The sequence below is a fragment of the Alteromonas salexigens genome, from assembly GCF_025628895.1.
Classification (GTDB): Bacteria; Pseudomonadota; Gammaproteobacteria; order Enterobacterales; family Alteromonadaceae; genus Alteromonas; species Alteromonas salexigens.
The window spans coordinates 1-57,671 of the sequence record NZ_JAOTJC010000016.1; the positions used below are offsets into that span (position 1 = coordinate 1).

Below are 57,671 nucleotides of genomic sequence, written 5' to 3' on the forward strand. Positions count from 1 at the left end.
CATTTTGAGATCTCCATTGTCTCCAGTTTATTGGAAATCTCATCAATGTCATGGTGTTATTTTTGGGGGAGAGGTCAACGACGATGTCAGGCAGTGAAGTACGGCATTCCCGAACAGTCCATCACGTATGTTGAATTCGGGCTAAGCCAAAAATGGAGCCCTGAACAGATTTAAGGTGTAGGTAAAATGATTGGCCACCCAGTCAGCCATGAGTGGATTTACGGCTACGTACAGCGAGAGAGACTAAGTAGCGGTAAGCTAAGCTGCACAAGCAGCTGAGACATAGCCGTCGTAAGTACATAAAAGGTAGCGCGCGAAGCACGTAATAATTCCGAACCGAGTTGACATTGAGCGCCGTCAGGCCATAGCATCTCTTTCAATACAAAACTGGCCGTCAAAATAAATCATCCTAGCTCTTACGGCCTCTGCCACAAAAAATGCCAATCAGCTTAACTGACTGGCATTTAGCGTGTAAGAGCTTAAGACCCTACAATCCTGGAGTATTTACTCCTGTAAATTCATCCCATGACTTACAGAACTTGCGAGATTCAGTCCCCAAAAAGTTCACGAATAAACAAGCATCTACCCGTTTTTCAGAAACCGCATTAAGAAGATTCTCCAGAAAACATGTTGCAATAGCATCTTTGACCATGTCATCGCCTTCTCTCAAACAAGCTTCTACAAATAAAAACAATTCCTCTCGCTTATCACTAGGTATGCAGCCAAGATTATTGACTAAATAAGAAGCAAATTCTGCCAAATCATTTGATAGCCCTGCTTCATCATCACCCCAGAATTCAAGATGAGACTGCCATTCAGGCTCAAACTCAGGAACGATATTTAGAATACGGTCCATGATATTTTTTGCGAAATCATTTATTGTCCCAACGCATTGCGTAAATCTAAAATAATATTCTCTGCAGCGGCACGATCACCAGAACTTGCATTAGGGTTATCTTTGAGCCATTTTGATAGAGCTCTAATCGAATTAGGTCTATAAAGACCATCAATAAGGTTACCTAACCTAGGAGCACTAACACTCGGCTTTTACATATGTTGTTTGAGCCGAGTGCTATAAGCTCCATGTTATGAGCGGTTAGTTGCTACACTGTTAGTAAAGTTAATGTAGCTCTAATTCTGGATCTATATCATCTAAGCCGATTTCACTAAGTTCTATCTCGAAAGAGTTCGCTTGTTGTTGCATTAGCGACACTACCTCATAATAAGCCATGAGGTAGCCTAGATTATAATCGGTATCTTTAGCACCGGCGGATTTGTCTTTTTCAACTTTTGCGTCCAAAGCTTTTTCTTTAAGTATCACACCTAAATCGTAAACATAATTTTTGAATTTTTCGTTTGTCATATTATCAACCTTTACCATCTAGGATTCCCTGAAGAATGCTTTGCTGTTCGCGCTGTCGTTGTATATCAGAAGGCCATTTTTTTTCAATTAATGCTTTTTGTTGTCGCGGATCTAATGAATTCCAGTCACCCTTCCCGAGTTTTTTCATCATACCCGCAGGATCTTTAATAAGAGCTTCGTGGGTATCTATTTGTTTTTGTAATTTAGTAATACCTTTTCGAAGTTCTTCTGCGGTGCGAGACAAGTTATTTTTCAAGAAGCCAGAGTGCTTTCCACCAGATTTTGCTAAATCAAATGCACTGTTAGTAACATCTCCACTATCAGTTACTCCTCTGTTCTGAACCCTATCTTGATTTCTATCTCTTTGGGCAAGCTTTCTTGCTCTTAAGAGTTTAGAGCCACTTAAAAGTGTAGTGGCAGACTAAACCCGAACACCGTTTTAAGTGGTAGCATTACACTTAATTACGAGGTGTTCAATGAGAAGACAAAGACGGTCATTCAGTCCGGAATTTAAACATGATGCAGCCTGCCTGGTACTCGATCAGGGGTATAGTGCTTCCGAAGCCGGACGCGCAGTAGACGTTCACGAAAATACTTTGCGCAAGTGGGTTCGGCAGCTTGAGTCTGAACGTAGCGGTAGCACGCCGAAGTCCAAAGCGCTCTCCCAAGAGCAGCAGCGTATTCAGGAGTTGGAGGCTCGTGTGAACCGCCTGGAACGAGAAAAGACCATTCTAAAAAAGGCTACCGCACTCTTAATGTCCGACGACCTGAAGTCCACGCGCTGATAGACCGGTTAAGGGTGCATGAATCAACAGAATTGGTCTGTTCAGCTTTAGGTGTTGGTGTCAGTAGTTATTACGAACGGCGAAAGCGTCAGCGGCTGATTGGTGCTAAGCGGCGTATTCTTCGCGCCAGAGTGAAACGCCTGTTCGATAAGAGCCGTCAATCCGCTGGCACACGAACGCTTGTTGATATGCTTCGTGATGAGGGCATCATCATGGGCCGATTCAAAGTGGGTCGGCTAATGAAAGAGCAAGGCCTGATGAGCAAACAGCCAGGTAAGCACGCTTATAAAAACGTGCAGGTTGAGCGGCCAGATATCCCTAACTTACTGGACAGGCAGTTCGATGTCGCACTGCCCAATCAGGTTTGGTGCGGCGATATCACCTACATCTGGACAGGCTCGACATGGCATTATGCGGCCGTTGTGATTGACCTGCACAGGCGCAGGGTTATTGGCTGGAGTATGTCACATCGACCAGATGCGGAACTTGCTGCCAGAGCCTTGGATATGGCATATGAACTGAGGGGGAAGCCAAAAGGAGTGATGTTCCATAGCGACCAAGGCTCCCAGTACGGTGCTCGTAAGTTCAGACAAAGGCTGTGGCGATATAAGATGAGCCAAAGTATGAGTCGCCGAGGAAACTGTTGGGACAATAGCCCAATGGAACGAGTGTTTAGAAGCCTGAAATCTGAATGGATGCCATCAACCGGCTACCGTTCGCCTAATGAAGCAAAACGAGATGTGGGTTATTACCTGATGAATTACTACAACTGGGAAAGACCGCATCAATTCAATGATGGGCTACCACCCGCAAAGGCGGAAGAATTAGCTAAAATGGTGTCCGGGTTTTATTGACCACTACATAACACCATTCCATCCGCAATGAGTCATTACTCTTATTCGGTAGTTTTCGAAGTTTCTAAAACCATCCGCTCTTCTCGATAGCATTTCCATTTTGTTGTGGAAGCCCTCTGTAATACCGTTATTACGCGTAAAACGCCACATGGCAATAATGGGCTGTAGCCACTAGGTTAGTGCCTGAGCTAGGGCTTTCAGCGGGACTGTGATACAGCTGTTCTAGTAAATCCAAGAAGCCCGGTAACTTGTAGGCCATACTTCTTTCCGTCATTGCCTTGAGCTTTACGTATCAGACGAGTTTCTGCTTCGCCTCATATAGGGCGTGGAGAACAGGGTATTTAGCCAAGTACACATTCAGATTCGCGGTGTTGGCTTCTCTGAATCACCAACGATACCGCTGGACCAGGTTACGCAGACCGCGTTTCCCGCGACCTCACGGACGAGGCAACTGCCGTTTTTCAAAAAGTGGGGATTAATAGTCGCTATTTATAAATGCGGTCTGCCACGATAGTGCCGTAAGGGAATTAACCTTTCGTAATATTGCGGTAGATTCCAGGAGATTTCATGGTGGTTAGCCGAGCGTTCTTTCGTCCTCCTAAGCGTTGAAAATACTCCCATAGTGCGCTCCAAAGGTTTTTAGAAAGTATTCTGATGCGCGGTAGTGAGGCCTGATACCTACGAACGGGTGTCGGAATTAGCAGTTGCAGGCACACCAGTGGTACTTAGCAACGAGTAGCTTAAAGGTTATCTACTGAATCCGTTGGCTTGTGTGTTTCACCTTCCGGGGGCAGCTGCCTTTAATTCTCAGCTGTTTGAGTCACGGTACATACTCAGTGGCCTGGTACTGGGCCCAGCCCAGACTTCAGTGCTGTTACGACGATAAATTCGTCGATTTTTAGTTCAGTTATGCCTCAAATAGCACCTGCGTGGGACTTCGGGTTTCTCGATTAAATGAACTTGACAAAATAGATTGATAAAGAACGATCTTCCTCGTTAATGATGAATAGCCATCAAGCGTCTAAAATTTTTACACATTTTTATAATGTACGCCCGGATCAAAAACTTAATGCTTACAAAACATGCAGTTAATCCATGGCCTATAATTTGCATAATCATGATATCTCCAAACGAAAATACACTGAATAATGTAGTGGCGTTATTTACGGACAGTTTCGCATGGAGTGGTGATTCTAAATCTATAAAATAACCTAACAGCTTACTTATTAAAAAATTTTGTCAGAGGTCTATCATGTATAAAAAAATTTTAATGGCAGTCTTGTTATTGGCTTCAACCAGCGGTGCAAACGCTGCAGTAATTAATTTTAGCTTTACCCCCTCAGACGCAAACTTATTCAATATAAATTTGCCTACACCTACAAATACCCTGAGTGCTGCAACTTTCACCTTAAACGTAGCGGGAGACTTTAACTTCTCAAGCGAGCATTTAACATACAACGTGGAAGGTTTATTTAACGGTATAGTACTGGATAACAACACAGGCAATGATGCTTTTAATTTTGGTAATGGGGATGACCCCATTTCTAGTAATGCACCGAGCCCTATCGTAACAAGCTTTGCCATAATCCCACAAATAACTTGGTTGCAAATCATCTCTGATGGCATAATTAACCTTACGTTTACTACAACTAGATTTGTAGATTGCTGTAGCGGACCAGATGTAAATCATCTATCAGGATCTTTCCAAACTAGAAGTATTTTAGTTTCCAGCCCTTCAATATTTGCTATTTTTGTATTAGCCTTTTTAGGGGTAATATTTAGAAAAGTAACTAAGCAAAAAATCACTCACTAATTTAATATCGATGAAAAGCATCAAGGTCATGTAGTAATTTGGCCTTGCTGCTTAGCTAATTTTTATCACTGGGACTTACAAATGTCGAACCCAATATATTGAAGTCAACGGCGGGATATAGATTTACAAAACCGGTAGCAGGCAAAAAAACTCAATATTGAAAAGTACTAAAAAAGATAATAGTATTGCTGAGCTTACAGATTCTATCGAAAAACAATTTATAGCAAAGTGACATCGCAGTTGTTCACAAACCTTTCCTAAAGCCAACATAGCTCCGTATTTGTTCTATACTTAACCTCAGACCCTAAAGTTGTATCAGGTTCTAAATCGTTTATTCATGAAAGCGAGCAGGAGTTTGATATGTCACGACATTACTACATCAGCGATGACCTTGACGACCTGGAAAGTGTTGAAAATGAGCTGGAACAACAAGGCGTTACCCGAAACCAAATCCACGTGTTAAGTGAAAATGATGCTGAGGTCGAAAAGCATCATTTACATGCCATTACCCCGTTTTTGCGACAAGACATCGTTCACTCTTCGGAATTAGGTGCGCTTATCGGTGTGGCGATAGCCGCGCTACTACTGTTAACAGTGTACCTCTTTGAGCTGCATACTTCGGCGGTTGGCTGGTTACCCTTTATATTCGGCGCACTAGTTATTCTGGGCTTTTGTATCTGGGAAGGAGGCATGATTGGGCTACAAATTCCCAATCAGAAATTCAGGCGTTTTCAGAAGCTGTTAAAAAAAGGCGGCCATGTGTTCTTCGTTGATACAAAAAAAGACCAGGAAGCCAGTTTGGCCAGCGTCATCGCTAAGCACCCTAATTTACGAGAAATTACCTCAGAGAAGGCGGTGATAACTTAATCATTGTTTCAGTTAACACCAGCGGGTCGGCTTTCTTCAGTTTCTCTGTTCAACTGCGCTTTTCGATTTGGTTGCACATAGGCCGCGGGAATGCAGTAGAATACGCAAAAGCAAGAAATTGAGGAAAGCCGACGTGGCGTTACAGTGGTTTCCAGGGCATATGCATAAGGCCCTGAAAGAAATAAAAGAGTCTCTGAGTCAGGTAGATATACTGATTGAAGTATTAGACGCCCGCATCCCCTACTCCAGTGAGAATCCTGAAATTGCGAAGATCCGCGGCGATAAACCCTGTCTGAAAATTCTCAATAAATACGATTTGGCTGATCCGGAAATAACTCAGCAATGGCAGCATGAGCTGGAAAGCCAGCGAGGTGTTTTCACCGTTACCACCTCAAGCGACAAACCGGTTGAAAGCAAACAAATTTTAGCGCTTCTTCGCGAACATTGCCCCGAGAAAGCGGCCTCAGTGAAATCAGTCAACGCCATGATCACTGGCATTCCCAATGTGGGTAAATCGACGCTTATTAATATTCTAGCTGACCGCATTATTGCCAAAACCGGCAACGAGCCCGCTGTCACCAAAAGTCAGCAGCGCATTAACCTGAGCAACGGTATTGTGCTTTACGATACCCCGGGCGTGCTTTGGCCAAAACTGGAGAACCCCAACTCTATTTACCGGCTGGCGGCGTCCGGTGCGGTGAAAAATACCGCCATGGAATTTGATGATGTGGGCTTCTTTGCCGCAGACTATCTGATCAAGGAGTACCCTGAATTATTGAAAGCGCGCTTTAAATTGGACGAGATCCCGGACACCGAGCTGGAGTTCCTCGAAGCGGCAGCCAGACAGCGGGGCGCTATCATGCGCGGCGGCCGGGTTAATTTACATAAAATTTGCGAAGTGCTGCTAAGCGAATTGCAATCCGGAAAGCTGGGCAGGATCAGTCTTGAAACACCGGACATGGTGGCCCAGGAAAAAGTCGAGATGGCGGCTGCGGCTGAAAAGAAAGCGGCAGACAAAGCGAAACGTAAACAACGTTTTAAAGAAGGCTCGCTAACGCCAGAAAAGCGGGATCGTAAGGAAAAACGTACCGAGAAACGGGAAGCGCAAAGTAAACGAATGAAAAAAAGCCGCCGTTAATCTGTACGGAACCTGATAGTGTGCCGCCAGATTACTCGCGGCACGGTTCATAGGCTAGCCTTTAAAACCTTTGCCTACCAGATACACTTCACGGGAGCGGGAACGGGAGGCGTCAGGTTTACGCACTATCACTTTATTGAAAGAGCGGCGAACTTCTTTAACGTATTCCTCATACCCCACTCCCTGAAAAACCTTGGCGCAAAAGCTGCCGCCGGGTTTTAACACGTTGCGAGCCATATCCAGTGCCAGCTCTACCAGATAAATGGCGGCATACTGGTCGGTATTTTTAACGCCGCTTAAGTTAGGGGCCATGTCAGACACCACGGCGTCCGCCTGACTGCCGCTCAATGCTTCCAGGATCGCTTCATAAGGGGCTTCTTCGGTAAAGTCCCCCTGAATGAAGGTGACGCCGTTGATGGGATCCATTGGCAGAATGTCGGACGCAATCACCCTGCCGTTCTCTCCCACTGCCGGGGCCACTATCTGCGACCAGCCACCGGGCGCAGAGCCAAGATCCACCACTACACTGCCAGGGCGATACAGGTTATCTTTTTCATTAATTTCTATCAGCTTATAGCTGGCGCGGGAGCGGTAACCATCCATTTGCGCTTTTTTCACATAGGGATCGTTAACGTGTTCGTCCATCCACTTCTTACTGGTTTTTGATCGCGCCATGAAGTTAGCCTGCTCTGGTATCGCAAAAGGGGCGATTATTGTAAACTTGCCCGCGTAAATTGCAAAACTCTTACCCCTCAGCAGGCTCGCGAACATGAAACTAGATGATGTTAAAAAACTGCATCAGAAGAAATACCGTGCCGAATTTGGCCATTATCTGGTTGAAGGCGAACACCTCATCGTTGAGTTACAAAAAGCGCAGAAGCATTCAGCGCATGTGCCACACATAACGCTGTATGTTACCGAGGCACGCCAGGACTGGGCGCGGGAGTTTGCAGATGACTTTCTCATTAAGGTGGTCAGCGATAAACAGATGGCTCACCTAAGCGATACCAAAACCCCGCAGGGTGTGGTTGCGAGTGTGCCGCTCCCCGCGCCTCGCACAGCTCAGTCGGGAGAAACTAACGAACGTTGTGTGTTTTTGCACGAAGTGCAGGATCCGGGCAATCTGGGAACAATCATGCGTAATCTTGCCTGGTTTGGTGGGTTTCGTTTGCTGCTTAGCCCTAACAGCGTAGATCCGTTCAACTCAAAAGTGGTTCGCGCCAGTATGGGCGCTATTTTTCACCTGCCTATCGAGACGGAGTTTGCTATAGAAGACCTGCCGCAACGCTTTAGTAAATTCGCGTATCTGGATCTGCAGGGCGCGAATATCAACACCCCTGAATTTGCAGACTATGAATGCTACCTGTTTGGCAATGAAGCGCGGGGTGTACCGCTGGATAATGTGGCCGGCTTGAATGCAGAGGCATTTACCATTGCCGGCAGCGGCGCTATCGACTCACTGAATCTGGCAAATTCCGTGGCTATTTGTGCCTACCAGTTGTCTGTGCAGTAAGACGCTGTTGCGCGCGAACGTGCAGGTAACGCTCCCCACACCACCACGGTAGCCGCCGACACAACGCAGGCGTGTGGGCTAGTCTCACCTGGTCAAAGAGCTCTACGCCGTCTTCTTAGAATGTTTAACCGCATCGTTCAATTGCTGCAGTTCCTGGTCGGTCAGGTTGCGCCATTGCCCCGGCTTCAGTTTACCCAGCTGAATATGCATTATGCGGGTACGCTTTAATTTGGTGACTTCGTACCCTAAGAAGCTGCACATGCGGCGGATTTGGCGGTTAAGTCCCTGGGTGAGAATAATACTGAACTGAAACCGCCCGCGGGCACTGACTTTACAGGGCTTAGTAACGGTGCCCAAAATAGGTACGCCCTTGGCCATTTTCGTAAGAAAGCGCTCACTGATGGGCTGGTCGACCGTGACGATATACTCTTTGTCATGGGCATTTTCAGCCCGCAGCACCTTGTTCACGATATCGCCATCGCTGGTGAGTAATATCAGCCCTTCCGATGGCTTATCCAGTCTGCCGATAGGAAAAATACGCTTTTTATGGCCTATCGCATCAATGATATTGCCTTTTACATGCCGCTCGGTTGTACAGGTGATGCCTACCGGCTTGTGGTACACAATGTAGATACGATCTGACTTGTCTTTAGCCACGCCCCCAACCACTTTACCGTCGAGCTTCACGGTATCACCGGGCTGCACTTTGGTACCCAGTTCCGGCGGTTTACCGTTTATCGTAACGCGCTGTTGCTCAATAAATTTGTCGGCCTCACGGCGAGAGCACACACCGGTATCGCTCAGATATTTGTTTAATCGCTTAGGAGGTTCAGTAGTCATAGCAACCAGTCATTTTCACAGCGTTAAAAGGCCTGTATGTGGCATGAATTAATCTGCGCACAGTATATCGGAAATTCATTTTTCCAGACAGTGGTTCGGGCGTGCTATGCATACCGAGCTTTGCGGCTTACACCCGAGCGTTAATTTTCAGGCAATCCCACGTGCATCTGACCCCGGCCATAATCCATGGTCAGAATAAAATGCTTTAAGATATCGTAGCCAATCAGGCCAGACACCCGCTTTCCCTTGATCCGCGAACCGGTCTTGGAAAACTGATTTCTGATATTAAGGCGATTGCCTTCAGTGTTGAAGGACACCAATACGTTTTCCAGCGTGTAGGGGCCAAACACGACTTCTTTTACCCGGGTAGATTCAAGGTAGGAGGTGCGGGTTGCCCCCATCGCGCCCTCCACCGCATTTTGATCAGAGATAAGGTCCAGCGACTCGGCCAGCGTGCGCTCAATCAGTACGCCACCGCTGTTGCCGGTATCCAGAATTAGCCACACACTGCGACCATTGATGGTGACTTTTACCAACGGCATGCCGGAGCCACGTTGATCAACGATATCAATATTCTGAAACTCGCCCAGATCCATGGCTTCACGGTTAACAATACGAAGCCGCTGGGCCGGGTAATCAATCTGCATGATGTTGCCGTAAAACAACGGCGAGCCAAGCAATAACCCTTTACTGTGATGCCCCAGAGAAAGCTCTACGACCTGGTCGAAAGACGTTTCCGTTTCAAACAGTTTAATGGGAACACCGGCCAACTTGTCGGCACGCTTTTCACCGAAAGCGCCGTCAATTCTGATTTTACCAACACGATTGTAATCCAGCTCATGCTTGCCTATAAATGCAGCATTAATGGCATTTATTTGAGCGCCGCTATCGAGAATAGCCGAGGTAGGAATCCCGCTCACTTCCGCAGGGAGAACGACATGACCGCCGGATAAGGTAAAATCCAACCATTTGGTGGCACCTGCCATAACGGGTAGTGACGTTAACAAATACACAAATATTGCAGTTAACAATGACTTCATAACACTTCCTTGCTGTTTTTTTTAATTCCCAAGAAAAAGTTACCACAATCACATAGCGCTTTCACACTGTGTTGCTTTTCCTCAAATGTTTTTTCAGGATAAACGGAACGTCCTGGCCAGCCAGCAGCCCGCGTACATCTTTCTCTTTCGTTATTGATTCAGGCCTGTAAATGCACTAGCTTACCGGCCACTTTATACATGGGGAGTAACACGTGTCTCAATTGTTAGCCGTGACTGTATTATGGGCTTTTTCGTTTTCACTGATTGGTGAATATCTGGCTGGCAGTGTGGATAGCTACTTTGCGGTATTTACCCGTGTGTTGCTTGCAGCGTTGGTGTTTCTGCCGTTTTTAAAACTCTCCGAACTCACGCACAGACAAAAGCTCATGCTGGCAGGCCTGGGCGCCGTGCAGCTGGGCCTGATGTATATCTTCTTTTACCATTCGTTTTTATACCTGTCAGTGCCTGAAGTGTTGTTGTTTACCATCATCACACCGCTGTATGTGGCTATGCTCAACGACGCTTTATTTCGGCGCTTTACGCCGTTTCACTTACTGTGTGCCTGCATTGCCATGGCCGGGGCAGCGATAATCCGCTTTCAGGGTGTAAGCACCAATTTCTGGACTGGCTTTTTCATTGTTCAGGGCGCCAATATCTGTTTTGCGCTGGGTCAGGTGGGCTATCGAAAACTCACCTCGACATTTGAAACCCCGGTGCCCCATTACCGGGTATTTGGCTGGTTCTATTTAGGCGCGCTGGCTGTGGCGTTACCCGCTTTTTTACTGTTCGGCGATAGTAGTAAACTGCCCGGCACCACTATGCAGTGGAGTGTGTTGGTATGGCTGGGTGTCATCGCGTCGGGCGTGGGTTACTACGTATGGAACCAGGGTGCCCTGAAAGTTTCAGCCGGGACACTGGCAATCATGAATAATGCGCTGATCCCTGCCGGGCTGTTAGTAAACCTGTTGCTTTGGCAAAAGGACACGGATTTTGCCCGCCTGGCCCTGGGGGGCAGTATCATCGCCGGGGCATTGTGGTTATCACAGCATCGCAGCAACAAAAAGTCCGGACATTAAAGAGCGCCAAATAGTTGGGTAATAAACTACTTGGGGCATTTTATGTCCAAACATCATCGAGCTTTTATTCGCGAGGCAAATAGCCTTCTCGAGCCTTAGGCGGGCCGGTAACGACTGAGCATCGTGTAGTCTTTGCGCGGCCCGGTCACCCGCCAGTATGACTCCCAGACCGGCCACTGGTTAAAGACATAGTCCACCTTATAGTGATCATTGCCACAAAGGTGTTCGGCCTGCGGTGTGTCCTTCGAAAAACTATGAAAAAAGCGGCCGTCTTCAAAGTACACATCAATTTGCTGGCTCGTGCCCGGTTGCCAGCAGTAAGTGCGTTCTGCTGAAAGCTGTCGCCCATCAGGCGCCGTCACCTGCCCGCTTTCCTGATAATTTAACCACGAACCACACCAGCTAAAGGTAGCCTCTCCCTCAAACACGAATTCGTCGCCATTACTCTGAATAATTTTGCGTTGGAGCTGCCACTGTCCGGCGAACGCCTGAAGGTGACTGTCGGCCTCTTTGGTTAGTTCCGTACCAGCATTGGCCTGCTGGCTTTTGTGACTGGGTTTACTCAATGGTTTCACAATATAAGAATTAATTTTCCCAGACTATAAAAGCCTGACTGCGGTAACGCAATCCTAACCCCTCTCTGAATTACAACCGGCTGCGAACACAACTAACTCCACCTCACCTTGCCATTCAGCTCCGGCCTGACGACGTTACCATGTTCACACCACCTACCAGCCGCTTTTGTGAAAACGATTGCAATCGGCAGCAAGCCAATTCCGCATTTGCCACGTAACTACACCACATTCTTAAAAAACAGAGGTATTTAATGAAAACTGTCGGTTATGCCGCGCACGACACCGATGCGCATATGGTGCCCTACCACTTTGAGCGCCGTGCACTGCGTGATAACGATGTCGCCATCGAAATTCTTTATAGCGGCATTTGTCACTCAGACTTACACACGGTCAATGGCGACTGGGGCCCGCAGACCTATCCGTTAGTACCCGGCCACGAAATTGTCGGTAAGGTTATCGACGTCGGCCCGGATGTTAAAGACTACGAAGTTGGCCAGCATGTAGCCGTTGGCTGCATGGTAGACAGCTGTCAGGACTGTGACCAGTGTCATAATCATGAGGAACAATACTGCCGTAATGGCATGACGCCTACCTATGGCGCGCCCGACCGTATCGACGGCACCATCACTCAGGGCGGCTATTCCAAACACATTATTGTGCGTGAGCAGTTTGTCCTGCGTGTGCCAGACGCACTGGATTTAACCAAAACTGCGCCCATTTTATGTGCCGGCATCACCACCTACTCACCGCTACGTACCTGGGATGTGAAAGAAGGGAGTCGGGTTGGCGTGGTCGGACTCGGCGGCCTTGGTCACATGGCGGTTAAACTGGCAGTGGCCATGGGTGCTGAAGTCACGGTAATCAGTCGCTCAGATGCCAAAAGTGAGGAGGCAAAAGAGTTGGGCGCGACAGGCATTCTGGTCTCTACCGACGAAGACGCCATGAAAGACTCGGCAAATGCATTCGACATTATCTTAGACACGGTGCCCGTAAAACACGACGTGACCCAGTATGCGCCGCTGCTGGACGTGGACGGCTCACTGGTTATTGTTGGTCAGGTGGGTCCGTTGGAAGAACCCTCCACCATTCCACTGGTTACCGGTCGTCGGCGTATTGCCGGCTCGTTGATTGGCGGCATTCAGGAAACGCAGGAAGTGCTGGATTTTTGTGCCAAGCACAACATTCACCCAGAGTGTAAGATGATCCGCCCTGATGAAGTGAATACGGCCTATGAACACCTTACCAAAGGGGATATTGCCTATCGCTTCGTGATGGACATGTCGTCACTGGAAGTAGATGAATAAGCTTACCGTTTAACGTTACTACGATATAAAAGCCGGTGTGACCCATTGTCACGCCGGCTTTTTTCTTGCCGTTTCTCAACCCCTGATTAATTACTCCGCAAGACAAGCTGCCAGATGTGCTTTCCAGTATTCGGTGGGCTGACTGACGGCATTACTGCCAACGGACACTTCGCATACACATGAGGTCGCATCGCCAGCGCGCGGCAGAGGAAGTACCAGCACACCGGTTTGCTCAGCATAGCGAACTATCTTTTGCGCCAGGGTCTCTGGTGGCATACCAAAGTGCAGATGGAACATGGCCGCCTGCGGTGTTGCCGGCGCAAGGGAAACCGGCAGGGATGAGAGGGCTGTCGCCAGTTCCCGGGTATACGCCACATACTGTGCCATGCAGGGTAAGTACTTTGCCAGCCCCTCGCGGGCGGCAATGACCTCCACATACTGGGTAATTGGGTTTCCCCCTGCCCGTCTCGCCCACACTTTTGTTTGCGCTATCAATGACTCCGTGCCCAGCAATGCCGCCCCGAAGATTCCGCCTAAGTCTTTGTAGAAGCTCACATACACACTGTCGAACAAGGCCGCAATATCGGGTAAATCACGTTCATAATAGGGGGTAACTTGCCAGACACGGGCACCGTCCAGATGCATTTTCACCTCATGACGAGAACACCATGCGCGTATTGCCAGCAGTTCATTCCAGCTCGGTAACGCGCCGCCAATTTCCCGCATGGGTAGCTCCAGGATCACGGCAGCGGTATGTTGCGGGTTGAGTTTCTTCACATCTGCCACCCCGAATACCCTATTGAAAGTGCCACACGGTGCCGCTTTCAGCTGCCATAGCTCTTCAATGGCATTATGTTCGTGCAACAGCAAATGTGAGGTGGGGTGTAAACCAATACGATTGCGGCCAGAGGCGTCTGCGTAACATTTCATGGCGGCGCACTGTGCCAGTGTGCCGGTAGGCAGAAACACACAGGCCGACTTACCAAACAGGGTGGCTAACTCATCCTCAAAGGCACTCACCACCCCACCGCTGCCGTAACTGTCACGTCGCTCATCAGGCGATACCGCGTGACTTAACGCAGCCAGCTCCTCGCTCATGTCAGCCTGGGCGTGACGGTGCATTGTGGCGATGGCACTATCAGCCACGGCATTGAAGTGCCGGGTAAGATGAGGGGAAATGAGGGGCATGGACCTTCCACTTTAACGTTACAGATAGCGGCTGAGTATACCGCTTAGCCATTAATTTGTAAGGCAGGGGCAAACGTTAGTCGGCGTGCCTGTTGTCGGTAATGTCCACCAGCAAGCGTCCCAGCGAGCCAATTAACATAAAAAATGAACCAATAATAAACAGCCATACGCCCAGGGTTTTATATTCTTCGAATGTGGGAAGAAATAATATACTGCCCACGAAGAACGTAATATTGCCAAATAAGCCCAACGAGATGTGGATCCAGCCATATTCATTTACTATGAGTTTAAGCGCAGAATTCATAATAAAGTTCCTTGCCGTTTATTTTCAGTTGCCTGGGTAAGCTTAGTGGTGATTGTTTCGCATGGCGGTAATGTCAGGATAAAGCGCCCACAGAAGTGGGCGCGAAAGGCAGGAGTATTACAACAGGTTGCTGGCCAGTGCACCGGCTACTGCGGCTGACACACCGCTCACAAGTGCAGAGATAAACAACCACCAGGCAGCAGAGGCGGCAGTGCGACGCACCGCTTCTGACTCTGCCAGTGCGCGTTTATGCAGATCATCCATTCTGCGTTTCGCTTCTTCCTGAAAGGTATCCAGATTTTTCTTCAGATCCGCTTTGGCCTCGTTGAACTTCGCCATATAGGTGTCGATATCATCGTTACTCAACTGATTATTATTAGTCAGCAGAGCACGCACCGTCTGTTCGTCCATTCTGTCCAGACGTCTTGAAAGCACCTCCGGCGCAGTTTTCGGATTATCAAGAATTGTCATAAAGTCGGCTTTCAGATCCCGGTAGGACAGTTCTGGACGCTGCATTCTGTCGAACCAGCGCTGTACGGCATTCTCAGCTTCGGCACGTTTAACAGGTAAATTACTGGTACCAGTGCCCTGCTCATTTCCGGCATCACTCTGTGACCCGTTAGAAAGCTTGTCAGCCACTTTATCGAAAGCAGCCAGCACAGAGTCCGCTTTCTTCTCATCCATGTCTTTGTGCGACGAAATCACCGCTTTGATGGTGTTCCGATCCAGCCGGCGCAGGCGCTGCGACACCACATCTTTGGAACTGGACGGGTTGCTGAAAATCCGCTCCAGGTCGTTTTCCAGTTCTTCAGAAGACACTTCAGACTGACCCAGGTTGTCCAGGTAATCACTCACGGCCTGACGATATTGCTTACCTTGCTCTTCATCGCCCGGTGTAAGTTTATCCACAGCGGCAGTAGCACGCTCCTTGTGAGTGTTACCTTCGCGGGCTGCGGCTTTTATATCATCCAGCGTGTCGCTGACCTTCTGTTTGTCCTCTTTGCTCATGTTAGGCTGCTTGTTCGCCACTTCTACAATGAGCTTCTTGGTTTGATCAGAATCATCGGTTACAAACTTTTCATCCACTTCCAGTTCGTGCAGCAGGCTTTCCAGCTCCTTACGTAGCGACTTGGCAGAAAAGTCTGATGATGCCTGATTCAGGTATTCCTTAATCTTCTTGTCGATATCCGACAGGTCGAATTCTTCACGAATTTCCTGATGCAGCGTTTTAATGGTTTCTCTCGCGAAATCTTTAGGATCTGCCTGTTTGTCCGATGAAAACAGCGAAGACACTGCCCCGCCAGTAGACACCAGACCTGAGCGCAAAAACTCAAACAAACGGCCAGTAATACTGGTAGCCAGTTTGACATCAATATACAAACACACGATGAAAAACAGCGCCCACACTACCAAGCCGGTAATGGCGCCATTTAGGAACGTTGTGGCGTGTGCCAGATCCAGTGCCAGCCAGGTACCGGCAAACAGTGAAATAGACATGGTGAGGGTATTAAAAATGCCTAACCCTGACGTAACCTTCGTACCGGCTGCGCCGACTTTGGAACTACTGTTGTCTGACGAACTGCTACTAAATTCGGCGTCCCGCAGGTCGCCTGTTGCCGTTATCCCTAACGCTACCGCCAGATTACTGAGTAAAAACTGAATAGCCAGTGCTATCACCACCCCAGCCAGCACACTGATAAAAAAGTGGCCGGAGAGTGACACCACGGCAGTACTTTGTGTTTGTGCGACAGCCGCAGAGGGTGCGACGAGTGCGGCTAAACCTAGAGATGCACGAGTTTTGCTGAGCATACGATTCCTTCCTCACGTTAACTGTTTGTCACTTGTACCCGCCGGCCGGCGAAATGGATTTATTTTTCACCACTTATATGAAGGTGTTTTGCTCTTGGGTAAGCAAAGTGATCTAAAGCTGGCGAGGTAAGCAAGTAATCACACACCTGAGGCCCGCGATTTGGTATGCAGCCTACCTGTTGGTACTGGTCAGACGGCTCGTCACGTGCCAGTAACCCGCGGTGCTACTTCGTACGCAGTGCTAAACTAGGTATGAAACACACTGCGCTGCAATTGCCGGTACCATCGCGCGCCCATCCAGAAGCCTGCGATGATATACGGGAGACCGCCCATCACCCACATGAGCAGCCCTGCTAACTGCTGATCTGCCAGGCTGCGGGCTTCGCCATAGAACGGCGACGGGGCGAAGGTCAGCAGCGCGCCCAGAAAGCCGGTATGCATAAGCGTAAATACCATGGCCAGTAACGCCATGGGTGCTTTTTTTATTGTGGCGTTCAGACATGCCCACCAAAACCACACTGCCGAAACAATAAAGCAAGCATGTTCAAATACATGAACCCAGGGGTTAGTGAGTGCCAGCATATAAAACTGGGGAATGTGCCAGAACCAGATCACGGCAGCATGTATATAGGCGCACCCCATAGGATACTGGGTAATGGCAAAGGCTTTTTTCAAGGGGGTTTTAACGTAGCGCCCGCTGCCCCGGTAAATTTGCAGCAGGGGCTTACTCATCGCCAGGGCGGGCGCTATCACCACAATCATAAACATGTGCTGGGTCATATGGGCCGACGAGCTCTGCTCAGCCCAGGTATCCAACGGCCCCACTATGGTAAATACGGTGATAATCATGGCCAGATGAAACAGTCCCTGCCGCCACTTCAGGGCAGAGGCATAGCGGACACCGCGCACGTACACACACCAGAGCACCAGTACTATCAGCACTGAAAGTCCGGCTGCCACGGCTTCCTGCCCGCTGCTGGCAAACGGACTATGTGCCTGGCTGCTAAACGGCACCAGTGCGGCCAGGCCAGCAATGATGCGCGCTACATGCATGGGGGGATGCCCAACAACGGCAATGCTATAGCCACTGTCGCCACGCTCGCGGCCAGATAACCACCAGCGGCCAGACTGAGTGTGAACCGGCCATGCCCTGTAGCCGAGCGCTTCATTTGCCAGCTTAACCAGGCGCAGTAACCCAGGTACCCGGCAGTTACTGCGGAGACTCCCAGCAACGTCAGGTTAATCCAGTTTAGTGCCCCGGCGGCCGGTGACGGCGGAGCCCACTGGCATCCTAATGCCGCGCCTGCATAAACCACAATAAACCATACCGCCCACACTATTAGCCCGGTAACCAGATGCCAGGCGCTGTAATTCACCGGTTTCATGCTGCCTCCCACCAGGCGGGGAGCAGTACAAAACTGCATACACTCACCCAGAAAATGCCCAGCGTATACAACCACAGTGGATACAGCACCGAAACTTCGTAAAACAGGGTCTGACTGATATGCCCCTGTTTAATCCGCCAGGTCTGCAATAGCGATGCAACCACACTCATCCCACTGTGGAAAATAAGGAACGCAAACATCACCAGCATCACGGCATCGGCAGCCCGACTGGTTAATTTAAGATCGCTGGCCACCATAGCCCAGATTAATAGCCCCAGATGACACACTGTCAGCGCACACACGGTATACAATTTTTTGCTGAAACCGCTGTCGCCGCCACCGCGAAGTTTTTGCTCTATATTTCGATACAAGAGTGTGCCGAGCGTCAGGAAAATGCCACTGGTCAGCATGAGCGGGCGTGAGACCGAGGACGTATCAGGTAACTCACCGTTCGGCGAAACGGTCCACAGGTATAGCCAGCCAAACACCAGCGACAGATACAGCGCGCCGTCGGCCATCAGCATCACCATTATCCCCCACAAGCCTGGCCCGTCTGCCGTGCGAGAATGCAGTGGCGGCTCGTCGCTGTCAGACTCATTGTCAGTGAGTGGTGCCATGGTTTTATGGGTGCCATTTTCCCAGCTCCAGCGAAATAACAACGCCGCTGCGGTAGCAGTGACCCCCACCGCCAGTAAATACTGACGGGTAAGCAGGCTGATGCATAGTCCCGCCAAAACGGCTGCGCATATCAACGGCCACCATGAATGGGTGGGAATATGAAACACCGTTTTCAGTTTCCCGGAGATAGCCTCGGTCCCATACAGCTCACGCCGACCGTGCTCAATGCGGGCTAATCCGTGCGCGCCCGCCGGAATAGACTGGATCAGTCCCGGAGAATCCCATAACGGATGGCGGGTTTTAATAGTAGGAATACTGGCAAAGTTATACGACAACGGAGGCATCCCGGCCGCCCATTCCAGAGTATCGGCGCGCCAGGGATTAGGCTTGGCTTTGGGGCCAAACTTGAAGTGCAAAATAACATCCAGCGCCACCATCACCAGCCCGGTGGCCAACACGAATCCGCCGACAGACGAGGACAAATTCAGCCAGTCCCACCCTTGTTCGCTCTGATAGGTAAACACCCGCCTCGGCATGCCCAGCAGGCCGGTTAAATGCATCAATAAGAAGGTGCCGTTAAAACCAATAAACACCAGCGCAAACGCCCACTTACCCAGCTGCATAGAGGGCTTACGCCCGGACAATAACGGTAGCCAGTAATACAGCGCACCTATCAGTGGAAACAACATGCCGCCAATAAGCACGTAGTGAAAATGCGCGATAACAAAGTGAGTATCGTGGACCTGCCAGTCAAACGGCACCAGCGCCAGCATCACACCGGTCAGCCCCCCGCAGACAAAAATGAACAGAAAACCGCAGATCCACAACATAGGCAGTTCAAACCGTACCCGGCCTGTCCACAATGTCGCCATCCATACAAACACCTGGATTGCCGTGGGCACGGCCACCAGCATACTGGCCACCGAGAAGAACGCCTGCGCCAGTTGCGGTATCCCAACGGTAAACATATGGTGAACCCACAGTCCGAAACTTATAAAGCCAGTAGTAATAACCGATAGCACCAGCCAACGGTACCCAGCCAGCGGGCGGCCGGCGAATACCGGCAATATGGTAGAGACGATACCCGCGGCGGGCAGGAAAATGATATACACCTCAGGGTGCCCGAATAGCCAGAAAAGGTGTTGCCAGAGCAGCGGATCGCCGCCGGCGGCAGGGTCAAAGAAAGGCATCTGCGCGGCCCGTTCCAGCTCCAGCAGAATACTGGCCAGAATAAGCGGAGGGAAGCCAAATACAATCATTAGCGCCATGGCCAGAATGTACCAGCAAAAAATAGGCATCTTTGCCAGCGACATGCCCGGGGCGCGGGTGCGCAGAATGGATACCGTCAGTTCTATGCCCGCCGACACCGCCGATATTTCCACAAACGTTATACCGAGCAGCCAAAAATCTGACCCCGGCCCTGGTGAGTATTCCGCGCCTGACAGGGGCGTGTACATGAACCAGCCTGAACTGGGGGCGATGCCCAGCACCAGACTGGACAACACAATTAAGCCGCCAAACAGGTAACAATAGTAACCAAACGCGCTGAGCCGAGGGAATACCAAGTCGCGGGTGCCAATCATTTTCGGCACCAGGTACATTGCCGCCCCTTCCAGCACCGGAATGGCAAACAGGAACATCATGATGGTGCCGTGCATGGTAAAGACCTGCGCGTAGACATCGGCATCCAGCAGACTCTGGCCAGGCTTGGCCAGCTGCGTGCGGATGAGCATCGCCAGGGTAATGCCCACGAAGAAAAAGGCGATCCCGGTCAGCATGAAACGTTTGCTAATGGAGGTATGATTCACCGCCGCCAGATTTCCCCACCCCGGCAGGTTATCCCATACCTTGGCCATGCGGTGGTGTAGTTGCTGGTTACTCATGATGCTGGCCCTCGCGCTGGGTGGTCAGCCACGATTTAAACCCGGTTTCGGAGTGCGCTACCACTTTAAAGTGCATAAAGGCGTGAGACTGACCACAATATTCAGCACACTGTCCGCCATATTCACCAGGCTTGTCAGCCTGCAAGCGGATAACATTGGTTTTACCGGGGATAGCGTCTATTTTGCCACCCAGCCGGGGCACCCAAAAACCGTGGATAACATCTTCACTGGTTACATAGATATCTACCGGGGTGCCCGCCGGTAAGTGGATTTCATCGGTAAAGTGCAGGTCTTCATCCGGGTAGTGCACCTCCCACGCCCACTGCCGGGCATGCACATTAATGCGCAACGTATCATCGCCTGGCCAGGGCAACATACTGTGGCCAGAAGGTATGCCAAACACCAGTAACAGCACAATGCTCACTGTGGGCAGGCCAATGCCACCGGTATACACCATGGTGCGCAATACCCGCTTAGTGCCTTGTTCATCGTAATCCCGCTGGCGACGAAAAATGGCGTACAACCAGAGTCCGGTGACCACCAGCAACACCAGCGTGCCGCCCCAGAACATCGCCCACCACACGGCGACTATATCTTTAGCTGCAGGCCCTGCCGGATCCAAAATAGACAGCGGGGCGCCATAACCGGGACTGACCAATAAGAGCGCACTGGAAAGCACGCCGCATTCTGTTAACCTATTCAACAACTGACCATCCTTCTCATTGGTAAAAGAAGTAACTGTCCATGGCAAATCAGAAAATCAGTAGTCGCGCTGCAATCAATGGACACCCTCTCCACCCGGCGCTGATCCACTTTCCCATTGTGAGCCTGTATTTTCTGGTCGTCACCGACATTGCCTACGTCATCACCAGCAACCCGTTCTGGGCAAAAGCGAGTTACTGGCTGGCAGCCCTTGGCCTGGGGCTGGGTACTTTGGCGAGTATCGCCGGTGCAATTGATGTGATATTTGTACGCATGATCCGCCACATTGTGGCCGCCACCGCACACGCACTGCTGGCGGTGATGACCTTGTCGCTGACTGCGCTTAATCTGATATTGCGGTGGGGCGACGATCCGGCGGCTTATATCATGCCCTGGGGACTGTTCGTGGGTATCCTGGCCGCCGTACTCGTTAGTATCACCGGTTTGCTGGGCGCGCAGCTCGTGTATGAATACGCCGTGGGCGTAGACGTACCGCTGAAGGACGAAAGCCACAAAGGTCACTAAAACGGCCATGGTATAAACTCCGGCACGGCCGGCTTCGCCAGCACTATCCAAATGATCCCCATGGCACATGCCATCAGCGCCACCAGCAAGCAGCGGCTCCACAACGCCAGATACTGCCTTTGCTGGCGCTCCAGCCGAGCAATGAGCAGTCCAAGGCTGGCATGCAGTATAGTTAACACCGTCACCAAGGTCAGTTTTACTACCAACCAAAACTCCGCGCTGTTGTTAAGCATAAAGACCACCGTACCCGCGGTGATGGCAATAATGGCGGCCGGCACAGATACATAGATAAATACCATCCGTGCCACTGAGCCAAACTGAAACGGTGGTTCGTTGAACGGGCGCTGATCTTTCGACTCAGCGGCAATTAAAAGGGGGACATACAACACTGAGGCCAGCCAAATTAACAGCGTTAATATGTGTAATCCCAATACCCAAATCACAGTCAGTCCTTCGTATGCGCAATGCAACCTGCCGGTAGTAATGTGTGGTGACATACGGGTGCGACGCAAATCAGTTTACCCGGCAACGCAACATATTTTATTCTGGTTGCTTATTCATACTGGCATTCTGAAATTTAGTGCAATTTTGCGTGGGGTTTGTGGCGCTTAATGCTTTTCGGCTTTCGTCTGCCCGGAGCGAGTTTCGCTGGGAACGACACATCGCGCTGCAATTAAAGAGAGCATAACGAGAGAAAAACCCACAGAACTGCCAGGCAGCTCTGTGTTCATCATACCGGTAGCAGACCGGATAGCTTAAAAAAAGCTCAGAGGGCGTGCTTGGGATTTGGCCCGTACTCGTTGTCAGGCTTGCTGTCGAGGCACATCAGAACCAGCAAAATAATGCCCCCGATCACGGGAATGAAGGCCAGCAGCACCCACCAACCCACTTTACCTGAGTCATGCAGACGCCGAATCGTGACCGCCAGTGACGGCAGCAGCACCGCCAAAGTATATAGAAGACTCAACGCGCCCCACCCCATTTCCACATTGTAGGTGCCAAACACCATGTCGAGGACGGTCAGCACAATCGTGATTAACACGTTGAACAACATAAAAAACCAGTATTCCTTACGACGAGCTCTACCTGAAAACGTTGCATACTGTTTAAGTACTGCCAGGTACCAATTCATAGTTATATCCTTATATTATTGTTTTATATGCTAATTAGGACAAAACACTGCTGCGCTCAACAGGTGTTTTATTTATCGCAACAACGAATGTACTGAATGTAAAAAGGAATGGCAATCAGTGAATTCACTGCCCCCTTCCCGTCGTCCCCCCAACGCACTTCTGAAGTTGTTTGACTGCTTAATCGCATGTCCCTGCTTTCACCACATATACCGATTAAGGCAACCTTTATCGCGTTCGGTATCCCGTCTTGATAATGTAGCCACGTTTGATATTCACTACCCAGAAGGTATTGACCTGTGCAACGTCATCATCGTTTACTAGCGGAAATCAGGCTGTTTATTGGCTTTTCCCGCAACTCAACGTCAACAAAAGAAAAATTTGTATCTGGCACCACCGGCTTGTTGGGAATTGGTATCGTTTATCTGGCGGGGATGCTGTTGGGCGAGTATGCCTTTGACGGTCAGGATAACAGGCTCAGCGATGCCTTCATGCTAATCCCGATCGCCGCTAGCGCGGTGTTGCTCTTCTGTGTCCCGCACGGCGCTCTATCCCAACCCTGGCCTGTTATCGGGGGCAATACCGTAAGTGCCGTGATAGGGGTGATCTGTAGCCAGCATATTGCTTCCCCAAGTATTTCCGCGAGTGTGGCAGTAGGTGGAGCAATACTCGTTATGCAATTTCTACGTTGTATTCATCCCCCCGGTGGTGCAACCGCTCTCAGTGCGGTACTCGGCGGCGAAGCTATTCAGAAATTAGGATATGACTTTGTCATTTTCCCTGTCTTTTTTAGTGCAGTGCTGATGGTAATACTCGCCACTGTGTTGAACTATCCGTTTCAGTGGCGCCGATACCCTTCTCATCTTTTTCATTCACAGAATGACTTGCAACGTATCGCGCCAGACCAGCGCACCTCTGAAATTACACTGGAAGACTTTATTGCGGCGGTTAACCAACACGACTCCTATATCGATGTTACCGAAGAAAGCTGGATTGAACTTTTTGAGCTTGCTAAACAAAACGCAGAAAAAGGCATCGAACATCCTGAAGAGATTGTTACAGGGAGTTACTACAGTAACGGACAGTTAGGACGCAGCTGGGAAATAAGACAAGTAGTAAGAAAAGAATTCAACAAGCAAAAGCAGGCTCACATAACTTATATCAAAGTTTCTGACACGCCAACGACACTCGAAAAACACTGTAGTCTTGAAACCTTTCGCCAATGGGCTAGGTTTGAAGTGAGTAAGACTAACGGTTATTGGGAAAGAGCCTGATAAAGAAAAATGGGGGAAGTTAATGCAGTATAAATTGCATAGAATTTACGACGACAATGGACCGCAAGGTTACCGCGTACTCATCGATAAGTTGTGGCCACGTGGCATTTCAAAGCAGGATGCCGCATTAGATGACTGGTGGAAATCGTTTGCACCATCTGACAATTTACGGGAATGGTTTGGTCACGACGCTGATAAATGGGACGAGTTCAGAAAAGAGTATCTGCATCAGCTCAGTGAGCAAAAAAAAGAAATTAAGGAGTGTCTTGCAGATGTTAATCAGGGCACTCTGGTTATTTTATACGGCGCAAAAGACGATAAACATACACATGCCCGGGTTTTTCAGGAATATCTGGAAAAGCTTAACCATTAATTCGTCATTTAAACTGTGCTCATACCATAGAGTAAAATATTGCGTGTATTTACGCTTTCAGTCTGGCTTTCATTCTGTCTTTAACAAATGTCACGGGTATCTGGATCAGGTACTCCCGCCAAACGCTATTTTTAGCGGTACCCGTTGCTCAGTTCTGCATGCTCTGAATAGCAGGGTTGCTGTCTGAGAGTCTGTAAAATCGACACCCTTCCCTGCAATCACGCGGGTCACAGATCTCCTCTTGATCAAATACCCTTTCAAAATCAAAGCGTTAAAAAACCACACTGGCTGGCAAACTTGTTGCAACAGCTGGGGTATTAATAACGTTAGCAAGGGGGCGAAGTGGAAACATTCAGCGCAGTAACCATTGTAAAAAGCCGGTTAGAACAGTTACAGCGTCTGGTGACTCAACTGGAGGCGTGCGATCCGGCGCCGCAGGAACTTATTCTTGTATGGATGACCCGGCCATCCGACTACTCTCTGCTTAAAAGTGACCAATTTCCCATTGTGCATAAATTTGTAACGGGTGAGACACTGCCCATCGCGAAAGCCCGCAACAAAGGTATTGCAGCAGTATCGTCAGAAAGATTCGTTTATATGAATGTGGATGCGGTGATCCCGCCGGATATTTTCTCACAGCTTCAGGACAATCATGCATCGGACACTATTTACAGCACACACATTCAGTATGTCACCAAACCGGCGTTAAACCAGCGCCATACAGATTTGCTGTCAGATACCCAACACCACGTGGATTGCGAGCGCAAAGAAAGCGATTACAGTGCCCTTTTTTGTATGCGCAAACAAGATTTCGAAACCGTGGGCGGTTTCGATGAGCGCTTTGACGGTTTTGGTATTAACGACGAAGACTTTTTTACCGCGGCCCGTCACAGCAACCTGACAGTGACACCGCTGGACGCCGTTACCTTTGTACAGTACCGCCCGCATTACCGCTGCCCGTTAAACCATTTTCTGGATTTTAGTCGCAACGCAGAAATTTACCGTAGAAAGTGGCAGGAATACCCGTGTAAAGACGTGCTCATGCGCTACGCGGAGCAGGGCTACATCAATAAGGATTTTCAACAGGCCGGTATTAAAATCGACCACTTACCTACCGACACGAAGGATGTGCCGTTAACACCGGAGCATGCATACGACGAGGCGTGAATTATGGACGACACTGAGCGCAGTTTTAAAGACACACTAGCTGAGTTTATTAAACAGGACGGTTTTCCCTGTGAAGGAGCAAGAACCGCGCTGCAGAAGGACCAGATCCACGTCCATCGATATGGAGACATTCAGTGTGGTAAACGCACTACCGACCTGCTTGCAGATATTTATGAATTTGCCGATACATTCAATATCGACGAGCACATGTATTCATCGTTTGTGGCGGTGTTTGACCAGTCGCGCCCCATGAGTGAACGGTGTTTTGAGGCGGCTTTATGGCAAAAACTCCAGGACCTGCATAATATTGATGCCAGGATGTACGACTGGGACAGCGCGGTGAGTAACGATGTTACCAGCGCTGATTTCAGTTTCAGTCTGGGCGGTAACGCATTTTTTATTATCGGATTGAATCCGGCAAGCCGCCGACGCAGTAGACAATTTGAATATCCCGCACTGGTGTTTAATTTACATCAACAGTTTGAGCATTTGCGTGAAAAGGGCACCTTCACCCGGTTTCGCGACCGGATCCGCGAACGTGATGAAGCCTTTTGTGGTGCACCTAACCCTATGCTGGCTAATCACGGGGAAGGGTCTGAAGTGTTGCAATACAGCGGCCGCGAACTGGAGAAAGAATGGGAATGTCCGTTTAAAGTAAGGAGTTAATATTATGACAAACCGTATTGCCCCCCGCAGCGGCACGGCCTTCACAGTAAAGAAAGGTCAGAAAATTAAGGTCATCGATCCGGAAGGCGAACAGGTCTCCGATATTTACTGTTTTAATGCTATTGATATCAAAGAATATCTTTCCTCAGGTCGCACCCTGGACTACAACGAGAGTATTGAGTTTGGTAAAGGCTCAGTACTTTATTCCAATCGCAGCAACGAAATGCTGGAAATTGTCGCCGACACCGTGGCCAGCCACGACTTTCTGCTTACCCCGTGCAGTAAGGAAACTTTCCGTCATTTCTACCCGGAGGAAACCCCGGTGCCGGGCTGCCACGGAAATCTGGTAAATGCCTTCCATGAATACGATATTCCGGAAGAGTACCTGAATACCACCTTCAATATTTTTATGAATGTAGACGTGGCCGCCGATGGTAAAATTTCGGTATTACCGCCTAAAAGTAAAGCTGGCGACTACACGGTTTTTGAAGCCAAGATGGATCTTATTGTGGGGCTGACGGCCTGTTCGGCGGGTGAGTCGAATAACTTTACCTATAAACCTATTGAGTACGAAATCATCTAAAGATTACGCACCGCCGGTCTGGTTGGCAAGCAACACAAATACCCGCCGGGCAACGTAGCGCAGGCGCCGATAAAAGGCTGCCGGGACGCTGTGGCGCTCTGCATCCGCCTGCATCGCCGGCAATACACCAGGGAGTTAGTGCAACCGATGTTATTTTTTGAAAGCTGGTTCGAGCTTTTTCGGGTAGCAGTTACTGCGGTAATTGCCTATGTGCTGTGTATTGCGCTGGTGAGTTTGTTTGGCAAACGCTCGGCGGCCAAGATGAATATCTTTGACTGGATGGTCACGGTGGCGATGGGCTCTATTCTGGGCTCTGCGGTGTTGCTAAAAGATGTGGTGATACTGGAAGTGGCGCTGGCCCTGTTCATGCTGTTACTGCTGCAGTACTTGTTTACCCTGTGGTCAGTAAAGTCATCCACCTTTAAGCGATTTATGAACAAGTCGCCCACGCTGCTATTTTATGACGGTAAATTTATCCGCCCGAACCTTGTCAAAGAACGGGTGACCGACGATGAGGTACGCACCTGCATCCGCGCTCAGGGATATACGTCCGAAGAAGCCGTACTGGCGGTAGTGCTGGAACCCAGTGGTGAAGTCAGCGTCCTGCCCGCCCATACCTCGCCTTACCATCCCCCCTCCCTGGAGGACCGGGTACTGAAAAGCGTCAAAAAACACTGAGTTATTTCATGTGCACTTTGCCGCCAATCATTTTGTAGGCAGGTGTCCCCCGTATCATCGTCTGGCGGGCAAACTCCTGACCACATCCGGGGCAATGGCACGGCGTGGTGGTGTAATCTTCCACGATACGTTCAATGAAACATTTCACCAGTGACCCCTTCCCGCCCTTACGGTATTTAAAAATCGGGCTTTTACACTGCAAGCAGGAGATTTGCACCGTCCGTACCGGCCCCTTTTTATTTGGCTTTGCCATGTTGGTATGCTCCTGTTAAACCTTTGTGTCACGCTCTGACTATCGCTCACCAAGCCCCAGTGCCTTCATGACACCCTAACAAAAGCGGCTCTTTTGAGAAAGTGACTACGCGCAAGGTTCACCCCATTCTTGTCAGACGGTATACTGTGGCCATGAGCTATCCTGTACCTGCCGGCCAGCACGAGACCTTGCTGGAAATTAAAAAAAGTAAATTCCACAGTCGCGCCGGCTTCGTGGATAGTCGTGATGCGGCCATGAGATTGCTGGAGGAAGCCCGGGCACGCTACCCTGACGCCGGGCATCACTGCTGGGCCTACGTATTAGGTGCGCCCCATTCGCCTCGCAGCGCCGCCATGGCCGACGACGGCGAACCCAGCGGCACGGCGGGTAAGCCTATTTTAAATGTGTTGCAGCATAAAGATCTCGGCGACGTCATGGTTGTCGTCAGCCGTTATTTCGGTGGCGTTAAACTGGGCGCGGGTGGTCTGGTACGGGCCTACGCAGGAGCGGCACAGCAGGTCATTGAGGCGTTGCCGGTGAGGACCCAGCGCGCAATGACCACACTCATTGTCCAGGCCGACTTCAAAGATGAACAGTATCTGCGTCACTGGGCCACGCAGCACGAAGGCAATGTGGTGCACTGCGGTTATCAACAACACGTTGAGCTGACACTTGCCGTGCCCGATGAGAGTGTGGGGGCGCTGCGTGCGCTGGCCGGTAGCGTAGGTTTTTCAGTAAAAGTCCCTGCCGGGTGAAGAACTAACTGCCGTGAATTGCCGTAACAACTTCTAATTCCAACCTTTTTAAATAATTCAGGGAGCCAAACAGCATGCGCCTATTGCTGCCCTTTGTCCTATTGCTGCTTGTCGGTTGTAGCGACCCGCCTGAAAAACCTGAACTGTTACGCTCAGTCGTTGCCGCGCCTGTCACTGCATTCGATGGCAGCGAAACCCGGGTATTATCGGGTGTGGTGCAATCGGCAGAAACCAGCCAGCTGAGCTTTGAGGTCGCCGGTATCGTGGCCAGCGTCAAGGTAAATCTGGGTGATACCATCGCCAAAGGCGATGTGCTGGCTACCATTGAACCCCGCGTATTTGAGCTGGCAGTGAAACAGCGCAAAGGTCAGTTATCAGAAGTGCAGGCCCGCTTATCTGAAGCACAGACCGACTATAACCGTAAACAGCAACTTATCGATTCCGGTGCGGTGTCACAGGCTGAACTGGATGTCGCCGAGACCCAACTCAGCTCGCTGCGGGATCAGGTGGAAATTGCTCAGGCCCAGCTGGAGCTGGCTGAGGAGGAGCTGGCCGATTCTACCCTGATCGCCCCGTACGCCGGGACAATAGCAGAGCGGCATGTGGAGCCTTCGCAGCGAATAACCCCCGGGCAACCGGCCTTTACTATTCAGGGCGAGACGGGGGTTGAGGTGGCCGTATTGATGCCTGAAAACCTGGTCAATTTTATAAAGGCCGGTGACACTGTCACCGTGTCGGTGTCTGCCATTGGTGAGAGCGGTTTAGCCGGTCATGTGTTTGAGGTTGGCAGTCGTGCACAAAGTGCCAATGCGTTCCCTGTTACCGTCAAGCTCGACAACAACCCCTCGCAGATACAACCCGGCATGAGTGCGGAAGTCCGTTTCCAATACCAGCGCAATGAGCAGCAGACCGCCTTTCTGGTGCCTCTTGGTGCAATCGGCGCCGGACCTGACAATCAGCACTACGTCTGGCAGCTACAACCCGGCGAACAGCAAGATGCCTACACGGTGAATAAAGTCAGTGTCACGGTGTTGTCGATGGAAAAGGATACCGCACGCATTCAGGGCGATCTATCTACCGACACCCAGGTGGTGCGTTCCGGCGTGGGGTTTCTGGAAGCCGGTCAGCAGGTCCTGCTGGCAAACGGTAGTCATCGGCTGTTCAACGAGTAGCGTCGCCTATGAAGTCTTTGTCACAACTCAGTCTGGAGCAGAATCGCCTGATGCTGGCGGTGGTCGTAATGTTAATGATCTACGGCCTGGTCAGCTATTTCAAATTGCCGGCTCAGGAAGACCCCTCTATCACTATCCGTGAAGCCGTGGTCACCGCCAGCTATCCCGGTCTGCCTGCGCACAAGGTCGAGCTGCTGGTTACCAAAACGCTGGAAGAGGCAGCCCGCAAACTGCCGGAAATAGATGAGATCCGGTCGGTGTCGATGATTGGTCAGTCTATTCTCCATGTGAAAATACAAGATCAGTATTTTGAACTGGAGCAGATTTGGGATGATTTGCGTGACGAACTGGAACAGGTCCAGTCTGAACTGCCTGAGGGCACCTCTCCCCCGCTGGTAAATGACAACTTTGGGGATGTGGCGGTTCTCACGGTGGCACTACTGGCCGACAAAAGTTACACCGTGGGTGAGCGCTATGATTACGCCCAGCATATCCGCGATTCGCTGTTTAAAGTTAAGGGCGTGAAACGCATCGATTTGTTAGGGGTCATCCCAGAACAGATTGCGATTGAAATAAATAACACCAAGCTGGCCGGGCTGAATATGTCGCCTAACCAGCTGGTTTCCATGCTGCAACAGCAGAACATTATCCAGCCTGGTGGCACTGTCGATGCCAACGGGCTCAACTTTACTATTCAGCCTTCCGGGTATTTTCAAACGGTTGATGATGTGCGAAATGCACTGATTGCGATACCCGGCCAGCAGGAAACCGTGTTGCTTAAGGATATCGCCACGGTCTCACGGGAACCGGTGGATCCCCCTACCCGCACCGCCTACTTCCAGGGCGAGCCTGCCATTATTTTTGCCATCGCCAAAAGCGACAATATTGATGTGCTTGAATTTACCCCGCAAATGGAAAGAGAGCTGGCACAGCTGAGTCAGATCTTACCGGCAGGCATGCGACTGGAAACCGTCACCCGTCAGGCCGATGTGGTAGCCAAGGCGGTTAATGGCGTGAGTATGAATGTACTGCAAACGCTGGCTATTGTGTGCACCGTGGTGATCTTATTTCTAGGTTTCCGGGCCGGGTTTATCGTGGGCGCTATCGTGCCGGGTGTGATCCTGCTTACTATCGCTATTATGTCATTCACCGGCATGGTGCTGGAACGCATGTCACTGGCCACGCTGATTATCTCGCTGGGTGTGCTGGTAGACAACGGCATTGTAGTGGCCGAAGACTTCAAACGCAGGCTGGAAGACGGCGAGTCCCGCAAAGATGCATTGGCTAACAGCAGCCGTTCGCTGTCGTTTCCGCTGCTCACCTCTTCACTGACCACCATTTTGGTATTTTTACCCTTGATGCTGGCAAATAGCGCAGCCGGCGAATATACCCGCTCTATATCGTTGGTAATACTGATTGCGCTACTGGTAAGCTGGCTCTTGTCCCAGACCATTACGCCCTACCTGTGTTATCACTTTGTGCCAGCGCCAGGCGAACAGAAAAAATCACGCTTTACCATAAGCCGTTACTTTGAGCGGCTGAACCCTTATTACGAACGCCTGCTTCGCCGTATTCTGAATATGCGGGCGATATTTATGGCTATTATGGTGGGGCTCTTCCTTCTTGGCGGTTACGGACTGTCGAAGGTCCCCGCTAAATTCTTTCCCGACTCCGACCGTGCACAGGTGCTGGTCTACCTGGACTTGCCGGCCGGCAGCTCTATACGCGAAACCAACCGCACGTTGGAAAACGTCTTTACCCGGCTTGAGGACAGTGAGCGCTTTCCTTACGTACAGAAGCATGTCGGCTACGGCGGGTTTGGCGGCCCCCGTTTTGTACTCTCGCTCACCCCCATCGACCCTGAGGCTTCCAAAGGGTTTATCATGCTGGATGTAGGCGAACGCAAGCACGTCGACCCCACAATTAACGAACTTCGGGAAATGTTTGCCGCAAAGTTTCCTAACGTGTTTGCGCGGGTGACCAAGATGTTTCTGGGTCCGTCAGACTCCAGCAAAATTGAGGTACAGGTGAAGGGGCCGGATAAAGACTTATTATTCAGCGCCTCCCAACAGCTCGAAACCTTATTGGCTGAACTGCCCGGCACCTACGATATTCGTAACAACTGGGAAAACCGGGTTACGCAGATCAAGCTGGACATTGATCAACAAAAAGCACGCCGGGCCGGAATTAGCTCTGCGGATATTGCGCAGACCCTCAACACCTATTTCAGCGGTCGGGTGATCACCGAGTTTCTGGAAGGCGACGATATACTACCGGTGGTCATCCAGGCTAAAGAAGAAGAGCGCGTCAACTTAACCCGGATTAGTAGCGTGAATATCTTTTCCCAGAGCCGCGGGGTGAGTGTCCCCCTTACGCAAGTGGCAACCATAGAGTATGAAACTAATTTCGCACGCATTGCCCGGGAAAACCTTTTTCGGACGATTACCGTGGAGGCGAAGAACTTTCGGTATAACGCCGAAGAAATGGTGCCCATGCTGCAGGCTGATATCGACCATCTCCAACAGTCACTGCCGTATGGATACACGGTGGAATACGACGGCGTCATTGAAGAGTCGGCAGACTCGCAATCCTCGCTTAACGCCTATATTCCGCTGTGTTTGACCATTATTATCCTGTTGCTGATTGCGCAGTTCCGCTCCTACCGCAGCACCCTGATCATTTTGCTTACCATTCCGTTGATTATTATCGGCGCCGCACTGGGCTTAATTGTTATGCAGGGCAATTTTGGCTTTATGGTCATTCTGGGGCTGTACGCTCTGGCAGGAATCATAGTAAACAATGGCATTGTGTTAATTGAACGGATTGACGCAGAGCGCAATGAGCAACAAAACAGTGACCATGAAGTTGACGCAGTGGTTACCGCCAGTGTCCGGCGCCTGAGACCAATACTCATGTCCACATTTACCACCATTTTAGGACTGGTCCCCCTTATCCTGTCTGGTGATGTATTGTTTTATGCCATGGCCTCTGCCATTGCCTTTGGTTTAGCCGTGGGCACAATACTCAGTCTGGGCGTGGTACCGGTGCTGTATTCGCTGTTTTTCCGGTTACAGCCTGAAACGCGGAGTTAGAGGGTAAAGCGTGAGCGGGAAAGACGTCAGTGGATCAGTAATCGCGCCGGCGGGGCCGGCGCACTGGGCATTAATGACTATTTATGGGTGCCACGGATAGGATAGTTGTTGTCCGGATCGCGGATCCACTGCAACCCTGAAATCAGTTGATCCAGATCGGGCCGCACAAAGGGGTTATTGGCCACATCAGCCACCTGCAGGGCATCGTCTTTATTGATAATGAACAACGCCGGCTCAGAGAAGTTATGGTCGGTTTCGTTTTCTGACATAGGCTCTGAGACATACACGCCCAGCGCCTGCATGTCGTCTTCGCTCAGGCCGTACGCAATAGGATAATTGATATCAATGTCTTCCAGGTGCGCCTGAAGCTGCTGCTCGCTGTCTGCCGACACGGCGACCAGATCAATTCCCGCGTCATATAAATCATCTTTGTATTTTTCCAACGCATTCAAAAACTTGGTGCAGATAGGACAGTGTTTACCACGATACACAAGCACCATTTTCCAGTCGGTGCCGTTCTTGCGGGATTTCAGATTAACCCGGTCACCGGTGAGTGTATTCACTTCGATATCCGGAAAGGTGTCGCCGGGGTGTAATTTATTCGTGTACATAAAGGTTCCTTTTCTGTGTTCTGAGGCATCGCGAACCCGGCACAGCCGTTCCGCGACGATACCTTTATTGCTACGCAAGGCGGGGGGAATTGATTACGCCCAGCGGGAATTTAATATTCCTTACTGCTATCGCGCTTTACATCAGCTCAAGAATTGGCAGGAAATAAACAATGTTAGCTATAGTGTAATAACACATGGGAGTTACCTGATAAGGCGTCTGTATGGGATATGATTTCGATAAGAGTTTGCTGATTTCAGCCTGTATCCGGCATGAAAACACTGCTGCTATGACAAGTCTGTATGCAGGTTAATCATTTTTCCCCCCGCTTTCTAATACTGTTCATTAAGTGACTTCAATTCACACACTCATTACTGTGCTTGGCAGTCTGGGCTTGTTTCTGCTGGGGATGGTGGTGATGACAGACGGGCTGCGCCAACTTGCCGGTGACGCCATTCGCAGGCAGTTGCGTTATTACACTCGCTCGCCGCTCACGGGTGCCGTCACGGGCGCCTTCAGTACTGCAGTATTACAGTCATCCAGCGCCATAACCGTGGCCGTTGTCGGGTTCGTGGGTGCCGGCCTGATGAGCTTCAGTCATGCACTGGGGGTTATCTTCGGCGCCAATATTGGCACCACCATTACCGGATGGCTGGTGCTGTTGTTTGGCTTCAAAATAAAGCTGGGTGCGGCGGCACTGCCACTGGTGTTTATTGGTGTGCTGATGCGGCTGCTGGCCTCAGGCAAACTGCGTGCAATCGGCTTTGTTTTGGCAGGCTTCGGGTTGTTATTTGTGGGTATAGCCAGTTTGCAGGACAGCATGGCTGGCCTGCGAACCTTGCTTAACTTCGAGCCACTGCCTACCGGCCACATAGGGCAGGTTTTGATTATTGTAGGGCTGGGTATGCTCTTCACTCTGGTGACCCAGTCATCCAGTGCCGGTGTGGCGGCCACGCTCACCGCCCTGTATGCCAACATGATTGATTTTGAGCAGGGCGCGGCGTTAGTGATAGGCATGGATGTGGGCACTACTATCACCGCGGCTATTGCCACCACCGGGGCCAGCGTGAGCGCCAAGCGCACCGGGTTTTCCCACGTTATCTATAATTTGATGACCGGGCTATTAGCGGTATTGCTCATCACTCCGTTTATCTTGGTCTGGGAAGCGGTGTCCCTCGTGCCCATTGAACAGCACAGCGAAATTGCCCTTATTTCGTTTCATAGCTTCTTCAACCTACTGGGAGTGATGGTGATCCTGCCCTTTACCCACCAGTTCGCCGCGCTGATGCGCCGCCTATTTCCAGAGGATGGCGACAACATTAAAACGCGCCTCGATGAAAACCTGCTGGGTGACAGCCAGGCCGCGCTGGATACTCTGCAATATTGTGTACACCATACCTTCTTTGGTCTGTTAAGCAGTCTGCGCACAGCCCTTAGCGGGCACTCCGCAACGGTGCCCAGCCGGGGCAATGATATCGACGATATGAGTGCCTTTGCCGACAGGATCTCCATCACCCACCAGCATCCTCATCATCACGCCAGACTGGTACACCTTATCCATTGTCTCGACCATCTACGACGGGTAGATGACCGGCTTGAGGAAATACCGGAGTTTAACGAACAGCATCACGGCGCGTCGATCGCGTCTCAGCGTGAGCTTGTAATAACCACCCTGACTACCGTGCACAACAATCAAGCCCCTGGTGACTGGGCAGCCTCAAACAGGAACCTGGCGGAACTGGCCGCTCACCTGCAAGCAACCGAATCAGAGGTACGTGCGGACACATTACATGCCGTGGCCCAAGAAGCGTTGGAGATCCCCGTCGCCACCGTGCGGCTGGATTATAGTCGATGGCTGCGACGGTGTATTAATAATCTGCATCGCGCAATGACCCATATGGATAGCTCGGTACAATCGGTAGGAGATACTCGCGAGGCTTAACAGGGATGAGGCGTGGTAATGGTGACACCAGCAACAAAAAAAGCCGCAGCGACCTGGTGAAGGTCAGCTGCGGCTTGCTCCTTTCTGGTTACGCTAAGGCGGGTTAGTCTTCCACAAACCCTTCATTAGCTTTGATCGTCAGCGGATGATAACCCGGCTTGGCTTCAGCGAAGGCTTTCGCCGCGAACGCTTTGCCTTCCGGCGTTTTTGCCAGCTCACGATAAAGAGGCTTCACCAGCTTATTACGGCCAATATTAACCAGGTACGAGTACAGGCGGTCATACGCCGGCTTATACTCGTTCTGGACCGCCAGCAGCAGCCAGCTATGGGCAATTTCATTATTTTTGCTGTCAGTCAGTGCAAAGGCACTATCCAGTTCGGCCAGTTGTTCATCACTCAGTTCACGTGGTAGGTTATTCAGGAAATACAGCCACTCGTGCACCGTCCAGTCCTGGGTGGCGATATCCGTCGCGGCGGTGTCACCTTTTAGCCAGGCACTGCGCTGATCATCTATATTGGTGAATGCGTCAGAGCTGGGTTTTGGTGCCCCTTCAGGAATGCCCGGTTCAAAAATCCACTGCATTATGCGCTCTTTGCTGAGTTTGTCCGGATACTGGGCCAACAGTGTCTGCTCCAGATAGGCGATGAATTCGTCGGTAGTAATACTTTGAAACGCGAAGTGTTCAAAGTATTCCACTAAAAAGGCATCAAACGCTTCCCGGCCAATGGTGTGTTCAATTTCACGCAGGAACAACGCGCCTTTTTCGTAAGGGATATCGGAGAAAACGGCATCCGGATCCCGCCCGCGCAGATCAATGGCCAGAATTTCATCGTCTGCAGGTAAGGCGGCAATATCTTCCTGCAGATCCTGATAGCCCAGCACAGCTTCCATACGGTAGCGGTCGTGGCCATAAATCATTTCCATGATGCGGTAGGTCAGATACGTGGTAAAGCCTTCGTTCAGCCACAGATCCCGCCAGGTGGCATTGGTCACCGTATTACCCGACCAGCTGTGCGCCAGCTCGTGGGCAATCAGCGAGACCAGACTTTTGTCGCCGGCAATAACGGTGGGCGTTATAAACGACAGGCGCGGGTTTTCCATGCCGCCAAACGGGAAGGACGGGGGCAGGATCAGCAGATCGTAGCGATCCCAGCTATACGGGCCGTACTTTTCTTCGGTTGCCTCCAGCATGCTCTCGGTGTCTTCAAATTCTGCAGCAGCAGCGTCGAGCATGGATGGCTCAGCGTATACGCCCGTGCGCGGTCCCATGGGCGTGAACTCCAAATCACCGATGGCCAGTGCAATCAGGTACGAAGGCACGGGTTGCGGCATAGTAAATTCATACACGCCATCGCGCTCGGTCTGCGGATCGTTGGACGCGCTCATCACCGCCAGCAACGCTTCCGGTGTACGAATAGTGGCATCATAGGTAACCCGGACCTTAGGGGAGTCCTGTAGTGGAATGAAGCTACGGGCATGGATAGCCTGCGCCTGAGTAAACAGGAAGGGGTGTTTTTTACCAGCAGTCTGGGCCGGTGTCAGCCACTGGACGCCGGAGGCATCGGGCGAGGTGGCGTAATGCACGGTGACTTTATTCGCTTCTGCGGGCAGCATAATATTCAGCGGCGTCCCCAGATCCGTGTCGGTTTCACCCATCGAGTAATCGACCTCTTCGCCGTCGACAGTGACTTTATTAATCGTCAGCGCGCGGGTATCCAGCACCAGTCGTTTAGCGTCTTCTTTCTGGCGCTCTACAGTCAGAGTGGCAGTGCCGTGAAGCTGACGGGCTTCAAAGTCTGCCGTGAGGTCCAAATCCAGGTGAGTAACCCGGATGGTGTCGGGGTTAGCAAACGAGTGATAATCTTTACCCGCTTGTATTTCTGCGGTCTGTTGCGCTTGGTCACTGTCGCTGGTAGCGGCAGTATCCGTGGTGGGGGCTTCGCTACAGGCCCACAACAGGGGCGCTGCCAGCGACAGCCAGAATAGCTTTTTCATTGGAATTCCTGGTTCGGCTAAATTTAACGGGTCACAGCATACCAAAAATTCATTGTCAGGGGAGAGATCACAGCACTGCAAGGTCATGCAGTGCTGTGCAGTCATGTGTACTTAATAAGGCAGGAAGTTAAATGCATATTCCAGCTGGGTTTGCGATACGTTCTGGGCACCAAAGTTAATCATGGCCACTCGTGCCAGCAGTTTATTCTCCAGCTCCGGATGGTCCAGTTCACTGTTCACGATGCTGATATCGGACACGCTGCCGTTAGGCTCTATGGTCAGCTTCATGGTCACTTTCCCCTGTAAGGAGGGATCAGCGCGCAGTGCCCGCCGGTATAAGGCGTAAACCGCCCCTTTATTGGCGTCCAGTACTTTGCGGATAGACTCAAGATCACGATTGCCGATCACCTCTGATTCTTCCTCAATGCGCTTGGCTGCCAGTGACGCCACACCTTCTTCGGGTGCTTCGAACTCTGTCCCCCGTCGCCCTGCCAGCTCGCCCCGGGCACCGATATTCTGACTGACTTCCGCGTTCTGTACCCCACCACTGGTCTGAGTAACCTTATCGGCAGCAATACGTTTGCGGGTGGTTTGTTCCGCTTTGCCCGCGCCTTCTACAACCTGGGTGTTGGCCAGGTTGTCCAGGCTGGTGCTGTCCCGCATACTCATCAGGTCATCCTGAAACGCCAGCACGCCGGTCTTCTTAGCATTTTCCCGGGCCTCTGCCACCTTTTCTTCCTGCGTCGGTTCAGGTTTAGGTTGTGGCTTTGGCTCAGGCTTCGGACGGGGCTTGGGCTCCGGCTTCGGCTCAGGTTTTGGCTCCGGTGGCTTCTCTTCCGGTACCACCTCTTCTGCGACGGGTTCCGGTTCGGGCTTCACTTCAGGGGCCAGCGGCAATTCAACCGGCTCGATGATCCGCGCCAGTTGCGGCGGTAACTTTTCTTCCTCTTCTCTGGAAACGGGCGGCAGCTCGGTAAGCTGGATTACCACTGCGGCCAGCAGGGTAATGGCTAAAACACCCACCGTAATGCGGGAAAACTGTTTATTTTCCTGTTCGCAGGACTCCCATGGCAGGCGGGTTTGCATGGTTACGCTACTCACTGGCCGCCTCCGCTGACTGAATTTGCTCAACGGCCAGTGCCAAATCGGTATAACCGGCTGCGGCACAGGTTGCCATAATCCGCTTTAACAGCGCATAAGGCACAGCCTGATCGCCCATGATAGTAATCGCCAGCTCACCCTCACTATCTGCACCACGGGACTGCTGACGCCTGGCCTTGCGGTATTCCAATTCTTCCAGCAGCGCTGCTATGGTGTCTCCCCCGGCTTGCATAATCGCCGGTACATCAGCCACTTTCTGACCCTGTAAAATCAGGTTCTCGGTATTTACCATCAACAATAAGGTTTCCCGTGCCGGAGTCTCCGAGGTGGCTGCAGGCAGCGTCACCGACTTATGGTTGTCCAGCACCTGTACGTCCGACGAGTTCAGCATCAGGAAGAACACCAGAATGGTGAAGATATCCATCAGCGATACCAGGCTCAATTTAGCGTGTTGCGACTGGCGTTTGTGATGACGCTCCATACGTTTCGCGCGCATTGACTGCTTCACTGGCCACCTCCTGATTGGGTATCAACGGCACCAGAGGCCTGCATGAGGCGCTCCATATCAGCCAGATCAGCCGGCACATCGGCAAAACCGACTTCGGGAAACAGTTCAGCATCCACTACCGAGGCGGCGACCACATCCTTATATGAGCGGGTGGTTTCCAGCAGGGTAATGATATGTTGATAGGGCACATCATCCTTAATCAGCAGGGTGACGTTCTTTTTCTCTACGCCTTTTGCCAACAGCGTTTGCTTTAGCTGACGCAAAATCAGCTCGAGACCGTCCCAGTCCTGTACTATTTCACCGCCTGTGCCTGCCTGGGCGGGCAACGATTTCACCAGGTAACCTTCCGGGAAGAAGACGGCCATGCCTTCGTTCCCCACCAGCACTTCCAGCTGCTCCTCGGCAATGGCATCGGTACTGCCCTCCCCCTGCAACCCCGGCAAGTTCAGTTCAATCACCGTGATGCGGGAAAACACCATCATCATTAATAATACGGGGACCAGCACGATCATGAGATTCATGAACGACGTGATATCCAGCTCGGCGTCTTTTTTAGGTCGCTTTATCCGCCTTTTAAGCATCATCAGATTTACTCGTCAGAGGCGCGGGTGTTCGCAGACAGCGATTTTTTGGCCATCAGCAGGTTAATGCACTTCACTCCTGCCATCTCCATACTGTCGACGATTTCGGTCGTTTTAGTTTGCAGCATGGCGTGAAAGGCCAGTAACGGAATAGCGGATATCAGACCAAACGCTGTGGTGTTCATTGCTACCGATATACTCTGCGAAAGTAAGCTGGCTTTTTCAGACGGATCCGCGTTGGCTACCGCCGAAAACGCCGCAATCAAACCTATGATGGTACCCAATAGCCCCAACAGGGTGGCAATGTTTGCCAGCGTACCTAAATAAGGAGTGCGTTGTTCCAGGCGCGGAATGGTTTCCATCAGCCCTTCTTCCATTGCGTATTCCACGTCATCCCGGCGCGGGCTTAGCTTAAGGCGCGCAATACCGGCACCAATGACCCGGGTCACCGGCGCATTGTCACGCTCGCTCATGCGTACCACCGAGTCGTACTGACTGGCATTCAGCATCGGCTCGATTTCTGCGAAGGCCCGTTTATTGGTGCGCTTAGCGCCAGACAGAAAGATATACCGCTCGATGGCAATGGCCACACCCAGCGCCAGTACCAGCGCGATGGGGAACATAAACGGGCCGCCTTCCTGAAAAAAGCGCACAACGACGTTGAAAAAATCCATACCTAAGTCTCACTCTTAAACGTGTATTGGGTTGTTTTACCGCAATAAAAAATTGATGTCGTTATTGCCTGACTGACTCATCAGGCTGTATGTATACCTAATTCTCATCCTGTGATGCACCTTGCATCACTTGCTCAATAGCCAGTTGCCGGGTGAAGCTGTCACGATGAATGGGGCGTGGTGATATCAGTGCCGGTTGCCAGTTTAGCGCTCCCTCGATGGGGCGATACTTGGGCAGCTGCCACGGCACAATACTCAGCACCCGGGGCTGCTCTTTATTGCCACGGATGGTCGCTTCCAGCTTGAGCGGCTCCCCTGCCTTTGCTTCCTCCACTTGCTGGGCCTGCGCAGGAAATGTCATCACACTCAACCACAGCAAAGCCGCCGGTCCTGAATACTTCATGCAGTGTCTCCTGTGCTGGTCAGTTGCCGCTTCAAGTCAGCAATCCAGGCGTTAATCTGACGCCCCGGCCGGGAGCTGTCAAAGTCATCCTCGCTAAGCTGTTGCAACTGCTGATATTGCTGATAATCGTCCAGAGCAGCCTGCTTATCTCCCAGGTACAGATCATACAGGATCCCCCGGTTGCGGTACGCGGGCGCATACCCGGCCCAGGCATCCAGTGCACGATTGTAATGCATCAGTGCTTCGTCGAAACGGCCTTTCTCGCGCAGAATGGCGGCCAGCCGGTTATGGGCGTAATAAGTATACGGATTCGCTGATAGCGCCTGGCGGTAATGGTTCAGGGCTTTGTCGCTATCCCCGCTGGCCAGCGCATAATCGCCTTGCAGTACGTACATGGCGGCACTGCGCTGAGGCTGGGCCATAAGCGTGGCCAGTTGTCTGGCCGCGTCGGCCAGCTGTTCATCCTGAATAGCCTGCTGAATACTCACCAGCTGCGCTTTCAGCTCTGGCGGCAGGGGCGTTTTGGCCCGCTGGTATTTATTTGTAGACTGTTTCAACGTCTGCGCCTGGGACTGACTGTCAGCCGTTTGCGCGGGAGTGTCCGGGGTGGTGGCCGCTGGCCGCTTATCAGCGTTCTCCACCGGGAGATTACTGCACGCGGTCAGTGTCATTACCAGCCCCAACAGCGCGGCATTACAAATCGTTTTCATGCAACACCTCGGTTATTTCCTGCTTGCGATAGCGCACTGGCAATAAGGCAGCCAGTGACTCCATTGACGCCTGTACCCACTCGTCGTAAATGCCGCCGGGTATACGGTTAGCATTTAGCTCGTACACCGCAATGGCTTTCTCCTCAAACGGGAACGCCTGCTCTTCCAGCAGTATCTCATACTGGGTTGCTTCCAGTGCAGACAAGCCTTCAGGACGTTCTGAGTCCATTAAATCATTCGCCAGTGTCAGGTAAATTTCACCCAGCCGGTGATTGGCTTCCGTGGCGTACTGACGAACACCATATGCTATGACTTTATTAAACGCCGCCAGGGCTTTCTCCAGCGCCTGGCGCTTTTGTGCCAGCGACTCCCGTATCGGGGCCGTCAGCTTAATGCGTTCAAACACCGTTTCTGCATCGGTGGCAAATACCATCGCGCTCATCGCTGCCAGTGTGCGCGAACGGGGGGTCGCATCGTCGCCCGCTTCGTCGTGATGGGTGATCAGCTTGTTCAGCCAGTAGCGCCGCTTGCTGTCTTCACCGCTTTGCTTATAGAACTCACTCATGGTGTAACGGGCTTCTACCGCCCTGTCGAAGGGTCGGGGGACGTTGTGTGCATAGGTTCGATACGCCGCCAGCGCCTGCTCACGCTGCTCAGCTTCCATATAATAATCTGCCGCCTGCCACAATGCGTCGCGCCCCTGCGCCGTGTTGGGATCAGCCTGGTATCTTTCCATCAGGTGCGCCGCGGCCTGGCCCCACTGCTCTGTTTGTTCATACACAAACAACAGCTTGTCAGGCACGGTCTGTTGCAGTTCATGCTCAGGAAAACGCCGGGCGAAGTCGTTAAGGTAACGCTCCGCGGCCTGGTAGTCTTTTAAAGACAATAAATGACTGATCACATCATACTGCGCATTAATACGGGCGTCGCTGGCGGGCAACGCTTCAATGAGCGTGGTGAGGTGCTCGATCGCCTCGGGCAGTTTGTTTTGTGCTACCGCTGCATCGGCCTGACGATATAATATCGTGGCATAGGTTTGGGCCAGCTCCGGATAACGTGGATCGCTTTCTGGCAGGCTGGCAAGCAGCGTTTCTACCACCGGCTGCGCTTTGGTATACGCTTGCTGGCCATACAAACTGTAAGCTTTTACTACTCTTGCCGCAGTAAGTTCCTGCTGGGTCAGCTTTGCGTCTCCTTGACCTTCAAACGCCAGCAGCCACTCACTCCACTGCTGCGCCTGCGGGTACTGCTGACGATCGAAAAAATGCTGCATAAGGGTTTGGGCAACCCGGGGCGCGCGGGCATCCTGAGTAAAGGTATTCACAAACCGCTCGCGACTGGCATTCTGCGCGTCGGTCTGAGCAGGCTTAGTCGCCGTCAGTTGCTCATACGCCAGCAGCGCATTATAGGCTCCCTGCGCCGCCTGTTCGTGCTGTAAATTCTGATAAGCAAATTTCTCGTAAGCGGCAATGGCTTCCTCAAATTTGCCGGCGTCATACAGGCTCTCTGCCAGGTAAAACTGCATGTCCGGGGTTTTCGGATCGTCCGGGAACAACGTGATAAATTCCCGGTAATAGCGCGCGGCATTGGCGTAAGCTTTCGCCAGTTGCTTGTCATTCAGAGCGGCCACAAGGGCTGCCTGGCGCTCGGTCAGGTTGGGGTCGGCCGGATTCTCTGCCAGCGACTGGGCCAGGCTGTGTTCGGTCTGAGAAAGGGTCAGTAAATAATCATGCAGGTACGGGGCCGACTTCTCACGGTAAATTTCTGACCATTCATTCCACACCCCGTACGTTGCACCGAAGGTGTTCACAAACCGCGCCTTCGCCTGTAACGCCAGCGACGGGAAATCGCCAAGGATAAAGGCATCCACATGTTTAACAAAAAACGCCACGGACAGTGGGTGCGAGACATGCCGTAAGGCAAATTCCAGATACACGTCAGCGGCATCCTGATAGCGGTCGTTATTCAGATGCTGTTGGGCAAGCTCCTGGTAAATCAGGTACTGATGCGGCGCCACATCCCTTTCGGCGTAAAAGGCGGCAATGGCTTCACCATCGCCGCGATAGGAAAACAGCAGTGCCATAATGCGCAATGCATCAGATACCAGCTTTTGCTCGCCTTTTGGCAGCATGTCCACTTCCGGCGGCGTGCCGTTAAAAGCGAACACGGCCTCTGGCAGCGCCGAGAAGCTGGCATCGACCATGGTATCGAATGCCGAAAGCGCACCGTCATATTGTTCCAGCTTAAAGTGCGACCAGCCTTTCATGTACGCCGACATCACATAGAAGTTGCTGGAGGCGTCGGCTTGCATACTCAACCGGTATGCTCGGGCCGCGTCTTGATAACGGTCGTTGGCGTAGTGCGCTTCGCCCAGTCTGAACCAGGCCTCCGGGGCATGCAGCGAGTCTGGCTGTACTTCAAGCAGCTTCCTGAGCACCCGCACACTGTTGGCCGTCTGGCCCTGTAAATCGTAGGCGCGGGACAACTGATAGAGAATTTCTTCCTGGGTTTCTTCGTCCGGATAGGTGTCCAGCAACGCTTCGTAGGTATCAATGGCCCGCTGCCAGGCTTTGCTGTTTGTCTGACGCCGGGGATCCTGGGTGCCATCAGCCTGGTGTTTTTCGGCCAGCAACATTTCCACATCGCCAAGGCGTAACTGAATATGCTGTGCCAGTTCCGGATCTTTCAGCTTCTTCAAAATGACGCCATAACCATCCCGTAACTCGGTAAGCGGCGCAACCGGCGCTTCTGAAGGAGTCACCGTCACAGGTTTTATGTCCAGTGAGTTGAGTAATGGCGTATCAGTTTGCGTAGCCACTACCGGCGCCTGTTCACTGTTAGTGGTACAACCGGCCAGCAGGAGTGCCGCGCTAATGGCACTCAGTAATGTGCGGCGTGAAGTGCGCAATGGCATTATTGCCCCCCTCCCTGCTCGTCTGGTTGCCAGCGGTCACGCAGCTGCAATAATGCCAGACGGGTAGTCGTCTGCTGTTCCAGCAAGTAACTACGGCGTGTTTCCAGTGCCTGCCGGGTCCGGCTGATTAATGTGGAAATAACCGTGTCGGCCAATTGCGAGACCTCCTGTTGGCGGCTGGCGATCTGCACCGCGGCGGCATCTACACGGGCCTGCTGCTCATCGAACATGGCTGGGTTAGCTACCAGCTGCTCCAGTGCATGTAACCGTTGCGCCGCCTCTTTGCGCAGAGAATCCAGGCTATCCAGCTGCTTATTGTACTGCCACATCAGCGGTACAAATTCATCGTCTATCTGCCATTGCAGTATTCCCTTTAACCGCTGCAGGCGCGCCTGGTGCGCAGGCTTTGCTTTGTCATGTTGCTGTAGCAGCCGGAGCTGTTTACTGGCGGACTGCAATCGCGTCAGTTGAGGCTGTTGGCCTGGCCTGGCCAATTGCGCAATAGCGGCAAAATACTCGTCATCGGTGTCCGCCTGCTCAGCTTCCCGGGCTGCCTTTTGCAAGCGCTCACGTAACGCCCCGGCCTGCTCGGTAAGCGTACGAAGAGTGTCATCATGAGACGCGGTATCAATGGCACTTACCCGGCGGGCGTGTTCTACCCGCCGCTCATCAATCAGCATGGTAAACTGACGAATATCATCCTGCTTCTGGTCAAGCATATCGCGCATATCCGAGAGCGTGCGCAGGTGCTGCAATAATGCATAACTCGACTGTGCCTGTTCGGTAGTCACGATACGCTTAAGAATATCTCTGTGCACCTGTGGCCAGGTGACATAGGCAGACGGTAACGGCTCGCCGGGGTTGTCGTGAGACAGGGCATTGCCAATGACAAACCAGTATTTTGGCTGGGCTACCCGTTGTTTAAGCGTATCCAGTTCCTCAACCGCCTCGATCAGCGCGTCGTCAAGCGCTTCGAAATGCTGTAGCGCATCCTGATACCCCTTGTGTTTGGCGTAACCCAGCCCGAGCGCGTGACGGGCCTGCAGCGTGTAAAGGTTTTCAGGTTGTTCGGTAAGAAACTGCCAGACGCCCATGGCCATTGGCCAGTCGTCACCCTGTGCCAGTGCCCAGCCGTAGCCCAGCAATGCTTCATCACGGGCCAGCGTTTGCCCGCTGATTTGCCCGAACGCATCGGTGGCCTGGGCTAATTTACCTTCGGCAAGCAGTGTCTGTCCTCTGGCCAGCAGGATCTGATTTAACAGTGCCTGGTATTCTGCCGCGCTGACCTGCTCTGGCTGGTTGTCCTTGCTCAGCCCCAGCCAGCTCATCAGCCCCTGTGTTTTTTTCCGGCCCGGTGACAAGTGGGTACTTAGCCCCTGTTGTGCCTGCGCGAAAAAGGCTTCAGCTTCGCGTAGCTGATTGCGCTGAAAAGCCATGACACCGCGGTTGTAGAGTAAGTAATACGCTTCAATGTCGGTGTCGCTGAGCTGCTCACTGTACGATTCTGGTGCATCTTCCAGAACCTGTATGTTGGCAGCCATGTAATGCAGTTTGTCCCACTGTGCCTCGCTGAGATAGTGAGTCTCGCCCCGCTTATCGGATGCCGCCATCCCGGCTATTTTTTCGTAATGAGGACGGGCCTGTTGCGGCTGATTCTGAGAAAAATACAGCCGGCTTAACCAGTAGTGCGCCCGCACCCGGGTGGCCTCATCGCTGATATCTTGATCCAGCACTTGCTGCAACACCTGCCCAGCCTGAGTGGGCATGCCCCAGCCTAACGCTGCACTGCCTTGCAGCAGAGCGAGTTGACGGGCGTCGGCCGGGGTAAGGGGCTGCTCGGCCGCCACGGCAATCCGGGTGAGCGCATTGAATGGATCGGCATGGTAAAGCGCATATTTAGCGTTGCCCAGATGCATGCGCGAGAGCGCCTGCCCGGTGTCAGGCTTTTCGGCGGCCTGCACCGGCCCAGTCAGCAACGCGCCGAATACAATGCCGGCTACGGATTTCGCTACTTTCATACCTAGAGTACGGTGGCCGTAAAGGCCGGTTGCTGTTTAGACTTTTCGTCGCTGATAGTCAGTTCGAGGGCTACCGGTTTACCGGTCTTTTCGAAGGTGGTAGTCACGGCGCGTTTATACGCCCGCCCCTCTGGTCCATAGCCTACAAAGAAGGCGGTCAGTTCGTGTTCACCCTGGCTGACATTGCCGATAAACAACCGTTGTATGCCGCCACGGTGAAGCGCATCTACCTGCTTTTCGGTGTACAGATAGTGGGTGACCTCTTCGTCATCTATCTTAAGCTCAACGGCATCCAGTGAAAAATACTCACCCGTTTCCACCGACAGGTAGACCGCCACCTGAGTACTGGAGGGAAACAGCAAGTCCTGTTCGAGGATAAACAAATCACGGTTAAGACTGATCAGCGCCTGTTTAAGATCTTCAATATCTGCTTCCAGCGACGCGGCGTCAGCCTGGTCGCTCTGCGCCAGCGTGACGGGCGTCACGCATAGTCCAACTGCCAGTAACGCACTGGCTAACCACATTTTCATGTTTACCTCTCCCTAATACCACACCGACAGGTAGAGCCGAATCACGTTGGCGCTGAAACCAAAAAGCGCCTCCTCACCTACCGGTGCATCATCTGTGACATCACGAAAATTGTCATAGTCAAAATTCATGTAGTCGTATTCAATGTTTAGCGTGCTTTTATCAATGTACCGCTGTGATGAGAACTGCCAGGCATACGACACTTTGATGCCGGTAGACAGGCTTTGATAGGTACTTAATTCCTTGTCTCTGGCCATGAAGTTAAACTCATCAGGCCGGGAGAACAGATCCTGATAAAAGTCAGCCTGCTCTTGCTGGTAATACCGTACATGAAGATCCACAATCCAGTCATCCCCAAATGTATGGATATAACCAAATTTTCCATTTACCGCTTCAATCCCCCAGGTATCGCTATAATAGCGGGCATCCCCGTACAGGCTTGCGCGATGGGCCAGGTAATAATTGGCATTGGCCGAAAACGCATTGCTCACCCGGGTTCGGGGGTAGACCTCGGTGGTAAACGCAAACCCGCGGGCACTGTTCGGATCTAAATAACGCACCACCCGGTACGGATTATTCAGATACCCTTCATCCGAGACGTTTTCCGCATTCACCCCGACAATCAGGTTTTTAGTCACAATTTGCGTAATGCCTATGCCGAGCTTCTGGCGCCTGGCCTGCTCAGCAAACGAAGCATCGCCCCGCCGGCCAACGTCGTCGCTGCCCCGTGAATAACTCATGGAAAGCGTGGTGAGGTCGCCAAAGAAATCCTGGCTGGCGCCCATATAGAATGAATTGGCTTCATAGTCGTTTTCGCTGGAATTTGTATAACTCGCTGCCAGCGACGTTTTATTCTGCACGTAGTCCACTCCGATAGACGTTTCCTGACGCTCTTCCCTGTACGGACTGGCCGTCGCGCGAACATCAATCGACGCACCAGAGATGGTGTCTACGTAGTAATTGGCAGAAAAAGACCAATGGTTTCCGGCTTTTTTTCTTACCAGCACAGACGGACCGTCAATAGACACCCCGTCACCGGAATAGCTGTGGTACATCACATCGGCACGATCCTCCGGCAACACGGCACCAAGGCTGGCTGTGCTTATCCAACACCCGAGGAGACCAGCAATACAGCGGTTAATTACACCCACAACCGCCCCCCGCACCACCATCGGCGCCGCGGGCACCCTCCCGGGCTTCATGCACATGTTTGGTATAGGCCATGGCCACCGGATTACGATTCACGCTCATAATAGGGTCAGCCAGAAGGCTGCGCTCGTAGGGTTTCACCCAGGGCTCAATGTCGGTAAGGGTACTGGCGCAACCGCTGAGACAGGTCACTGCGCCAAGCGCTGATAACAACAGATAACTGCGCATGACTTATTCTCTCAGTAACCGGTGTAATACTTGCTCATAGCGCGCTTCATCACCACTTTTGTACCCTTTGTGGGTAAGCCGGGCGACGCCACCGCGGTCAATCATCACTGTGGTAGGCATGGCTGATACGTCATACAGTTCGCTGACGTCTCCCTGCGGGTCGTACAGCACCGGAAAGGATACGGCGATGTCCTGCAGCAACTTATCTGCTTTAACTGACTGATCGTCCACATTCACTGCATACACGGTTACGCCCATGTCGGCATAAGTCTGGTACAGGGCTTCAAATGCAGGCAGTTCTTCCCGGCATGGCCCGCACCAAGAGGCCCAGAAATTTACAATAACGATATTGCCCCGCTCTTCACTTAAACGCAGGTTACCGCCGTCCCGGCTTTTTAAGGTGAAATCCGGTGCGGGCAGCGGGCTATTAGCCACATCGGCGCGGGCGGCGGTGGCGGCAAGAGTGAGTAAGAGCAGGGTAAGCACACCCAGGACTGCAAAAGACAGTTGTGGTTTGGTATTCATGGCCGTTCCTCAGGTTAGAAAAACACGCTGGCAGCCAGCGTATACTGTAGATTGTGGGTATCTTTTTGCTCGCCGGTGAGCTCTGTGCTGAAAATACGGTCACGCACATCCAGCCGCAGCGCTATCCGGTCGGTAAGCAGCACTCGGTAGCCCGTGCCCAGGCTGAGCGTGAAGCGGTTATCACCGGCAAAATCGGTACTGCCACCGCCTATCTGCACGTAGAAGTCGGTGTTGAAGGTAGTGCCATCGGTAAAGAAGATCTCACCGTTGAGGTTGTAGCCAACAGCCAGGTCGTAATACTGGTAGTCCCGCTCATCCTCGGTTAACAGTGGCGCGCCGCCTGATAACACCTCAAAACTGGTTTCCCCGGCCTCAGCGACCCCGCCCTGCGCTTCCAGGTACAGGTTCTCGGTAATGTGATAGCTCAGGGTCAGGCCGTACACGGCACCTGAAGAAAAGTCCTCAATACTGACTTGCCCCACAAACGCGCCAAATTCAATATTGTTATGGTTAATGTCGCTGTCACTGACCACATCAGGTGACGCTAACGTGTCATTGGATTGCGCTAGCGCGGGGGCAGCACTAAGCGCCCCTAACAGTGCCCCGCATCCTAGAAAAATACTGAAAAGCCGAGTTGCCAATGGTTTAACTCCTCTAGATCATCGCGCTCAGTGAGCGCTGTCAGGCGCCTGTATTCAAGACGCATGGAAAATTGTTTTACCAGGTAAAGGCGTGCGCCAATACCTACCTCCAGTAAATCATTGGTGCGGCTTTCCGCCCCACTCTGTACCAGTGTGGCCGTCGGCGTAGTCTGGATCTGCCCTGCCCCCAGTGACCAGTAAGGCGACACGCGCCAGTCAGGAAATGGTGTATGCTGGAGCCTGACCAGCCACAGCCGGTTTTCTGAAAAATCGCCGAGCGCCTGAGAAACCCCTGCTTCTGCCGCGATATTTGCGGTCATCATCCAGGCCGCACTCACCGACAGGGCGTTGGTGTTTTCGAGTCGTCCGGCACTGACGGTGACTTCGAACCGGCGCTCCTGAAAGCTGTCAAAATCGGCCTCGGCGATAACAAATGTATTGTCCTGGCTGACGATAGTCCGGCTTAATTCTGATGCAGAGACCCATCCCTGAATACCGCGGGCGGTCTCGATTTTGTACCAGCCGGTATGCGCCGCCAGCACGCTAATTCGCTCGCCCTTTTCAATGGCATGAAATACCGGGTATTCCGAGGCAGGCCCGGTGTGCACATCCGCGTAGGGCTCTACCACGGTGACGCTGACCGGCGCAGCCAAGGCAGTAGCACTCAGCAGGATAAGCAAACAGGCAAGGATCAGTTTCACAACTTACTCCTGCACCGAGTCAAACGGGTTGTTGTAATACTGGCCACCCACATCCAGCCACTCTGCCAGCAGTTTGAGCTCCGCCGCAGACATCCAGCCAGCATGGGTACCCGACTCCAGCGCGTTAAATAAGGCCGCACTTTGAGAGGCGCTTCCGGCACGGGCCACGGCGGGGACAGGCACCGGTTCGGTAACCGGAATTGGATTGCCTTCTGCATCCAGAATAAGCTCGCCATCCTCATCCCGCTCGAACACAATATCGCCATTATCGTCGCGCACAGTTTCGCGAACATCACGGAGGACGCCTTCCACCACTTCCTGCGCGTTGTCGTTGAACAACAGTTCCCGGTAACCGGTAAGGTGTTCCGGGTTGTCGGTTGAGGGGGCGTCTGACAAATCCAGTTGCGCGGCAGGCACCTGTGCATCGCCGTTAGCATCAACCGGGGCATGGCACGCCACGCAGGTGTGCACCGCGAGCACATTGTCATCGTCGTCTAGCTGCTCCCGTGGCTGGGTAAAGAGTGGCTGAATATGGGTGGGATAATTAATTACGCTGCGACAGGTGGGTGTCCAGGTTTGGGCACAGCTTTGCGTGACCGGCAGCGCCGTGTTGAGTTCGGCGTAACTTATAGAAAAGTCGGCAGCAGGCGTGGTCACCGCCGGGTCGCTCCAGACATCGGTGAACTGCATATCCGCACTAGCGGGTTGCGCGCCCAGCACGCGCCGGCGGGTTTGTGCCATGGTGTCGCCCAGGTCGGTAAAGAGGGCGGGATTGGCACCCGGGAACGCACCGCCCGTGGTGGCTGCGCCGGCGTTTATTGACGGGTATTCCGCGTCCGGCCGACCATGCGGTACCGTGCTGTCAGAGGTGTGACATCCATGACAGGTCTTCACTTCGCCAGGCGCCACCTGCAGCCAGTTATCATGCCGTGGCAACACCCGTTTGCCTCGGGAGTCCGTGAGGCTGAAAGCCAGTGGGATATTAGCGGGTACATCCACCATCACCGAGCCGTCAGGCTCTAATTCGGCATAACCGATAATTTCCCGCATTCCCAGCCTGCGATTTGGCCCGAAAGCGTCGTTATCGAGTTCCAGTACATCTTCGTCAGGCTGAGAGACGCCTTTCTCAATGCGGATGAACCGCACGGGGCGCATATCCGGCGCAGTCAGTGCAGGATTAGCCAGGGTCGCCAGCCCCGCCGGGCTGGTATCTTCGCCGCCCATGTCATACACGCTTCGAATATGCAGCGTTCCGCGCTGGGCGTCTGCCAGCTGTGCATCGTACTCAGCAGGCCCGGCATAGCTGTCCGGAAACGGACGCGTTTCCATTGATACAAATTCGGTATACGCGACGCCTTCGACTGGCGGCACCACGACCTGCTGGGTGCCGCTGTCGGGCTGGTACATCCACAAACCATACAGCGCCGGTGCAGGTTCAACGTTCTCCTCAGCAAGACGTTCAGGGGTGCAGGGAAGCACCGGGCGTTCACTGCCGTCAGTGGGGGCTTCGCCGTATACCCGGCACTGACTCCAGGAAAAAAGCTGGCGACCGCTGCCATCCCATAACGGATAAACCGAGGCCACATAACCACCGGGCGAGATCGCCACGGCAGTATCGATACTCTCGAACAACGCTGGCGTCTGGGCGGGGCCCGATAAACTTTCAGCGTCGGCCACCGGCGTAAAGGTATCAACGTAGTCGGTGGTATTCAGCAGTGCGTAGTTCCCCCCCAGCGTTGCACGCTGATACGGCCGCGCCGAAACCAGGATCTGGCCGTCTGGCGTTATGCGGCTGCCCACAAAGTGTTGTTCGCCGTCGCCATCCATATGGCTATGCCGGCCGTAAACAATCGCCAGTCCGCTACCGTCCGGATTAACCCGGTACAGGTGCATGCCCCTGTCACCGCCAGCCTGATCCCATCGGGTAAACAATATGCTGCCGTCTGGCTGCACCTGGGGGTCCAGATCATGGCTTTGATTAAAGGATATTTGCTGAATGTCGGCGCCGTTAGCATCCATAATGTGTAACACTGACGCATGCGTTCGGCGACTCTCATCCAGCCCGGCATATTGGGGTTTGCCTTCATCCAGCAGGATGGCCTGGTTGGTACGCTGACGGGTTGAGCTGAATACAATGCGGCCATCCGGAAGGTAGGTAGGCGCGGTGTCCTGTCCGGCTTCAGCCACGATATCTGACGCAATGATCCGGCGTAAATCGTCATTAATGCGATCGTATTCCCAGATATTCCACGTGGGTTGCTCGCTTTCATCGGCGTTTTCCAGTGCTGGGGCGCGCATGGCGAAAATCAGGCGCGTGCCATCATAGGATACATCAATATCTTTTACGTCGTATTGGGGCCGGGTCTCGGCGGTAAGTTCGCTGCTGACCTCACCATCTACAAACGCCCGGTCGGTAATATTCACTGCCGGCGCGCTGGCGACGGCCCGTGACTTAATAAATAACGCGGCTCCGGGTATGAATTGCGCAGGCTCCCGCAAATCCAGGGTAACCGGCGCACTGTTTTCATCCACTGGGATACTGCGCTCGATAAACGCCACTGGGATATCTACCACCACCGGGTCTGGCTCATCACTGGCGGTAGTCACCACCGACTCTCCACAGCCGACAAGGCTCATCAATAAAACCACCAGGCAGCCCCAGCCCGAAAGAACTGTTAACCGGCGATGAATACGATGCTGTGAAAAAAGTAATAGGGTCGTCATTGGGTATACTGCGCTCCAGACTGCTCGTTTAAGGATTTCACTGAAGCTGGCAGTCCACAATGACGGCATTCATAAATGGGAATGCCATTTAATACGTTTCCCATCACATAGCCATGAACCTATATATATAACCTGCGCGAAAGCCTTAAAATTAAAGCGCAGTAGCAAGATGCGATTTATTTTATATGTCCGCCAGTTCACTTCAGCTATGAGAAATCATACGTAAAGGCACACAGCGCTATTTATCATTCGGTGGCCGACTGCTTTGATTGCGCCATAGCAATCCTTACAGGAGCAATATTGTGTTTGGTGACTCTTCCACTGGCGCTGCGCGCTCGCCCGGCTGGTGGCCGGTGATACTTTTCGTCGTTATCGGTTTGCTGCTCACCTTGCCTGTCTCAGCAGGCTCTCGCGAGCAGGCGGCCCGCATGCACGACCGGCTTGCAGGTGTGCCTGCCCCAGCCGATACGCTGGACACCATGGCCGCTCTCATTGACGCCGGCGACGATCACGCTGCCGCCATGCTGGCAATGGAGCACCCGGCTTTTTACAATGTCACGCTGAAACATTGGGTAACCCCCTGGACCAACGAAGCCTTTAGTATTTACGCCCCGCTGAATGATTACACCGCCACGGTTATCGGCATGATCCGGGATGACCTGGATTTTCGTGGTGTGCTCAGCGCTGACATTTTGTATGTGGGCGACCCGGGCCTGGGTCTGCCGCCCTATCAGACAGATGACAACGCGCATTATATTGCGTTAGAAGACAATGTTATTGACCTGCAGTCTGGCCTTATCCGCACCAGTCAGTCTGCCCAGACCGGCTTACCGGCAGAGGCGGCGGCCGGTGTGATGACCACCCGGGCTGCCGCTAAAGCATTTTTTAAAGACGGCACTAACCGCGCCATGTTTCGCTTCACCCTGATTAATCACTTATGCACCGACCTCGAAGGGGTAGCAGACATTACCCGCTCACCTGCCCGCATTCGTCAGGATGTAAGCCGCAGTCCCGGCGGCGATAGCCGGCTGTTTCATAACAACTGCGTTGGCTGTCATGCCGGTATGGACCCGTTGGCGCAGGCGTTTGCTTATTACAACTATACCTACGACGCCGACGCTGATCCGGAAGGCGAGCGCGGCGCGCTGCAGTACAACCGCCCCGGCACCACAGACCCACAAACCGGACTGCGGGTGCAGGCCAAATACTGGATAAACAATAACAACTTTGTGCACGGGTTTATTACTGAAGATGATGGTTGGGAAAACTTCTGGCGTGAAGGACCTAACCTCCATCTGGGCTGGGATCCCGCCCTGCCCGGTCAGGGCCATGGCGCTAAATCACTGGGCGAGGAGCTGGCCAACAGCGACAAGTTTTCCCGTTGCCAGGTTACCAAGGTATTTCGTGAGGTATGTTTACGCCCGCCGCAGGACGCCCAGGATCGCAACGAAATAGATGCCATGACAGCCAGCTTTGCCGCCAATGGCTATCGCATGAAGCCCGTTTTCGCCAACGCAGCCAGTTACTGTAAGGGAGACTAATGATGCCACACCCTACTTTTCCCGCTGCTCCGGTTTTACTGTTTATTACTGCCACATTATTGAGTGCATGTGGCGGCAGGGAAACTCAGGTTACTGAAAACCCGCTGCCCCCGCCGGCAGAGCAACCGGTGGTTAATTACACCGGACCTGCACCCGGCAGTGATGACGTCCGTTATTTCAAAGAGGCACTGTGGGATAATGTGGCGACAAACGATCGCTGCGGAAGCTGTCATGTGCAGGGGCAGCAATCTCCCACCTTCGCGCGCAACGATGATATTCATCAGGCTTACACTGCCAGCAGTGGACTGGTCAATCTGACCCGCCCGGCAGAGTCGGTTCTGGTTACCAAAGTGGCCGGTGGCCACAATTGCTGGCTGGCCAGCGACAGTGCCTGTGAGGACATCATGACTACCTGGGTGGAAAACTGGGCGAGCATGGCCGACGCCGAAGCCCAGCCTACCCGCATTGAACTGACAGCGCCCCCCTCCCGCTCGCCGGGCAGCACCAAAAACTTCCCGGATGATCCGGCGCTTTTTGCCAGTCATGTGCATCCGCTTCTGACCACGTATTGCGCGGGCTGCCACACCAGCAGTGCCAGCGTGCCTATTGCGCCCTTCTTCGCCTCCGGTGATGTAGCCGAAGCCTACGAGGCTGCGAAAGACCGCCTAAACCTAGACGCGCCAGCCGATTCCCGGCTGGTTGTGCGGGTTCGGGATCAGTTTCATAACTGTTGGAGCGACTGTCAGACAGACGGCGCCATGCTGGCCGACGCCATTCAGACCATGGCTGCAGGTATCCCGCTGACTGAACTCTCCGGGGACTGGGTGTATTCCGATGCACTCGGGCTGTTCGAGGGGGTACTGGCAAGCGGTGGCGGCCGGTTTGATGCCAATGTCATCGCCAAGTGGGAGTTTAAAACCGGCAGTGGCAACCAGGCCTTCGATACCAGTGGTGTGGATCCGGCCCTGGACCTGACACTAAGCGGTGAGTACAGCTGGGTAGGCGGCTACGGCATACAGTTCGGTAACGGTAAGGCACAAGGCAGTACCACCCACTCCCAGAAACTATATAACCTGCTGGTAGGCAGCGGGGAATTCGCCCTTGAAGCCTGGGTAGCACCGGCCAATGTGACCCAGGAAGGCCCTGCCCGCATTATCAGTTACTCCGGTGGCCGTGACCGCCGTAACTTCACGCTGGGACAGCAGCTTTATAACTACACCATGCAGCTGCGTACCGATAACACCGATGTTAGCGGCGACCCCATGCTGGTGACCGACGATGATGCCGAAGTATTGCAGGCCGCGCTTCAGCATGTAGTGGTGAATTTCAGTGCCGACGGCGGCCGTCAGCTTTATGTGAACGGTCAATACACCGGTGATTCAGACGAGGTGGAACCCGGCAACCTGCTTGACTGGGATGACAGCTTTGCGTTCGTGCTTGGTAACGAGGTATCCGGCGACCGCCCGTGGGCCGGGACCCTGCGGATGGTGGCAGTGCATAACCGCCCTCTCAGCGAGGAGGCCATTGCCAGCAATTTCGACGCCGGTGTAGGTCAGCAGTATTTGTTATTATTTGGCATCAGCCACCTGACGGACGTGCCTACCAGCTATGTGATGTTCGAAGTCAGCCAATACGACAGTTACAGCTATTTATTCAGCGAACCCCGGTTCATCTCACTGCAAACCGGCGTGGACATTGAAGGCCTGACAGTGGAAGGCATGCGCATTGGCATTAATGGCCGGGAGTCGTTTGCCGGACAGGTTTTCAGCCCGCTGCAGGCGGTGCTGAGTAATGCTGACTATACCGCTGAGCAGGGCGCGCTGTTATCCCGCCAGGGTACCATCGTGCCGGTAGAGAAAGGCCCTGAAAACGACGAGTTTTTCCTGACCTTCGACCGGCTTGGCGATGCTGAGCATGTGCGCGTTAGCGCCACACCGCCCGCCTCGGCAGCGCCGCAGGATCTCCCCGCGCACAGTGACATTGGGGTGCGTCACTTCGCCGAAATAAACGCCAGTATGGCTCAACTTACCGGTGTGGCTGCCAGTACGAGCGCTGTGAATGACACCTTCCGAAATCTGCAGCAACAACTGCCGTCAGTCACCGACATCGAAAGCTACGTGGCTGCTAATCAGATGGCCGTCACCCAGCTTGCGATACGCTACTGCGACACTCTGATTGAGAATGGCAGCTTGCGAAGTGCATTCTTCCCAGACTTTGACTTTAACGAACCCGCCTCCACCGCGTTTGCTGGAAATGCCAGCGCTGACATCATAACGCCGCTGCTGGATAACATGCTAAGTGCATCAGTCACAACCCAGGCAGACCGTCAGGAGGTGGCCAACGAAATCGACAGCCTGATAACCCGGCTTGCCCAGTGTAACGGGACCACCAGTTGCGATACCGGCTACACCCGAACCATTGCCAAAGCCAGTTGTGCCGCCGTACTTGGCAGCGCTGTCATGCTGATACAATAGGAGTGACCATGACCCGTTTACGTTCGCATTTCTTTAAAAAACGACCGGCTGGTGCGGGCCTGGATACGCCCATGCGTCACAATGATCATGGCCGCCCGGTGACCCGCCGGGAGTTCATTGCCCAGGGATTTTGTGCCGGCGCGGCAACGGTGCTGGGTGGCTCAGTGATGGGGCTGTTTGCCAGCCCGCGCCACGCTCATGCGACATTGTCAGCCGACCTGGAAGCCCTGAAAACCCGGTGCGGTATTGCGACCCAGGGCGCGGGAAAAATCCCTTTCATACACTTCGACCTGGCCGGTGGTGCCAACATTGCCGGCTCTAACGTATTGGTGGGCGGTAGTGGCGGACAGCTGGACTTTTTGAGTACATCGGGCTACTCCCGTCAGGGACTCCCCGGCGACATGGTACCCGCAGTTGCAAACCCGGCCACCGGATTGTCAGACTTCATTAACCGGGAACTGGGCCTGGCCTTTCACTCCGACAGTGCGTTTTTGCGCGGGATGTTAGAGAAAGTCAGTGTCACTCACCGCACTAACCTGAACGGGGCGGTGCTGCCCGCACGCTCTGAAAATGATACCGGCAACAATCCGCACAACCCACTGTACGGGATTAACAAAGTGGGAGCAGACGGATCGTTGCTGACGTTAATTGGCTCACAAAACAGTGAGTCAGGCGGCAATTCCATGGCACCGTTTTCGATGATAGATCCGGCGGTGCGCCCGACCAAAATCGACCGTCCGTCTGATGTTACCGGTCTGGTGGATACCGGCGACTTGATAGGCCTGTTGAGTCAGCAGGACTCGGTGGCCGTTATGGAGTCCATTCAGCGGATCAGCGACAGTCGCCTGAGCAATGTCAGTACCGCCATTACCCGCGATGAGGTGATCAAAGAAATGGTGCGTTGCGGCTACGTAAAAAGTGCCGACATAGCTGACCGTTTCGGCGACCCCTCCACCCTGGATCCATACCTGGACGCCCA

Annotated in this window: 56 protein-coding genes and 1 pseudogene (1 of these 57 running past the window's edge); 22 read left to right on the forward strand and 35 right to left on the reverse strand. The window is 52.5% G+C overall.

Annotated features, from left to right (window positions below; genetic code table 11):
* Positions 1-75 precede the first annotated feature (75 nt).
* Positions 76-367 (forward strand): annotated as a pseudogene (locus OCL06_RS16240) (transposase family protein); the annotation flags it as partial.
* Positions 368-487: 120 nt separating this feature from the next.
* On the opposite strand, the gene OCL06_RS15605 reads toward OCL06_RS16240, so the two are convergent.
* The 3 genes from OCL06_RS15605 to OCL06_RS15615 form a co-directional block, all read right to left on the reverse strand.
* Positions 488-856, reverse strand: a complete 369-nt coding sequence (locus OCL06_RS15605; RefSeq protein ID WP_262996260.1) for a DUF7674 family protein — start codon at positions 854-856, stop codon at positions 488-490.
* 264 nt (positions 857-1,120) lie between these two features.
* Positions 1,121-1,363, reverse strand: a complete 243-nt coding sequence (locus OCL06_RS15610) for a hypothetical protein (RefSeq protein WP_262996262.1) — start codon at positions 1,361-1,363, stop codon at positions 1,121-1,123.
* A gap of 4 nt (positions 1,364-1,367) precedes the next feature.
* The gene (locus tag OCL06_RS15615; RefSeq protein WP_262996264.1) at positions 1,368-1,619 is read right to left on the reverse strand and encodes a hypothetical protein; all 252 of its coding nucleotides are present in this window, start codon (positions 1,617-1,619) and stop codon (positions 1,368-1,370) included.
* A 220-nt stretch (positions 1,620-1,839) separates the two neighbouring features.
* On the opposite strand from OCL06_RS15615, the gene OCL06_RS15620 reads away from it, so the two are divergent.
* Positions 1,840-3,002 (forward strand): IS3 family transposase gene (locus tag OCL06_RS15620; protein WP_262996266.1). Its coding sequence is split into 2 segments (ribosomal slippage): positions 1,840-2,095 and positions 2,095-3,002, totalling 1,164 coding nucleotides; the frame shifts between segments, so codons are not numbered across the junction.
* 3 nt (positions 3,003-3,005) lie between these two features.
* Here OCL06_RS15620 and OCL06_RS16230 read toward each other — a convergent pair.
* Positions 3,006-3,152 (reverse strand): transposase, encoded by a 147-nt coding sequence (locus OCL06_RS16230; RefSeq protein WP_373318503.1) that lies wholly within the window; start codon positions 3,150-3,152, stop codon positions 3,006-3,008.
* A 1,102-nt stretch (positions 3,153-4,254) separates the two neighbouring features.
* Here OCL06_RS16230 and OCL06_RS15625 point away from each other — a divergent pair.
* The 3 genes from OCL06_RS15625 (at position 4,255) to ylqF (ending at position 6,820) form a co-directional block, all read left to right on the forward strand.
* Positions 4,255-4,815 (forward strand): hypothetical protein, encoded by a 561-nt coding sequence (locus OCL06_RS15625; RefSeq protein ID WP_262996268.1) that lies wholly within the window; start codon positions 4,255-4,257, stop codon positions 4,813-4,815.
* A 360-nt stretch (positions 4,816-5,175) separates the two neighbouring features.
* Positions 5,176-5,682: an NAD/FAD-utilizing enzyme gene (locus OCL06_RS15630; protein WP_262996270.1), complete on the forward strand. Its 507-nt coding sequence runs from the start codon at positions 5,176-5,178 to the stop codon at positions 5,680-5,682.
* A 133-nt stretch (positions 5,683-5,815) separates the two neighbouring features.
* Positions 5,816-6,820 (forward strand): ribosome biogenesis GTPase YlqF, encoded by a 1,005-nt coding sequence (ylqF, locus tag OCL06_RS15635; RefSeq protein ID WP_262996272.1) that lies wholly within the window; start codon positions 5,816-5,818, stop codon positions 6,818-6,820.
* Positions 6,821-6,874: 54 nt separating this feature from the next.
* Here ylqF and rlmE read toward each other — a convergent pair whose 3' ends face one another.
* Complete coding sequence (rlmE, locus tag OCL06_RS15640) at positions 6,875-7,495, reverse strand: 23S rRNA (uridine(2552)-2'-O)-methyltransferase RlmE (protein ID WP_262996274.1); 621 nt, start codon at positions 7,493-7,495, stop codon at positions 6,875-6,877.
* Positions 7,496-7,589: 94 nt separating this feature from the next.
* Between rlmE and OCL06_RS15645 the strand changes: the two genes are divergently transcribed.
* Positions 7,590-8,333, forward strand: coding sequence for a TrmH family RNA methyltransferase (locus OCL06_RS15645; RefSeq protein ID WP_262996276.1), 744 nt, complete (start codon positions 7,590-7,592; stop codon positions 8,331-8,333).
* 102 nt (positions 8,334-8,435) lie between these two features.
* Here OCL06_RS15645 and rluF read toward each other — a convergent pair whose 3' ends face one another.
* Positions 8,436-9,173: a 23S rRNA pseudouridine(2604) synthase RluF gene (gene rluF / locus OCL06_RS15650; RefSeq protein WP_262996278.1), complete on the reverse strand. Its 738-nt coding sequence runs from the start codon at positions 9,171-9,173 to the stop codon at positions 8,436-8,438.
* A gap of 140 nt (positions 9,174-9,313) precedes the next feature.
* A complete protein-coding gene (locus OCL06_RS15655) occupies positions 9,314-10,213 on the reverse strand; it encodes a pepsin/retropepsin-like aspartic protease family protein (protein WP_262996280.1) in 900 nt (299 codons plus the stop codon).
* A gap of 212 nt (positions 10,214-10,425) precedes the next feature.
* On the opposite strand from OCL06_RS15655, the gene OCL06_RS15660 reads away from it, so the two are divergent.
* Positions 10,426-11,289 carry a DMT family transporter gene (locus OCL06_RS15660; RefSeq protein ID WP_262996282.1) on the forward strand — a complete coding sequence of 288 codons (864 nt, stop codon included), beginning with the start codon at positions 10,426-10,428 and terminating at the stop codon, positions 11,287-11,289.
* A 95-nt stretch (positions 11,290-11,384) separates the two neighbouring features.
* Here the strand turns inward: OCL06_RS15660 and OCL06_RS15665 are convergent, their stop codons facing one another.
* Positions 11,385-11,864: a DUF6314 family protein gene (locus OCL06_RS15665; protein WP_373318504.1), complete on the reverse strand. Its 480-nt coding sequence runs from the start codon at positions 11,862-11,864 to the stop codon at positions 11,385-11,387.
* A 251-nt stretch (positions 11,865-12,115) separates the two neighbouring features.
* Here OCL06_RS15665 and OCL06_RS15670 point away from each other — a divergent pair, with 251 nt between their 5' ends.
* Positions 12,116-13,168 (forward strand): NAD(P)-dependent alcohol dehydrogenase, encoded by a 1,053-nt coding sequence (locus tag OCL06_RS15670; protein ID WP_262996286.1) that lies wholly within the window; start codon positions 12,116-12,118, stop codon positions 13,166-13,168.
* A 90-nt stretch (positions 13,169-13,258) separates the two neighbouring features.
* Here the strand turns inward: OCL06_RS15670 and OCL06_RS15675 are convergent, their stop codons facing one another.
* The 7 genes from OCL06_RS15675 to coxB form a co-directional block, all read right to left on the reverse strand.
* The gene (locus tag OCL06_RS15675; RefSeq protein WP_262996288.1) at positions 13,259-14,356 is read right to left on the reverse strand and encodes a threonine aldolase family protein; all 1,098 of its coding nucleotides are present in this window, start codon (positions 14,354-14,356) and stop codon (positions 13,259-13,261) included.
* A gap of 76 nt (positions 14,357-14,432) precedes the next feature.
* Positions 14,433-14,660, reverse strand: coding sequence for a YrhK family protein (locus tag OCL06_RS15680; RefSeq protein WP_262996290.1), 228 nt, complete (start codon positions 14,658-14,660; stop codon positions 14,433-14,435).
* Between the two features lie 117 nt (positions 14,661-14,777).
* Positions 14,778-16,469, reverse strand: coding sequence for a YrzE family protein (locus OCL06_RS15685; RefSeq protein ID WP_262996292.1), 1,692 nt, complete (start codon positions 16,467-16,469; stop codon positions 14,778-14,780).
* A 246-nt stretch (positions 16,470-16,715) separates the two neighbouring features.
* Positions 16,716-17,522 carry a cytochrome c oxidase assembly protein gene (locus OCL06_RS15690; protein WP_262996294.1) on the reverse strand — a complete coding sequence of 269 codons (807 nt, stop codon included), beginning with the start codon at positions 17,520-17,522 and terminating at the stop codon, positions 16,716-16,718.
* Complete coding sequence (locus OCL06_RS15695) at positions 17,513-17,854, reverse strand: hypothetical protein (protein WP_262996296.1); 342 nt, start codon at positions 17,852-17,854, stop codon at positions 17,513-17,515. Before OCL06_RS15695 ends, OCL06_RS15690 begins: the two co-directional genes overlap by 10 nt.
* Entirely contained in the window at positions 17,851-20,355 is a 2,505-nt protein-coding gene (gene ctaD / locus OCL06_RS15700; protein ID WP_262996298.1) for a cytochrome c oxidase subunit I, read from the reverse strand. Before ctaD ends, OCL06_RS15695 begins: the two co-directional genes overlap by 4 nt.
* Positions 20,348-21,058 (reverse strand): cytochrome c oxidase subunit II, encoded by a 711-nt coding sequence (coxB, locus tag OCL06_RS15705; protein ID WP_262996300.1) that lies wholly within the window; start codon positions 21,056-21,058, stop codon positions 20,348-20,350. Before coxB ends, ctaD begins: the two co-directional genes overlap by 8 nt.
* 41 nt (positions 21,059-21,099) lie before the next feature.
* Here coxB and OCL06_RS15710 point away from each other — a divergent pair, with 41 nt between their 5' ends.
* The gene (locus OCL06_RS15710; protein ID WP_262996302.1) at positions 21,100-21,582 is read left to right on the forward strand and encodes a DUF2231 domain-containing protein; all 483 of its coding nucleotides are present in this window, start codon (positions 21,100-21,102) and stop codon (positions 21,580-21,582) included.
* Here the strand turns inward: OCL06_RS15710 and OCL06_RS15715 are convergent.
* Together OCL06_RS15715 and OCL06_RS15720 are read right to left on the reverse strand one after the other, a co-directional pair.
* Positions 21,579-22,025 carry a CopD family protein gene (locus tag OCL06_RS15715; RefSeq protein WP_262996304.1) on the reverse strand — a complete coding sequence of 149 codons (447 nt, stop codon included), beginning with the start codon at positions 22,023-22,025 and terminating at the stop codon, positions 21,579-21,581. The genes OCL06_RS15710 and OCL06_RS15715 overlap by 4 nt on opposite strands.
* A 323-nt stretch (positions 22,026-22,348) precedes the next feature.
* Positions 22,349-22,714, reverse strand: a complete 366-nt coding sequence (locus tag OCL06_RS15720) for a DUF805 domain-containing protein (RefSeq protein ID WP_262996306.1) — start codon at positions 22,712-22,714, stop codon at positions 22,349-22,351.
* 297 nt (positions 22,715-23,011) lie between these two features.
* On the opposite strand from OCL06_RS15720, the gene OCL06_RS15725 reads away from it, so the two are divergent.
* The 6 genes from OCL06_RS15725 to OCL06_RS15750 all read left to right on the forward strand — a co-directional run bounded on the left by OCL06_RS15725 (position 23,012) and on the right by OCL06_RS15750 (position 27,453).
* Positions 23,012-23,986 (forward strand): HPP family protein, encoded by a 975-nt coding sequence (locus tag OCL06_RS15725; protein ID WP_262996308.1) that lies wholly within the window; start codon positions 23,012-23,014, stop codon positions 23,984-23,986.
* 22 nt (positions 23,987-24,008) lie between these two features.
* Positions 24,009-24,359: a DUF488 domain-containing protein gene (locus OCL06_RS15730; protein ID WP_262996310.1), complete on the forward strand. Its 351-nt coding sequence runs from the start codon at positions 24,009-24,011 to the stop codon at positions 24,357-24,359.
* Positions 24,360-24,701: 342 nt separating this feature from the next.
* Entirely contained in the window at positions 24,702-25,526 is an 825-nt protein-coding gene (locus OCL06_RS15735) for a glycosyltransferase family 2 protein (protein ID WP_262996311.1), read from the forward strand.
* Positions 25,527-25,529: 3 nt separating this feature from the next.
* Complete coding sequence (gene gntA / locus OCL06_RS15740) at positions 25,530-26,192, forward strand: guanitoxin biosynthesis heme-dependent pre-guanitoxin N-hydroxylase GntA (RefSeq protein ID WP_262996313.1); 663 nt, start codon at positions 25,530-25,532, stop codon at positions 26,190-26,192.
* Positions 26,193-26,196: 4 nt separating this feature from the next.
* Positions 26,197-26,775, forward strand: a complete 579-nt coding sequence (locus OCL06_RS15745; protein ID WP_262996315.1) for a DUF1989 domain-containing protein — start codon at positions 26,197-26,199, stop codon at positions 26,773-26,775.
* 147 nt (positions 26,776-26,922) lie between these two features.
* The gene (locus tag OCL06_RS15750) at positions 26,923-27,453 is read left to right on the forward strand and encodes a DUF421 domain-containing protein (RefSeq protein ID WP_262996463.1); all 531 of its coding nucleotides are present in this window, start codon (positions 26,923-26,925) and stop codon (positions 27,451-27,453) included.
* A gap of 1 nt (position 27,454) precedes the next feature.
* On the opposite strand, the gene OCL06_RS15755 is transcribed toward OCL06_RS15750, so the two are convergent.
* Positions 27,455-27,706, reverse strand: a complete 252-nt coding sequence (locus OCL06_RS15755; RefSeq protein WP_262996316.1) for a hypothetical protein — start codon at positions 27,704-27,706, stop codon at positions 27,455-27,457.
* Positions 27,707-27,858: 152 nt separating this feature from the next.
* On the opposite strand from OCL06_RS15755, the gene OCL06_RS15760 reads away from it, so the two are divergent.
* From OCL06_RS15760 to OCL06_RS15770, 3 genes are all read left to right on the forward strand, one after another.
* Positions 27,859-28,461, forward strand: coding sequence for an IMPACT family protein (locus OCL06_RS15760; protein WP_262996318.1), 603 nt, complete (start codon positions 27,859-27,861; stop codon positions 28,459-28,461).
* 74 nt (positions 28,462-28,535) lie between these two features.
* Positions 28,536-29,633, forward strand: a complete 1,098-nt coding sequence (locus OCL06_RS15765; protein ID WP_262996319.1) for an efflux RND transporter periplasmic adaptor subunit — start codon at positions 28,536-28,538, stop codon at positions 29,631-29,633.
* A gap of 8 nt (positions 29,634-29,641) precedes the next feature.
* Positions 29,642-32,725, forward strand: coding sequence for an efflux RND transporter permease subunit (locus OCL06_RS15770; protein ID WP_262996321.1), 3,084 nt, complete (start codon positions 29,642-29,644; stop codon positions 32,723-32,725).
* Positions 32,726-32,802: 77 nt separating this feature from the next.
* On the opposite strand, the gene OCL06_RS15775 is transcribed toward OCL06_RS15770, so the two are convergent.
* A complete protein-coding gene (locus OCL06_RS15775) occupies positions 32,803-33,336 on the reverse strand; it encodes a redoxin domain-containing protein (RefSeq protein ID WP_262996323.1) in 534 nt (177 codons plus the stop codon).
* A 347-nt stretch (positions 33,337-33,683) separates the two neighbouring features.
* On the opposite strand from OCL06_RS15775, the gene OCL06_RS15780 reads away from it, so the two are divergent.
* Positions 33,684-35,276 carry a Na/Pi cotransporter family protein gene (locus tag OCL06_RS15780; protein ID WP_262996325.1) on the forward strand — a complete coding sequence of 531 codons (1,593 nt, stop codon included), beginning with the start codon at positions 33,684-33,686 and terminating at the stop codon, positions 35,274-35,276.
* A gap of 103 nt (positions 35,277-35,379) precedes the next feature.
* Here OCL06_RS15780 and OCL06_RS15785 read toward each other — a convergent pair whose 3' ends face one another.
* The 16 genes from OCL06_RS15785 to OCL06_RS15860 form a co-directional block, all read right to left on the reverse strand.
* Positions 35,380-37,272, reverse strand: coding sequence for a M1 family metallopeptidase (locus OCL06_RS15785; protein ID WP_262996327.1), 1,893 nt, complete (start codon positions 37,270-37,272; stop codon positions 35,380-35,382).
* A gap of 111 nt (positions 37,273-37,383) precedes the next feature.
* Complete coding sequence (locus tag OCL06_RS15790; protein ID WP_262996329.1) at positions 37,384-38,373, reverse strand: AgmX/PglI C-terminal domain-containing protein; 990 nt, start codon at positions 38,371-38,373, stop codon at positions 37,384-37,386.
* On the reverse strand, positions 38,366-38,881 hold the full coding sequence (locus tag OCL06_RS15795; protein WP_262996331.1) for an ExbD/TolR family protein: 516 nt from the start codon (positions 38,879-38,881) through the stop codon (positions 38,366-38,368). Before OCL06_RS15795 ends, OCL06_RS15790 begins: the two co-directional genes overlap by 8 nt.
* Positions 38,878-39,465 carry an ExbD/TolR family protein gene (locus OCL06_RS15800; protein WP_262996333.1) on the reverse strand — a complete coding sequence of 196 codons (588 nt, stop codon included), beginning with the start codon at positions 39,463-39,465 and terminating at the stop codon, positions 38,878-38,880. The genes OCL06_RS15795 and OCL06_RS15800 overlap by 4 nt, the downstream gene beginning before the upstream one ends.
* Positions 39,466-39,470: 5 nt before the next feature.
* Positions 39,471-40,136, reverse strand: coding sequence for a MotA/TolQ/ExbB proton channel family protein (locus OCL06_RS15805; protein WP_262996334.1), 666 nt, complete (start codon positions 40,134-40,136; stop codon positions 39,471-39,473).
* A 97-nt stretch (positions 40,137-40,233) separates the two neighbouring features.
* The gene (locus tag OCL06_RS15810) at positions 40,234-40,539 is read right to left on the reverse strand and encodes a hypothetical protein (RefSeq protein ID WP_262996336.1); all 306 of its coding nucleotides are present in this window, start codon (positions 40,537-40,539) and stop codon (positions 40,234-40,236) included.
* On the reverse strand, positions 40,536-41,249 hold the full coding sequence (locus tag OCL06_RS15815) for a tetratricopeptide repeat protein (protein ID WP_262996338.1): 714 nt from the start codon (positions 41,247-41,249) through the stop codon (positions 40,536-40,538). Before OCL06_RS15815 ends, OCL06_RS15810 begins: the two co-directional genes overlap by 4 nt.
* Positions 41,233-44,163, reverse strand: coding sequence for a tetratricopeptide repeat protein (locus tag OCL06_RS15820; RefSeq protein WP_262996340.1), 2,931 nt, complete (start codon positions 44,161-44,163; stop codon positions 41,233-41,235). Before OCL06_RS15820 ends, OCL06_RS15815 begins: the two co-directional genes overlap by 17 nt.
* Positions 44,163-46,181, reverse strand: a complete 2,019-nt coding sequence (locus OCL06_RS15825; RefSeq protein WP_262996342.1) for a tetratricopeptide repeat protein — start codon at positions 46,179-46,181, stop codon at positions 44,163-44,165. Before OCL06_RS15825 ends, OCL06_RS15820 begins: the two co-directional genes overlap by 1 nt.
* 2 nt (positions 46,182-46,183) lie before the next feature.
* Positions 46,184-46,711 carry a hypothetical protein gene (locus OCL06_RS15830; RefSeq protein ID WP_262996344.1) on the reverse strand — a complete coding sequence of 176 codons (528 nt, stop codon included), beginning with the start codon at positions 46,709-46,711 and terminating at the stop codon, positions 46,184-46,186.
* A gap of 12 nt (positions 46,712-46,723) precedes the next feature.
* Positions 46,724-47,860 carry a DUF3570 domain-containing protein gene (locus OCL06_RS15835; protein WP_262996346.1) on the reverse strand — a complete coding sequence of 379 codons (1,137 nt, stop codon included), beginning with the start codon at positions 47,858-47,860 and terminating at the stop codon, positions 46,724-46,726.
* Positions 47,847-48,086, reverse strand: a complete 240-nt coding sequence (locus OCL06_RS15840; RefSeq protein ID WP_262996348.1) for a DUF4266 domain-containing protein — start codon at positions 48,084-48,086, stop codon at positions 47,847-47,849. Before OCL06_RS15840 ends, OCL06_RS15835 begins: the two co-directional genes overlap by 14 nt.
* Before the next feature lie 3 nt (positions 48,087-48,089).
* A complete protein-coding gene (locus OCL06_RS15845) occupies positions 48,090-48,611 on the reverse strand; it encodes a TlpA family protein disulfide reductase (protein WP_262996350.1) in 522 nt (173 codons plus the stop codon).
* A gap of 14 nt (positions 48,612-48,625) precedes the next feature.
* Complete coding sequence (locus OCL06_RS15850; RefSeq protein ID WP_262996352.1) at positions 48,626-49,252, reverse strand: outer membrane beta-barrel domain-containing protein; 627 nt, start codon at positions 49,250-49,252, stop codon at positions 48,626-48,628.
* Entirely contained in the window at positions 49,222-49,953 is a 732-nt protein-coding gene (locus OCL06_RS15855; RefSeq protein ID WP_262996354.1) for an SH3 domain-containing protein, read from the reverse strand. The genes OCL06_RS15850 and OCL06_RS15855 overlap by 31 nt, the downstream gene beginning before the upstream one ends.
* 3 nt (positions 49,954-49,956) lie before the next feature.
* On the reverse strand, positions 49,957-52,590 hold the full coding sequence (locus OCL06_RS15860) for an HzsA-related protein (protein WP_262996356.1): 2,634 nt from the start codon (positions 52,588-52,590) through the stop codon (positions 49,957-49,959).
* A gap of 389 nt (positions 52,591-52,979) precedes the next feature.
* Here OCL06_RS15860 and OCL06_RS15865 point away from each other — a divergent pair, with 389 nt between their 5' ends.
* The 3 genes from OCL06_RS15865 to OCL06_RS15875 all read left to right on the forward strand — a co-directional run.
* Entirely contained in the window at positions 52,980-54,218 is a 1,239-nt protein-coding gene (locus OCL06_RS15865) for a hypothetical protein (protein ID WP_262996358.1), read from the forward strand.
* The gene (locus OCL06_RS15870; protein ID WP_262996360.1) at positions 54,218-56,692 is read left to right on the forward strand and encodes a LamG domain-containing protein; all 2,475 of its coding nucleotides are present in this window, start codon (positions 54,218-54,220) and stop codon (positions 56,690-56,692) included. The genes OCL06_RS15865 and OCL06_RS15870 overlap by 1 nt, the downstream gene beginning before the upstream one ends.
* Before the next feature lie 71 nt (positions 56,693-56,763).
* Positions 56,764-57,671, forward strand: the 5' portion of a protein-coding gene (locus tag OCL06_RS15875) for a hypothetical protein (RefSeq protein WP_373318507.1). The gene runs 649 nt beyond the window's last position; 908 of the gene's 1,557 nt are visible here — the first part of the coding sequence; its start codon is at positions 56,764-56,766; the stop codon falls past the right edge of the window.

Excerpts from the sequence above, each read along its gene's own strand:
- OCL06_RS15815 (WP_262996338.1), bottom strand. The coding sequence starts at position 41,249 with ATGAAAACGATTTGTAATGCCGCGCTGTTGGGGCTGGTAATGACACTG.
- rlmE (WP_262996274.1), bottom strand. The coding sequence starts at position 7,495 with ATGGCGCGATCAAAAACCAGTAAGAAGTGGATGGACGAACACGTTAAC.
- OCL06_RS15605 (WP_262996260.1), bottom strand. The coding sequence starts at position 856 with ATGGACCGTATTCTAAATATCGTTCCTGAGTTTGAGCCTGAATGGCAG.
- OCL06_RS16230 (WP_373318503.1), bottom strand. The coding sequence starts at position 3,152 with ATGTGGCGTTTTACGCGTAATAACGGTATTACAGAGGGCTTCCACAAC.
- OCL06_RS15720 (WP_262996306.1), bottom strand. The coding sequence starts at position 22,714 with ATGAATTGGTACCTGGCAGTACTTAAACAGTATGCAACGTTTTCAGGT.
- OCL06_RS15695 (WP_262996296.1), bottom strand. The coding sequence starts at position 17,854 with ATGAAACCGGTGAATTACAGCGCCTGGCATCTGGTTACCGGGCTAATA.
- OCL06_RS15760 (WP_262996318.1), top strand. The coding sequence starts at position 27,859 with ATGAGCTATCCTGTACCTGCCGGCCAGCACGAGACCTTGCTGGAAATT.
- OCL06_RS15680 (WP_262996290.1), bottom strand. The coding sequence starts at position 14,660 with ATGAATTCTGCGCTTAAACTCATAGTAAATGAATATGGCTGGATCCAC.
- OCL06_RS15685 (WP_262996292.1), bottom strand. The coding sequence starts at position 16,469 with ATGCTCAGCAAAACTCGTGCATCTCTAGGTTTAGCCGCACTCGTCGCA.
- OCL06_RS15785 (WP_262996327.1), bottom strand. The coding sequence starts at position 37,272 with ATGAAAAAGCTATTCTGGCTGTCGCTGGCAGCGCCCCTGTTGTGGGCC.
- OCL06_RS15870 (WP_262996360.1), top strand. The coding sequence starts at position 54,218 with ATGATGCCACACCCTACTTTTCCCGCTGCTCCGGTTTTACTGTTTATT.
- OCL06_RS15730 (WP_262996310.1), top strand. The coding sequence starts at position 24,009 with ATGCAGTATAAATTGCATAGAATTTACGACGACAATGGACCGCAAGGT.
- OCL06_RS15690 (WP_262996294.1), bottom strand. The coding sequence starts at position 17,522 with ATGCATGTAGCGCGCATCATTGCTGGCCTGGCCGCACTGGTGCCGTTT.
- OCL06_RS15675 (WP_262996288.1), bottom strand. The coding sequence starts at position 14,356 with ATGCCCCTCATTTCCCCTCATCTTACCCGGCACTTCAATGCCGTGGCT.
- OCL06_RS15610 (WP_262996262.1), bottom strand. The coding sequence starts at position 1,363 with ATGACAAACGAAAAATTCAAAAATTATGTTTACGATTTAGGTGTGATA.
- OCL06_RS15800 (WP_262996333.1), bottom strand. The coding sequence starts at position 39,465 with ATGATGCTTAAAAGGCGGATAAAGCGACCTAAAAAAGACGCCGAGCTG.
- ctaD (WP_262996298.1), bottom strand. The coding sequence starts at position 20,355 with ATGAGTAACCAGCAACTACACCACCGCATGGCCAAGGTATGGGATAAC.
- OCL06_RS15755 (WP_262996316.1), bottom strand. The coding sequence starts at position 27,706 with ATGGCAAAGCCAAATAAAAAGGGGCCGGTACGGACGGTGCAAATCTCC.
- OCL06_RS15765 (WP_262996319.1), top strand. The coding sequence starts at position 28,536 with ATGCGCCTATTGCTGCCCTTTGTCCTATTGCTGCTTGTCGGTTGTAGC.
- OCL06_RS15630 (WP_262996270.1), top strand. The coding sequence starts at position 5,176 with ATGTCACGACATTACTACATCAGCGATGACCTTGACGACCTGGAAAGT.
- OCL06_RS15820 (WP_262996340.1), bottom strand. The coding sequence starts at position 44,163 with ATGCCATTGCGCACTTCACGCCGCACATTACTGAGTGCCATTAGCGCG.
- OCL06_RS15625 (WP_262996268.1), top strand. The coding sequence starts at position 4,255 with ATGTATAAAAAAATTTTAATGGCAGTCTTGTTATTGGCTTCAACCAGC.
- OCL06_RS15770 (WP_262996321.1), top strand. The coding sequence starts at position 29,642 with ATGAAGTCTTTGTCACAACTCAGTCTGGAGCAGAATCGCCTGATGCTG.
- gntA (WP_262996313.1), top strand. The coding sequence starts at position 25,530 with ATGGACGACACTGAGCGCAGTTTTAAAGACACACTAGCTGAGTTTATT.
- rluF (WP_262996278.1), bottom strand. The coding sequence starts at position 9,173 with ATGACTACTGAACCTCCTAAGCGATTAAACAAATATCTGAGCGATACC.
- OCL06_RS15805 (WP_262996334.1), bottom strand. The coding sequence starts at position 40,136 with ATGGATTTTTTCAACGTCGTTGTGCGCTTTTTTCAGGAAGGCGGCCCG.
- OCL06_RS15840 (WP_262996348.1), bottom strand. The coding sequence starts at position 48,086 with ATGCGCAGTTATCTGTTGTTATCAGCGCTTGGCGCAGTGACCTGTCTC.
- OCL06_RS15775 (WP_262996323.1), bottom strand. The coding sequence starts at position 33,336 with ATGTACACGAATAAATTACACCCCGGCGACACCTTTCCGGATATCGAA.
- OCL06_RS15810 (WP_262996336.1), bottom strand. The coding sequence starts at position 40,539 with ATGAAGTATTCAGGACCGGCGGCTTTGCTGTGGTTGAGTGTGATGACA.
- OCL06_RS15845 (WP_262996350.1), bottom strand. The coding sequence starts at position 48,611 with ATGAATACCAAACCACAACTGTCTTTTGCAGTCCTGGGTGTGCTTACC.
- OCL06_RS15825 (WP_262996342.1), bottom strand. The coding sequence starts at position 46,181 with ATGAAAGTAGCGAAATCCGTAGCCGGCATTGTATTCGGCGCGTTGCTG.
- OCL06_RS15745 (WP_262996315.1), top strand. The coding sequence starts at position 26,197 with ATGACAAACCGTATTGCCCCCCGCAGCGGCACGGCCTTCACAGTAAAG.
- OCL06_RS15860 (WP_262996356.1), bottom strand. The coding sequence starts at position 52,590 with ATGAGCCTTGTCGGCTGTGGAGAGTCGGTGGTGACTACCGCCAGTGAT.
- OCL06_RS15750 (WP_262996463.1), top strand. The coding sequence starts at position 26,923 with ATGTTATTTTTTGAAAGCTGGTTCGAGCTTTTTCGGGTAGCAGTTACT.
- OCL06_RS15655 (WP_262996280.1), bottom strand. The coding sequence starts at position 10,213 with ATGAAGTCATTGTTAACTGCAATATTTGTGTATTTGTTAACGTCACTA.
- OCL06_RS15830 (WP_262996344.1), bottom strand. The coding sequence starts at position 46,711 with ATGAAAATGTGGTTAGCCAGTGCGTTACTGGCAGTTGGACTATGCGTG.
- OCL06_RS15710 (WP_262996302.1), top strand. The coding sequence starts at position 21,100 with ATGGCAAATCAGAAAATCAGTAGTCGCGCTGCAATCAATGGACACCCT.
- OCL06_RS15645 (WP_262996276.1), top strand. The coding sequence starts at position 7,590 with ATGAAACTAGATGATGTTAAAAAACTGCATCAGAAGAAATACCGTGCC.
- OCL06_RS15670 (WP_262996286.1), top strand. The coding sequence starts at position 12,116 with ATGAAAACTGTCGGTTATGCCGCGCACGACACCGATGCGCATATGGTG.